Origin of the sequence: Rhizobium sp. R634 (assembly GCF_002211305.1) — a bacterium.
Classification (GTDB): Bacteria; Pseudomonadota; Alphaproteobacteria; order Rhizobiales; family Rhizobiaceae; genus Rhizobium.
The window spans coordinates 1-57,671 of the sequence record NZ_LOKW01000029.1; the positions used below are offsets into that span (position 1 = coordinate 1).

The following is a 57,671-nucleotide window of genomic DNA, read 5'->3' on the forward strand; positions in this document are numbered from 1 at the left end:
CGCCACCGTCGAGCGTGTCGTTGCCGGATCCGCCTGATATGGCGTTGGCCGAGGCATTGCCGGTGCCGGTGAAGGCAACCGTGCCCGTATAGGTCAGGTTCTCGACATTGGCGAGTGCTGCCAGCGAGTAGCTGGCAAGTGCCGTCTCGATCGTGTCGGTGCCGGCACTTGCGGCTTCCGTCACCACGTCGCCTGTATTGTCGACGATATAGATGTCATTGCCCGCTCCGCCGACCAGCGTGTCGGCGCCTGCGCCGCCGTCGAGGATGTCGTTGCCGGCGCCGCCGGTGATGACGTTGACCGCGGCATTGCCCGACCCGGTGAAGTCGCCCGTGCCGGTGAAGGTCAGGTTCTCGACATTGGCGAGCGACGCCAACGAATAGCTGTTCAGCACCGTCTTGATCGTGTCGGTGCCGGCGCCGGCTGCTTCCACCACCACGTCGCCTGCGTTGTCGACGACATAGATGTCGTTGCCAGCCCCGCCTGTCAGCGTGTCCGCACCCGCTCCACCGTCGATCGTATCGGCGCCTGCCCCGCCGGTGATCGCGTTGGCCAGTTCGTTGCCGGTGCCGGCAAAGGCCGCCGTCCCGGTAGAGACGAGGTTCTCGACATTGGCGCCAAGCGTGTAGGCGGCCAGCGCCGTCTTCACCGTGTCGGTGCCCTCGCCGGCATTCTCCGTCACCACATCGCCAGCATTGTCGATGACATAGGTGTCGTCGCCCGTGCCGCCGACCATCGTATCGGCACCCGCTCCCCCGACAATCGTATCATTGCCGGCAAACGCCAGGATCAGGTCGTTTCCAGCAGCGCCGTCTATCGTGTCGTCGCCGGTCCCGCCCGTCAAACTATCGTTGCCGGCTGTGCCGACAACGTCGATGCCATTCCCCGTCGTCGATGACAGATAGGACTGATTGACCGCGAGAGCGACCGCGAAGTCAGCCTTGGTTGTGCCGGATCCAAGAGCGGAGGTCCAGAATGATGCTTCCGACGTGGTCGGCGTCCTGCCAAGAGCATTGACAAAGAACTGGTTGACGAGATCCGCTGTCGAAAGGCCGCCATAGAGGGTTGTGAAGGCGGAGGAGGAGAGAATGTCGTTGGCCACCTGGAACTGGGTCTCGGTACCGCCGGTGATGGCGGTCGCCTTCGACGCCGCTTCGCTTGTCGATGGATCGCGGCCAAGCAGGACGCGATAAAGACGATCGACGGTTTCGGTCGCCGCGGCCTTGTCGGTCGAATGCAGGTATTTGCCAGAGGTCACATTGGTCGTAATGTGGTCATCGCCGACGACCTGGTGTTCGGCGCTTTCGGAAATGGCGAGGACCAGCCCCGCTCGCGTAAGGCTGCCGGAACTCAGCTTGCCGAGCCATGTCTGCATTTCGCTGACGGATGCGTTCCGTCCATAGGCATTTTGATAGAGCACTTCAACAAAGCCGACATTCGACAAGGTCCCGTAGTTCGACGTGAAGGCTGCGCTTCCGATGAGGTCGGTCGCAAGTTGCGTCGCGTTGAGGGCACCCTGGGTCAGGTAGGTCCCGAGCTGCTCGCGCTCGGAGTTCTGCATGTCGCGGTCGAAGACGACATCGTAGATCCGCTCCATCTGGGCCAAATCGAGGTTTTCCTCGGTCATTTCGATCTGCGCCGATCCGCTGAGACCACGCACATTCGACCAGGTGATGGTATCGATGCCATCGGGATCGATCCCGTGCCGGACATAGGCGGTGACCGAACCGGTTGTCGAAACCGCTTCCCAGCTATACGAGCCGTTCGCCTCGGCGGCGACCGATATGAATTCATCGCCGAGATCGGTCGGCGCGCTCGTTGGATCGGACGGCGTGTCCGGCGACAGGATCGTTACATCAGTGCTGCGCCCATCGTCATCGACGTTGATGACGAAACCGTCGGCTGAACTGTCCGCCGCGCCCGTGCGCCAGGACTTGCCTGTCGGATAGTCGAGCGACTGATAAGTGTTTCCTGCCGCATCGGTATTGAAGAGCTGGCTCTCGTCGATAACGCCATCACCATCGTGATCGAAGTCGGTGACGATCTCGAGGCCATCGGCGCTCGTGATGCGGACAAAGCCGCTTCGTTTGGTCCCGTCGCTGTAATAGGTCGTATTGGTCTCGACCAGCTCCCCGTTGGCGTCGACGGTCGTGGTGTCGATCTGTGATTCCGAGACACGTCCGGCTGAGTCGAGCTGAGAGAGCTGTGTCTTGCTCAGCCCATCGGCGCTCGTGGTGCTGGTCACCCTGTCGAGGACGGCAATACCATCGGGGGCGAGGTCGGTAATGGTCTCGGTACGGCTGCCGTCCGGGTTGAGAACGGTCACATCCGTTCGCCGGCGATCGACCACGCCGTCCCCGTCCGAATCGAAACTGTAATCCGTCTCCAGACCGCTCGCGCTGACCGACGTCGTCGAGCGATCCTTAAGAGTGCCGTCGGCATTGAAATTGGAGAGCGTCGTCGTCCTGACGCCATTGCCGGCCGTCACAGTCGTTTCGCTGTGATCGGCAACGCCGTCGCCATCGCTGTCGCGGCTCTCCGTATGCGACAGGCCGTCAGCGCTGTCTGCGGTCGTCTCCGAACGCAGCAGATGGCCGGTGACCGTATTGAAAAGTTGGACAGTCTCCGTCTTGCTGCCGTCGACTTTCCGGATCGAGGTGTCGGTCTTTGCCGTTTTCGTTAGAAGGGTGGTCACGGTGTTCGTAATCAAGCCATCTGCTGAAACCGTCTGCACTTGCTGGTCGACCAATCCGGTGACACCAGAACCTGATATCGCGGTGCCGGCGCTGCTCGTCGTCGTCGTGCTGCCGTCGCTATTGTGGGCGGTAAGCGCGGTTGTGGCCCAGACGTGATTGCCGCTCCATTGCTGGGTGACGAGATCGCCGTTGGCGGAGGTGGTTTTGATGACCTGATCGATCACCTGGCCCGTCGTGTTCGTGTCCCGCAGCGTTTCCGTGCGCGAGCCGTCCGCGTTCAGGACCGTCCCGTCGAACATCGTCTCGCTGTAGGAATCGCTGTTGTCGGAATTGGTGAAATCGTTCTTGACGGTCTTCCTCAATCCATTGGCACTGATCGTGGTCGTCTTGATTTCATTGAAGGCGACCGGGTTATTGATGCCGTAGGTTTCGACGATCGTTACCTTGGAGCCGTCGGCGTTGACCGAGCTGACCGTCGTCTGGGCATTGGTCGGCGGAATGCCGTTCGACAGATCGCTGGTACTGCTTCTCCCATCGGCGCTCGCTGTCGTCAGCGTGTGGACGTATTTGAGGCGATTGACGCCGGCAACCCCGTCCTCAACATCGAGAATACTGCCGTCCGCATTGCGCGTACCGACCTCCTGAACGGTCTTGTCGACGGAAGAATCGCTGCCGATATAGGTGTCGGTCGTCAGCGTCTGGCCATCGGCGCTGATCGTCTTGACCGTCTTGCCTGTCTGCACGCTCCCGTCGCCGTTCGTCTGGGTGGCCGTGACGGTTGTAGATCCGTCGGCATTGGTCGCGCTCGAGGTCACCGACCGGCTGTCAAAATCGCCATCGCCATCGGCGTCCGTTGCTACGGTCTTGATCAGGCCGTCGGCAGACGTCGTCGTGACGACGCGCTTTTCGAGAACGGTCCCATCAGGACTGAAGGTCGAGACGCTGTCGACGGTGCTTCCGTCGGCAGAAACGGTGACGGACTCGACCGTGTCGAATCCTCCGTCACCGTTCGCATCGGTTTTGATCGTCTTCGTCTTGCCGTCCGCCTGCTCTGTGGTGACGAGCCGGCTTCTGAGTGTCGCACCGGTGGCAATGGTGATGGTCTCGGTTGTCGATCCATCGGAATTGAGCGTTATTATGTCAGTGGTCGTCGTATCGATCTGGCCGTCGCCGTCGGCATCGACAGCCGTGACTTTGTCATAGCCGCTATGGCTTGTCGTAATGGTTGTTCGATCAATGAGGGTGGTACCATCCCCCGCATAGTCGGAAATGGTTTCGGCTTGCGATCCGTCGGCTGAAAAGGTCGTAAAGTCATCTGCGACGCGATCGAAGATCCCGTCCCCGTCGAGGTCCAGCTGGATGGCGGTACGCCGGCCGTTCGCGCTCGTTGTCGTGACCTGGCTGTCGGCGCGATTGGCAGTCGCAGTGCCGGTCCCGGCATAGTCCGAAACCGTCTCTACGCGGCTTCCGTCGGTATTGAGCTGCGTAACATCGATCGTGTGCTGATCGGCATCGCCGTCACCGTCGATGTCGGTCGTGACAAGCGAGGTCAGGCGATCGGCGCTTGTCGTCGTCACCGAAGACTGAAGAAGATGTTTGCCATCGGCGCTGTAGGTCGATGTCGCCGTCGTTTCGCTGCCGTCGGCGGCAGTGACCTGGGCCGTGACCTGTTCCGGACTGGAGAACTGGTCGAGATAGGTGCTGGTCGTGATGTTCAGATGATCGGCACTTGTTACCGTCACAGTCTTGCTGAGCTGCGTCGATGACGACCCCGCGGTGTCGATAACGGTACGGGTCTGTGACCCGTCGGCGTTGAGGACCGTCGTGTCCTGTTCCGAGATATCCTTTGCGGTGGAGGATCCGAGATATCGATCGACCGTCGTGCTTTTTCCATCAGCGCTGACCGTTGTTACGGCCTTGCCAGTCTGGACGCTGTGCGCGCCGTTCCAGTTGATCAGCGTTGTGGTTGACGAGTTGTCGGCACCGATGACGATTGCCGTATCAGCCTGCTTGTCGAAATCGCCATCGCCGTCCTCGTCTGTGCGCACATTCTTCGACAACCCGTCGGCCGACGTCACCGTGACCGTCCGGTTCGACAGGATCGTTCCTGCCGGATTGAAGTCCGAAAGCGTATCCGTGATAGTCCCGTCACCGGCGACCGTGATGGTTTCGACGGAATCGTAGCCGCCATCGCCATTCGTGTCGGTCTCGATGGTCCTGGTACGGCCGTCAGCGCTCCAGGCGGTGACCGTGCGATCGCGCAGCGATAGACCAGCGTTGGTATCCGTAACGGTCTCGACACGGCTGCCATCGGCCGCAATCACCGTGCTGTCCTGGCTTTTCTCTTCGAAAGTGCCGTCGCCATCGGCATCGGTACTCGTGGAGCGCACCAGGGAATCGGCGCTCAACGCCGTCACTGTCTCGCTGAGCAGTGACCCATCCGCGCCGCGATTGACCTGTGTAGCCGTCGATGTGCCGTCGGCATTGACGACGATCACATTGGAAGCGCGCTGATCGGTCAGACTATCGCCGTCGAAGTCGGAGCTGATGGTCTTGCTTCGGCCATCGCCGCTCGTCACCGTTACCGTCTCGTCGATGCGGCTGCTGCTAACAGAACTCGTGCCTGCGTAGTCGCTGACATGTTCGGTCCGCGTGCCATCCCCCACGACGGAAATCATGTCGGCCGTGGTCGCGTCAACGATACCGCGCCCGGTCGAATCCGAGCTCTTGGTCGTCGAAAGGCCATCGCCGCTGGTGATGGTTGTCGTCTGATCCCTTTCGGAACCGTCGGCGTTGAGGTCAGTGACCGTCACAGTGAGAGTGCCGTCCGCGGCGGTCGAATCCGTCTCCCGCTGCGTCGTGTGGCCGCCGCCAGTCTGATCCCTTGATATCGTAACAAGCTTTCCATCAACGCTGGTGACCGTCGTCGTGCTGTCGGTCAGGATCGTCCCGCCATTGCCGAAATCGGAAAGCGTTTCGGAACGGCTGCCGTCGCTTCCAATCGCCGTCACGTCAGTCTGTCGCTGATCGATGACGCCGTCGCCATCGGCGTCTATCGTCAGGGTGCGGTTCAACCCGTCCGCCGAAGTCACCAGGATGCGCTCGGACTGAAGGCTTCCATCAGTGCCGCTGACCTTCGTGTCGATGACCGTCGACCCGTCTGCGAGATGGGAGGTCGAGATTGACGTGATGACGCCGGTCTTGTCAAAGGCGAGCGAGACGTCCGCGGCCGTTCCGGTAGAGCCGTTCGCCCGCTGAAACGCCGCCGTGCCGCTGATCTTTGAGCCATCGGGCTGCTCCGTCGCCTGATTGTTCGAAATCAGATCGATCGACGTGATGCCGAGATCAGCAAGGCTTTTGAGCTGCTGCGTTCCATCGGCCTCTGTCACCACAACCTTGAAATCGGCAAAACGGCTGTCGCCGGCATCGAGCTTTCCGTTATGGTTGGTATCGAAGACATCGCGCAGCGCCTGCATGTCGGTAGTGGCGGTCGTGTCCCAAGCGGTAAAATCGATCTCGCTTTTTTGGTCGACCTTGCCGTCGCCGTTCGCGTCGATCGCAAGCACGCCGTCACCGGCCGCTGCCCAGGCCGTCAGGTGCTGCTTGCCGTCGCCGGCCATGTCCAAATAGGTGATCGACGAGGTCTGCTGTGTCAGCTTGATGCCGTTGCCGTCCAGGTCGAGGACGATCGGTTCGTCGTCCGGACCCTGGTCATAATCATCTTCGCCGAGGCCATCGTCGACTTCCGGAAAGTTTCCGCCCTCGTCATAAGTTCGCGGCCCAACGTCGGGGTCTGGACTGTTGTAGGTGTATGTTCCGGTGTAAACGCCGCCTTGATAATCGTCTGACGAACCGGTCGAGTGAGTGCCACCACCGCTCGATGAAGATGAGGATTGCGACGGCCCGTCTGCTTCGTCACTCTGGTTGTCGTAGTCATGCGTTCCCTCGCCGCTCGAGAATGAATTGGAGCCGGAGGAACTTGAACTGCCGCTGTACGAGCCGCCGCTGCCCCAGTCGTCCTGATAGAAATAGTCCCAGGATTTCGGAGCGCTTGAGGTGCTAGTGAACCCGAAATTCCCGGGATCGGTAAAGTAGCTCGCGGACGGATTCACGAGGTTCGCTGATGAAAGCGGCACTCCGCCAAGATACGTTGTTGCAAAAGGGGTCGTATCAAAGAGCGACACGTCCGCTGGCGATGGGCTGTTTAACTCGGCAAGCCTGTCGTCCTCGCCGGCGTTTGCGTCGTCGGGACCAAGCAGAACGTCTAGCGTAACAGCTGCCGGCAGACTCCCAATTACGCCAATAACACCGAGCGTCCCTTCCGCAATTGAATTGTCGGCTATCGCGTCCAGTCCAATGCCTGCAGCGTTATCAATACCTGCAATAATGTTGCCTATTTTTTGGTAGGAGTACGAGTTATCCCAAAAAGCTTCATTTATGGAATTTGCAATGCTTCTGGCTTCTTCCAGAGAATCACCAATTGAATACCGAGCATTTGTGAATAGATCGCCGGAATACAAGGCGTCCTTCATTTCTTTCTGCAGCCCGGTGAAAGCGGAGCGTAGGTCAGGTAAATAGGATTCCAAATCTTCACCGAGACCTTTTACGAAGATTTCGGTCTTCTTACTGAGTGCCTCGAGAGGTTTGGTGTAGGATGCTAAATGTCCACCTGTATGAGGAGAGACATTCTCTTCGATGGCTTCCCATTGGGTTGTTGGGAGCTTCAGCAAGTTTTCTTCGTCGTTGACACCCATTTCTAGCTTCTCATACAAATCTCCGAAAAGCTTGAACGTGTTTTGTGTAATGACGTGATGCACTGCCGTTGGGCCGGTGAAAGTCGAGACCATTTGAAAGTCCTACCGAAGTATTTGGGATCAGCGCGTAATTTTTGAAAAGGATATTCCAGTTATATCATCGGCTTTACATCGAGCCCTGAATTGCTCGTCACAGAAGATCATCAGCCAAGATTCTACCAGCCTAAATACATGCGACTGCCTTACTATTTCAGGCTTGAAGGTAATTTTTGGCGGTTGGAGAGACGGAAAGAGATATTGACCGAAACGCGATACAGTGACATTCGATTGCTCCAGATCCACCGCTTCGGGAAAGGCTTTAGTGATAGTGCCTATCCACAATTCAGGGGCCTCGTCGCCATTGCGGAACTTGGTAACGCAAGGTCTAAAGTCGCAATCTCCTGGCGCCAGCTCTTCGAGCACGGTTTTCATTTTGCTCGAGATAAGAAAGAATCCATCTCTCATGTCGAAGTCGCGCGGACCACGGGCGAGACTTCGATCAAAGACGAAGTGAGGCGGTTCGAGATATTCCGGAAGTCGCCACGGTCCGTGCGGCAAGACATGTCTGCCGTCCGGCCAAGCCGTCACAGGCGAAATACCGCCTCCGTCGGCTTGTAACCGCTCGCGATTCACTAACTCCCAGCCGGTTCCTCGATCACTACGAGCAGTTCCGACTTCATAATAGGTAATAGCTTTAGATTTCACGATCTGACCCTCGACAAAGACTGCCGTTACTGAAATCGTAGGCAATAAACATTTGTTTGATAGAAGAGTGACCGCTCGATACTCACCGGGACCTTTTGTGTCTTTGAAACGCCTACGGTGTGTCCGTCCCTTAGATCTGGGCGTGCTTGAATGAGATAGCCCGCGAAATCGAAAATGAACCCGTGAAGTTCACTGACCGAGCCGGGGTAACCTCGCGCTTCGACCTCCCTCACCCCGAAATCGGCCAGTCCTTTGGTCGATGCGAGAATGCTCGGCATAGGGAAAGCATTGTCTGCCTCCTTCGCAAAAAAACACGAAACAAAAAGTGGAACCGCAACTTGGCTGGTTTGCTTGAGAAGCGCTTGGGCTACCTTGCGTGGTAGAAGTGCCCCAGACGAGGGGTATGCCGATCCTATGGCGGAGCGTTCAGCTTCAAAAACTGCAGCAAGGATGCGCTGCAGTACCATGGCGCGAGGGATTGCATCGCCGCCGACCACGGTCACAACCACATGTGATCGGTGGCGGCTAATCTCAGACCATGCGGTCGGCCAGAAGCGCGCGTTCCGAATTTCGGGATCGGCTTCCCGTATGGGTGCGGGAGCCTCAATATGCATCACTGTACACAGCAACCCGTCTGCGACGAAAACGATCGGCGTTTCCCTCGCGCTCGCCGTTGCGTCCGTGCCGATATTGGTTGACGGAAAAGCATTCCGAAGCAGATGCAGGAGGTTTCCACTATCTGATAGCTTGCTCTCCGAGAGAAAAACGAGGGCCGCCATGGCTGCACCTTTGTTCTCCTCCTGATTACCGATAGGCATGTTTTCTAACCCCTTAAGTTTCCACGACGCCTGAACGCCGCTTGTAGTCCGCGCAGCAGCCTACCTCATAGGCCCGGCACTCAAAACCAATGCATTCATCTTCAGTGGACGGTCATTCGATTTTCCCAGTGACACTTCGAAAGACTTGCTCACTCACCGCTCCCTCATCGCTTCACTCGCCACCTCTAAGAGAGGCGAAAACACGTAGCTAAGAATCCGCCGTGATCCGGTCCGAACCTCTGCTGTCGCAGACATTCCCGGCGAGAGCGGCACGTCCGTTCCGTCAGCCGTCACCGCATCCTTTTCGAGTGTCAAGGTGACAGCAAACACCAGGTTTTGCGTCCGCTCGGCGCCGGCAAACATTGAGGCTTGCGGAGCTGCAGCGGGATCATCTTCACGCCGGGCGGCATCCGGCTCTGGGATAGCATCCGTTGCAACCTTGCTTATTGTGGCGGAAACAGTGCCATATTGCGTGAACGGGAACGCATCCAACTTGACGATTGCGGGCTGGCCGACATGAAGGAATCCGATGTCCCGGTTCGGGACATAGACCTCCAGCTCCAACGCACGGCCTGCAGGAACCACTCGCAGCACTTCTTCCCCGGCGGTGACCACCTGGCCCTCCGTCGAGATGCTCGACGCCTGTACAATGCCGTCGATCGGACTGCGTATGGTCATCTGCCCGAGCTCGGACCTCGTCTTGGCCAGCCGTTGTTCGAGATCCTCGGCTTGACGTTCCGCATCCCCGAGCTTCTCAGTCTGTTCGCTGATGAAGGCACGCCGCGTCTTTTCGATCTCGGAATTCAGGACATCGATCCCCGCAATCGCATCGGCCAATTGCCCCTTCTGAACCGACAGCTGCGTGCGCTGCGTCTTCAACGTTTCCGTGGCATCGATCACACCTGCGGCCGGCCCAGCATTCTGTTCCACGAGCGTGTTACGCATCGAGACGCGCTGTTGCAGCGTCTCGACAAGCGATGCCTGCTCTCCGATCGTCTCTTCAAGATGATCCCGCTCGACTTCCCGCTGGCGAATCTGACTTTGAAGCGATCTCAGAGAACCGTCGAGCTGGCCGAGATCGCCAATGAGGATGGCAGCCTCCCGCTTGCGAAGGCTGTCCGGAACATCTGGAGCCCAGGCGATATGCGCACTGCCGGTGGCCGGATCAGCCAGCGCATCCAGCGCAGCCTGCCTGCGAACGATCTCAGCCTGCACGGATGCGAGTGCCGTCGCGGCATCCCGTTCGTCCGCTGCGGCTTCAGTGGGATCTAGCTGGAACAGAACGTCGCCGCGGCGCACTTCGGTTCCATTGGCGGGCGGGAGCAAAACCACCTTCCCGCCATAGAGCGGTTGGACGGTTTTCACCCGGCCGATCGGCTGGATCTTGCCTTGGGCGGAAGCGATAATGTCGATCCTGCCGATATAAGCCCACCCTAGCGCGATCGTTGCCAGCAGGCAGATGATCACGATGAGGGCGATGCCGACCGGTGATGGCGGCGTTTCGAGGACCTCGAGTGCGGGCGCCAGAAATTCGTGATCGGATCGGGTTCGCGACCGGCTTGGCAAGGCAAGGGCAATCCGGTTTGCAGCGCTCATGCGTGAACCCTCGCATCGTTCTGCAAAGCCCAGAGCCTGGCAAAAAGACCATCCGATTTGCGGAGCAGCTCTTCGTGCGTACCCATCTCGACAATGTGCCCGTCCGCCATGCCGATGATCCGATGACAGTTTCTGACCGCAGCAAGGCGATGGGCAATGATGATTGCGGTACGCCCCTGAACGATGTGGCGCATGTTCTCCTGCACGACCCGCTCGCTTTCGTAATCGAGCGCACTGGTCGCTTCGTCGAAGATCAGGAGCGGCGGATTGGTGGCGAGCGCCCGGGCAATCGCAATGCGCTGGCGCTGGCCGCCCGAGAGATTGGCGCCTCGTTCCTCGATCAGAGTGTCATATCCCCGGGGCAGCCTTGAGATGAATTCGTCGGCCCCCGAAAGTCTCGCCACCGCCATGACCTGCGCCCGCGGCAGCGCCGGATTGGCAAGCGCGATGTTTTCGTGGATCGTCCTGTTGAAAAGAAGGTTCTCCTGCAGGACCACTCCGATATGGCCACGGAGCCAGGCGGGGTCCGCCTGCGAAACATCCATCCCGTCGAGCAGGACCTGCCCCTCGTTTGCCAGATAGAGACGCTGGATGAGTTTCGTGAGCGTCGACTTTCCCGAGCCCGATGCCCCGACGATGCCAACAACCTCGCCCGGCCTGATCTGCAGGTTGATCCGCTTAAGAATGTCCTGGCTACCTGCCCGATAGCGAAACGTCACATTGCGAAACTCGATCAATCCCTTCGGCGGGGGAAGAGTGAGGCGCGTGGCCGGGGCCTGCTCCACCGGCGTATTGAGGATATCGCCGAGCCTGTCTATGGAAATCTGTACCTGCTGGAAATCCTGCCAGAGCTGAGACAGCCTGAGAACCGGCGCAGTCGCCTGGCCGGCGATCATGTTGAAGGCGACCAGCGAGCCCACGGACAATTCGCCGTTGATCACCGCGCGAGCGCCGAAGAGCAGCAGCAGCGCCGTCGAAAACTTGCTGATATACTGGATGACGTTCTGGCCACCGGCGCCAAGCAATGTCGTCCCGAAGGCGGTCTTAACATAGGCCGCAAGCTTCTCTTCCCATTGCGCCTGCATCACCGGCTCGACCGCTGAAGACTTGACGGTCTGTATGCCGATGATCGTCTCGACGAGCAGTTGCTGGCTAACGGCGCCGCGGTTGAACTTTTCCTTGACCATGTCGCGTAGCGGCGGGCGCACCAGCAAACCCACCATCGCGTAGAGCGGGATGGAACCCAGGACGATGAGCGTAAGGCTCCACGAATAGAGCCAAAGAATGCAAAGGAAGACGATCGCGAAGACCAGGTCGATCGCTGCAAAGAGGCCCTGTCCAGTCAAAAAGTTCCGGATCGTCTCCAGTTCACGCACCCGGGCGACCGTCTGGCCGGCCGATCGGGTTTCGAAATAGCCGAGCGGCAATCGCAGCAGGTGGCGGAAAAGACGCTGGCCGAGCTCAACATCGATCCGGTTGGTGGTGTGGGACAGCGCATAGGTCCGAAGATACTGCAGAACGACATCGAAAAGCCCAATGATCGCAATGCCTGCAACAAGCACGAAGAGCGTCGAATAACCTTTGTGCGTCAGAACCTTATCGACCACGACCTGAAAGAATAATGGCGTCACCAACGCGAAGATCTGGACGAAGAGCGAGGCAACAAGCACGTGTGCCAGCGGTTTGCGGTAGCGCCAGATCGAGGGTAGAAACCACTTCAGTCCGAATATCCTGGGATCTGCTCCCGCACCGCCAAGCTTTCGGGCGACAAGGATCGCCGAAGCGCCGCATTCCCGAAGAAGATCGCTGGCGGTGACTTCACGATCGATGCGCGTTATCGGATCGACCAGCCGGTAGAGGCCCGACGCCATCGGGCCTCCCAGAACGGCAAAGGTTCCTTCGGAAAGGCGAACGATAGCGGGCACTGGCAGGGTTTTCAGCCGCGCCTCTGTCAGATTAATGGTCGTTCGCGCCTTGAGCCCAATTGCCGCTGCCGCGCGTAGAATCTCACGCTCGCCCGCCACCCCGGTGCCGAGTGATAATTCATGGTGGAGGTGGGTGGGGTCGGCTGCAATCCTGTAATAGGCCGCGATCCCGCACAGCGCACGCAGGCCGCTATCAAGCGGCTGTGCCGGAGCATTGGCGATACCAGCATCAAAGCTGCCCATGCGGGGGTCATTTCCTTAGCCAAGCTACGGAGAGAGAATGGTCTCCCCGATAGGTGTTGTTTATGCGCCCCCGCACTCGCTTTTGGTATTGGCGCCTCACAAGAAACGCCATGTGCAATTTTGTCGCATCTCGCGCCGTTTACTCTTTAAACGCCGATATCCAAACGTTGGCGCATAAAAATATACAATACCCCAAAACAATACAGTATATAAAATCACAACTGCGCCCTTTTCGATTGGATTAACGCTATCTATACACAGGTTACTAAAAATATCATTGATCAGCATGCAGTACAGGCCGCCTATCCGATGCTGAACCATGAGGGTCAAGCCAAGTAAGCAGTCGAGGCGAAAGCCGGAGGCTCTGGCCGTGTCAGAGAAACGAAACCCTGGCTGGCTGATAGTCTTCATGACGCCTGGAGGTAGGCAGGCATCCGGCTGTTGGGCGTTCTTTACGACTTTAACTGAGGGGCTGTTCTGCTCGCCTGCCGGGATAGTTCCCGTCGATACGTTACGCCGCAAACTGGGTGTAGCCGGGTGCATTCTATTTCCAAGTGCGACAAGATGGGCCTGACCTCTACCCTCAAAAACGGCATGATGCGCTTGGGTTAGTTTCTCCATTGTGTCAGATCGTCGGCGGCATCGAGGACGGGGAGAAAAGCGTGGGAAGCCGCGTTACGCGAAGTCCGCGAGGAAACGGGACATCATCGCCATGCTGCCGGTCTTCGTCGGCTTCGTGAATGTCGATGCGGCTGTGGTCATCAATGACGAGCACAGCGAATTTCGATGGTTTCCTTCGAAACTGCGCTGAAGATGGTGCCGTTTGCGGGCCAGCGGCATGTGCTGAAACATGTAGAGACAGAATTCGTAGATCGGGAACCCGTGCGGCACCTTCTCATACACAAGGCTTCGCCGGAATCTTGACCTTTTGGCCGGGCATTCCGAATTATCGGCACGCTCCGACGTTCACATGCCGCTAACCAGGAAAATTTGCGGCAAGCCCATCTGTGGCCCTGGCGTTCAGGATCGTCCTGGCAATGTCGGCGAAGCCAAGCCCTGCGGGCTGGGCGGAGATCCATTTCGGCGCATGCTGCAGATGCGGAAGTATAGGAACGATGTTGCCGACGCCGAAAGAGTTCGGGATGAAACCAAACATCGGCGCATCATTGCGAGAATCGCCGACGAACGCGGTGACGGAAGGCAGTTCTGTGGGATCGACCCCGAACATGGCGGTCAGGAGGCGCTCGCTCATGGCGCGTTTGTCGTAGTCGCCGATCCAGGTGTTGATGTGGATGGAACTGATGGCGACGGTTCCGCCCATTGCCCTGATATCGGAGGCCAGTTCCTCGACGGCGTGCGCATCCTGCCCGTGAATGTCGATCGCCACGTCGGCCAGGCGGAACACCTGGTCATGGGCAAGCTTGAATGTGCCGCCTTTTTTTGAAATCAGATTCTCGATCGCCTGGAGATGCCGGCGTTGACGCTCACCCTGCAGAGCGCCGTTCTCCCAATAGTCGAAAACAACCTCGCCGCTGCGGCGCGTAACGGAATAAGCGCCGCTTTCGCCGATGACCGCGGCAACCGGCCAGGCCCGGACGATGTGTTCGCACCACCCGGCGGAACCGCCCGTGACCGGAACGACGGCAATGCCGGCGCGGCTGAGATCCCAAAGGGCGTTATAGGTCTGCGGCAGAAGCTTCCCTTCAGTCGTCAGCGTATCGTCGATATCGGTGAAGAGATAACGCACATGCTGCAACTCAATCGCGGATGGCGCCAGATCTACGAAGGTCATATCGTCTCCTCGCCGCAGGTCACCACCTGCATGCTGCTTTCGGCGAGCACGCCGGCGACGGGTGCATCGGCCGGCAGCCGATCGGTGTAAAAGCGGGTGATCTTGTTGAAGGGCGCAACGCGTACGCTCGCATGGCGCGTCCATTTGCTGACGTCGGCGGCCAGAACGCGCGTCTGCGCATTCTCGAGCAGCGCATTGGTGATCTGCGCTTCGGCATAGCTGAAGTCCATCAGGCCGTTCAGCGGGCTGAGTGCGCCGGCCCCGACGACCGCATAGGTCGCATAAAATTTCTCGACGAACTTGATCACGTCAGTGCCCACGACGTCACGGTCGTCGTGACGCAGCAACCCGCCGGTGAGATGGACTTCGACGCTCGGAGATTCGCATAGCGTCAGGGCGACGTGGATATTGTTGGTGATGACCCGCAGCCCCTGGTGATCGCGCAAAGCCTCGGCAACGAACTGAACCGTGCTGCCGATCCCAAGTAATACCGTCGCATCCGGGCCGATATCGGCAGCGACCCGCTTGGCGATCTGCCGCTTGGCACGGCGGTTGAGCTGGGCGCGGGCGTTGAGCGAGATGTTGCTGCCCTCGACCGGCACATCGACGCCGCCGTGAAAACGGCGGGCATGACCGAGATCGCACAGCGCATTGATATCGCGCCGGATCGTCTGGGTCGTCAGGTCGTACCGGCGCGCAAGTTCGTCGATATACTGGACGCCTTCCGTTTCGATTAGCGCCAGTATTTCGCGTTGTCGGCTCGATATGACCCGGCTCCCCATTGCCATTCCTTACGAGAGATAGACACTTGGGTCGTCTGTTATCACACCGGTCAAGCCGGCATGCCAAAAAGATGCGAGCTCCCTGGGATCGTTGGAGGTCCAGGCCCGAACCTTGATGCCGTGACGCACAGCCTCTTCAAGAAAACCGATGCTGAGAGACTTGTAGCCAAGATGGACCGTCGTTGCCGGAATCGATCGGAGCACCTCTCTCCAGTCATCCGGCACTTTGCTCCATAGCATGGCCAGCTCATAGCTTGGATTGATTTCGTGCATGCGCTTGAGTGCCGCAGCATCGAAGCTCGATATCATGATCTCAGTCTGCGGCGCGCGTGCCCGAAGATGCTCATCAACCGTTTTCACCAGCTGATCGAGCGATTTGTGATGCGGGTGCTGCTTGATCTCGACATTGGCATTGAGCCCCAGTTCTCCCAAAGCGGACACGACCGCGGCAAGGGTGGGCAGGGGTTCGCCCTTGAAGCGGGGATCGAACCAGGCGCCCGCGTCGATCTTGTCGAGATCGGCTGCGCTGAGGTCCCGGAGGTTGCCCTTCGAAGAGGAGCAACGATCGACCGACACGTCATGGATGACGACCGCCGTGCCGTCGCCTAAAAGTGCGACGTCGAGCTCGATCCATTCGGCCCCCTGCTCGGCCGCCGCCCGAAAAGCGGCGATCGTGTTTTCCGGAGCGACGGCCGATGCGCCCCGATGCGCCTGAACCTCGCTGCGGGAAGGCCCGGATCGTTGCTCTGCTCTTGTCATTGTCTCGTCTCTTTCGTCGCTTCTTGAGGCTTGGGACATTCGGAGGGGCTATGGCCGCACCTCAGTCCGTGCGCCTTCCCGTCTTGCTGTTGAAGGGGTGCATCTGATCGATGCGGGCAAAGACATCGATCCTGGCGGCCTCGGCGAAGTCCGGCCGCCCCTGAACGGTCAGTACGATCGTCTGCTGGCCCTCGCCCAATCTGACATGCAGGTGGCTTTCTCCGCCGATCGGTTCGAGCAATTCGACGATCGCATTCAGGCGGATGGAAGGCTCGGCAGGCTTTTCGACGAGCAGCGCATCCGGCCGAAGTCCGACGATATCCGTTCCTTCGGGCAAAGCGAGGCTTCGCCCGGCCTCGGCCGCATCGAACACCCCGATCGGCACCAGATTCATCGGCGGAGAGCCGATGAAGCCGGCAACGAACAGGCTTGCCGGGCGGTCATAGACCTCGACCGGCGTTCCCACCTGCTCGACCAGCCCGCCATTCATCACGACGAGCCTGTCGGCAAGCGTCATGGCTTCGAGCTGATCATGGGTCACGTAGATGCTGGTGGTCTTCAGCCGGCGCTGCAGCCTGCGTATTTCCACCCGCATCTGCACGCGCAGCTTGGCATCGAGATTGGACAGCGGCTCATCGAAAAGAAACGCGGCCGGTTCGCGCACGATGGCACGCCCCATCGCGACGCGCTGGCGCTGTCCTCCCGACAGTTCGCGAGGCTTTCGATTGAGCATCGGCCCGATTTCGAGGATGTCCGCCGCCTCCTTGACGCGGCGGTCGATCTCGGCGCGAGCCGTACCGCGGTTCTTCAAACCATATTCCAGATTTCCGCGCACCGTCATATGCGGATAAAGCGCATAGTTCTGGAAGACCATGGCAATGTCGCGCTCTGCCGGCTCCGCCTTGTTGACGTTGCGGCCGGCAATCTCGACCTGGCCCTCGGTGATCGACTCCAATCCGGCAATCATGCGAAGCAAGGTTGATTTGCCGCAGCCGGAGGGGCCGACGAGCACGATGAACTCGCCGTCTGCAACGGCCAGATTGATGCCTTTGACAGCGGGAATCGAACCATAGCTTTTCTTGACGTCGACTATATTGATCGTGGCCATTTCATTTCTCCGTTTCGACCAGGCCTTTAACGAAAAGGCGTTGCATGGCGACGATGACGAGGACGGGCGGCAAGGCGGCGAGGATGACCGCTGCCATGACGAGATTCCATCTCGGCTCGGCATCGGCGACCGCCGCCATGCGCTGGATACCCATTACGACGGTGTAGAGGCTCTGGTCGGTCGTGACGATCAGAGGCCACAGATACTGGTTCCAACCCAGCACGAACAGGATGATGAACAGCGCGGCGATATTGGTGACCGAGAGCGGCAGCAGGATATCGCGGAAGAATTTCAGCGGTCCCGCGCCATCGACGCGCGCGGCCTCCATCAGTTCGTCAGGGACGGTGAGAAAAAACTGACGAAACAGGAAGGTCGCGGTGGCCGATGCGATCAACGGAATGATCAGCCCGCCGTAATTGTTCAACATTCCAAGGTCGGCGACCACCTTGTACGTCGGCACGATGCGCACCTCGACCGGCAGCATCAGGGTGATGAAAATCATCCAGAAGGCGAGCGTGCGAAAAGGAAAGCGAAAATAGACGATGGCGAAGGCGGAGAGGATGGAAATGGCGATCTTGCCGACCGCGACACCGACGGCCATGATCAACGAGTTGATCATCATCGGCCCGATCGGAGGTGCGCCGGAACTTGTCATTCCCGACGACAGCATGGTCGAATAGTTCTCGATGAGGTGCGGTCCCGGCACCAGCGGCACGATGCCGGACAGAAAGTCGTTCGGACCGTGGCTAGAGGCGATGAAGGCGATATAGACCGGGAAGACCACGATCGCGACGCCGAAGATCAGGACGAGATGAGCCAGGACATTCAGGAAAGGACGATTTTCAACCACCGTTGACGCTCCTCAATATTGCACGCGGCGTTCGATGAAGCGGAACTGGATCGCGGTCAGAGCAATCACGATGATCATCAGTATGACCGATTGTGCCGCCGAGGAGCCCAGGTTGAGGCCGATGAAGCCGTCGAAGTAAACCTTGTAGACGAGAATTTCCGTGGCCCGCGCCGGTCCGCCCTGCGTCGTCGCATGAACGATGCCGAAGGTATCGAACATCGCGTAAACGATGTTGATGACGACCAGATAGAAGGTGGTCGGCGAGATCAGCGGGAAGACGATCGTCCAGAAACGCTTTACCGGCCCGGCGCCATCGATGGCGCCGGCTTCCTGAAGCGAGCGCGGCACGGATTGCAGCGCGGCCAGGAAGAACAGAAAGTTATAGGAAATCTGTTTCCAGGTGGCGGCGATGACGATCAGGACCATCGCATCATTCGGATTGACAAGATGGTTCCAGCTGACCCCCAGGCTGCGCAGCATATAGGCGACGATGCCGATCGAGGGGTTGAACATGAACCACCAGAGTATGCCGGCGATCGCAGGCGCGACGGCGTAAGGCCAGATCAGCAAGGTCGAATAGAGGCGGGACGTGCGCAGCACGCGCATGGCCGCGGCGGCCAGAATGAGGGCGATCGCGGTGGACAAGACCGTCACCAGAACGGCAAAGACCAGCGTATGGCCAAAGGCGTCCATATAGAGCGGATCGGCAAACAGCCGGCGATAATTTTGGAACCACACGAAGTTCGTTTTGAAACCGAAGGCATCCTGGCGAAGGAATGATTGCCAGAAGGCGGTTGCGGCTGGCCAGAGAAAGAAGACGACGGTGATCAGGATCTGGGGAGCAATAAGCAGATAAGGCAAGACCTTATTGGGAAAGACGGTCCGTTTGGTTTGCATGGGCCCTCACTGACTGATGGAGCGGCAGGGGCCGGCGCGGCCGGCCCCTGCCCTGCAATCGAGCCCTTAGTTGGCGGATTCGAAATCGCGAAGCTGCTCGTTGCCGCGCGCGACAACGGAATCGATCGCTTCCTTCGCGGTCTTCTTGCCGCCCAGCAGCGCCGCGAATTCATCGTCGATGATGCCGCGGACCTGCACGTAATTGCCGAACCGGATACCCTTGGAATTTTCGGTCGGCGTGACCCGCGTCAGCTGCTTGATGCCGACATCCGCGCCGGGATTCTTGTCATAATATCCCTGCTCCTGGCTCAGCTTGTAGGCAGCCTCGGTGATCGGCAGATAGCCCGAGAATTGATGCCAGTCGGCCTGAACTTCCGGCTTCTGAAGATAGGTGAAGAACTTTGCCACACCCTTATATTCTTCTTCCGGGCGGCCCTTCAGCGTCCATAGCGTGGCGCCGCCGATGATCGAATTGAGCGGCTGCGCGATGACGTCGTCATAATAGGGAAGCGGCGCAAAGCCGACCTTGAAATTCTTGGCGTTGTTGATGACGCCAGCCCGGCCGGCCGACGAGTTCATATACATCGCGCATTCCTGCGAATAGAACATCGGAGGGGCGTTATCGCCGCCGACAGGTCCGCCGAATTTGAAGAGCCCTTCATCCTGCCACTTCTTCAGGTTCCCCCAATGGCGGACCGTCAGATCGTTGTTGAAGGTGAATTCCGCATCCAGCCCGCCGAAACCGTTCGCCTTGGTTGAGTAAGGCTTGTCGTGCAGGGCATTGAGATTTTCGGTCTGAATCCATGAAATCCAGGCGCTTGTAAACCCGCATTTTGCGGCGCCCGACTTCATGATCGTGCGCGAAAAGGCTTCCACATCCGCCCAGGTTTTCGGCGGCGTCTCCGGATCAAGCCCGGCCTTCTTGAACACGTCCTTGTTGTAATACAGGATCGGCGTGGAGGAGTTGAACGGCAGGGACAAGACATTGCCGCTGGTGTCGGAATAATAACCCACGACCGGCGCAATGAAATTGTTCTGGTCCCAAGGCTCGCCTTCGTCCTTCATCAGCTGGTACACCGGATAAATGGCGCCCTGGGCCGCCATCATGGTGCCGGTACCGACTTCGTAGACCTGCACGATGGCGGGCTGCTGGTTGGCGCGGAACGCAGCGATGGCGCCCGTCAGCGTCTCATCGTAAGTGCCTTTGAAAACCGGCACGATTTCATAATCGGACTGAGACGCGTTGAAGCCCTTGGCGATTTGCTCGAGCTTCGCGCCGTTCTCGCCCCCCATTGCATGCCACCACTGGATCTTCGTGGCGGCCATCGCCGGAACGGACAAGGACAGGCTGGTCAATCCTGCGGACAGGAAAAAAGCGATCTTATTCATGGTCACTCCCACTTTCTCTCGGTCCGCAGCCTCCCGCTCCAGACGCGCGGCAATGGTAGCAGCCGAGTTTCACTTTGCAACAACGGAATGTTCAAATGAACATATGGAACGCTCGTGTACTGCGCCCGGAGCGGCTGCTCGGCGTCACAGCAGGATCGGCATATTCGGATTTCGCCATCAGCCGCTCAAGTGCTTCGATACAATGTTCAAATGAAAGTCTTGTGTCAGTCGAGCGCGGAAATGCGCTTATCTGTCTGACGCAGAAATTGCACAGTGGAAGCCTGTCCGGGCGAAGCGGCAGGTTCACCCTGCCGCCCTACCCTCTCTACGATCGGGACCCGTCGCCGCCATTTCGATAATGGATCTCCAACAGTTCCGAATAGGCCGAAGCGTTACTCGCCAGGACAGGCTGCCCCTTCAGCAGATCTTCCCCCTCTGTCGAAAAGGGCAGATACTCGCCTCCGGCCTCCTTGACCAGGCAGAAGCCCGCCATGCAGTCCCAGGCCCGCATATGCGGCTCGTAATAGCCGACTAGGCGGCCCGCAGCCACATAGGCGAGCATCAGCGCGCCCGAACCGTTGCGAATGAAGTTGCCGCCGCCGGCAAGCAGTGCCGTTATGATGGAGCCGACACGCTCTGGTGACACATAGCTATTGCAGCCGATGCCCGTCATCGCGTTCTGTATCGTGCGGGACGGATCGAGCCCGAGCATCGTCCCGTTGAGGCTTGCGCCGCGGCCCTGAGCGGCAGCATATAGCTCATCGGCGCAGGGCACCTTGATCACGCCGATCACGGGGATGCCGCCATGCACGACAGCGATCGAAACGCACCAGGTCGGCATGCCGTTGACGAAGGGCGAGGTTCCGTCGATCGGATCGACGATCCAGGTAAAGCCCGAACTTCCCTCCTGATGGCCGAACTCCTCTCCGAGGAAGCCGTCCTCGGGAATTGCCGCGGCAACCCGCTCGCGCAAGAAGGTCTCGACGTTGCGGTCCGCAATCGACACGACATCCTGGAGGTCGCGCTTCGTCTCGATCACGAGGCTCTCGCGCTTGTTGAAATAATCGAGCGCAAGCGCGCCGGCTTCCTCGGCAAGGGATTTTGCCAAACTGAAGCGCCGCTCGAGATCCGTGTCACGCACAGTCATATTTCTATCCTTTATTTGCATTCCAATAGTTCAGGCAGCGATCAGGGCAATGCCGCGGTTTTCGAAGCCGAGTGTGACATCGCTCGACGGCGGAAGGTTTCTTTCGACGGCATGGTCGATGATGAAGAGCGTCCCGACATCGGTTTCGATCTCATATTCGACATGCCCTCCGAGATAGGCGCTGTGGAGAACCCGCCCCGCCAGACCCTGCTGGCCGGGTGCCGCGATCGCGATCGAACCGGGCCTGACGGCCAGTTTCGCCATGCCGGGTTTTGCGCCCCGCCCCGGCAGGCGGTGGTTCACCCCCGCCACGCGGATGAGCGCCTCCGTACCTTCGATGCCGATCACCTCGCAAGGGATGACATTGGCTTCTCCCATGAAGTCGGCGATGAAGGACGATGCCGGCGCTTCGTAAAGCTCGCGCGGCGTGCCGGATTGGGCGATCTCGCCATCCTTCATGACGATGATGCGGTCGGACACGGCCAGAGCCTCATCCTGATCGTGCGTGACATAAACGGCCGTGAAGCCGAGCCGTTGCTGCAGCGCACGGATATCCGTACGCACCTTGCGGCGCAGGCGCGCATCGAGGTTGGAGAGCGGCTCGTCGAGCAGCAGCACCTGCGGCTCCAGCACCAGCGCGCGGGCGACGGCGACGCGCTGCTGCTGACCGCCGGAGAGTTCGGCGGGAAGGCGATGGCCCATGCCGGCAAGGCCGACGAGCGCCAGCCCCTCTTCCGCTTTCTCGCGCGCCTCCTTGCGGCTGAGGCCGGAGGATTCCAGGCCATAGGCGACATTGTCGCGCGCATTCATATGCGGAAACAGCGCATAGGACTGGAAGACCATCGAAACATCGCGCTCATTGGCCGGCAGCATGGTGACGTCCTTGCCGCCAATGAGGATCTTTCCAGCCGAGGGATGTTCGAGGCCGGCGAGCATGCGCAGCGTCGTCGTCTTGCCGCAGCCGGAGGGGCCGAGCAGGGTGACGAGCGTGCCGGGCTCGATGGTGAGCGAGAGGTCCGGGATGGCCGTGAAGGCGCCAAAGGTCTTGCGCACATTTTGGAAGACGACGGAACCGGCTTTCTGGTTGATCATGCGATTTTCTCCTGACGAGAGGAAGCGGAGGTGGCGAGGCCGGCGACGCGGTTTTCACGGCGAAGGCGCCGCTCGCCGACGATGAGCTGGAGGCCGGCGATGACGATGAGCATCACGACGATCAGCATGGAGGAATAGGCGATCGCCACGCCGTATTCGCCATTCTCGACGAGGCCGACGATGTAGGAGGTCGCCATGTTGTATTCGGCGCTGACGAGGAAGATGACGGCGCTGATGGAAGTGATGGCGCGCACGAAGGAATAGACGAGCGCGGCGGTGATGGCGGGGCGCAAGAGCGGCAGAATGACCTTGCGGATCGTGCGGAAGCTGTTGGCCCGGAGCGTCAGCGAGGCCTCGTCCAGGCTCTTGTCGAGCTGGCTCATCGCCGCAATGCCGCCGCGCACGCCGACCGGCATGTTGCGGAAAACGAAGCAGGCGATCAGGATCAGCGCCGAGCCGGTCATTTCGAGCGGCGGCAGGTTGAAGGCCATGATATAGCTGACGCCGATGACCGTGCCGGGAATGGCAAAGCTCATCATCAGGGCGAATTCGAAGGCATTCTTGCCGGCAAATTTCTGGCGCACGATGATGTAGGCGGTGAGCAGACCGACGGCGGCGGTCAGGGGGGCGGAGATCAGTGCGATCTCCATCGTTGTCCAGAACGAGTTCCAGGCGACGCCCGTCCAGGCAATCCCGTTTTCGAAGCTGATCGAAAAGGCCTTGGCGTAGTGGTCGAGCGTCAGCGAATTATCCAGCCCCCAGGTCTTCACGAAGCCGCCGATCAGGATCATGCCGTAGATAACGAGCGTGAAGACGATCCACGGGATGACCAGCGCGTGGACGCCGATCGCCAGCCCGCGCGGCAGGGCGATATGCGATCCGCTATCGCCCTTGCCGGTGACGGTGGCAAAGTTCTTGCCCGACAGCCAGACGCGCTGGGCGAGGAAGGCCGAAAGCGTGAAGGCGAGCAGAACCATGGCGAGCACGGCGGCGCGCGAGGGGTCGTTCTGCGAACCGACGACGGCGAAGAAGATTTCCGTCGAGAGCACGCCATGGCTGCCGCCGAGCACCAGCGGATTGCCGAAATCGGCCATGCTTTCGATGAAGCCGATGAGGAAGGCGTTGGCCAGACCGGGCTTCATCAGCGGCAGCGACACCCGCCAGAACGTGCGCCAGCGGCCGGCGCGCAGCGTCGTGGACGCCTCCTCCATCGACGGGCTGACGCCCTCGACGACGCCGATCAGCACGAGGAAGGAGATCGGCGTGAAGGATAGAACCTGCGCGATCCAGATGCCGGTGAGGCCGTAAAGCCAGCGGCCGGGCTCGATGCCGAACAGGCTTGACAGGCCTTGAGTGACGACGCCGGCACGGCCGAAGAGCAATGTAAGCGCCAGGCCGATGACGAAGGGCGGCGTAATGATCGGCAGGATCGTCAGCAGTCGCAGCCCCTTCTTGAAGGGAAAGCGCGTGCGGGTGGCGACGAGCGCGAAGGCAAGGCCGAGCAGGGTCGAGCCGAGGCCGGTCATGATGGCGAGCCACAGCGTGCGCCAGGCGACACCGCAGCGACCGGCGCCGATCACGCAGTTGAGGCTCCAGATGCTCGGATCCTGAATATTGCGGATGAAGTTGGCCGCATTGAACGAACCGTCGAAATCCTGCACCGAACCGACGAACATGCTGCCGATCGGGTAGAAGACGAAGACCGCGACAAGGAAGACGAGCAACGCAATCGCGCTGACCACGAAGGCATCTCCCTTCATGACGCCGCGCTCGGCAAGACCGAAGGCGAAGAGCAGCACGAAGATGATGGCGGAGAGCACCGCGCCCGCCCCCATGGAGGGCTGGCCATTCGAAAGCGGGCCGAAGAGAGTGTCGCTGACCGTCCAAGTCCAGCCGGAAAAGCCGATGGCGAGGCCCTGAAGCGAGAGGAAGAGAACACCGATCGCGCCGGTCCAGGCCAGCACGGCGCTGCGGCGCATCGGGTCCGCCATGCCGCGGGCGGCGAGCGCCAGGAGGAGAAGCACGAACGCACCGGCAAGCCACAGCCGGCCATGCGCGAATATCTGCACGAGACCAGGAGCGGCCTCCGGGGAAAAGGGAAAACCGGCCAGCCAACCGAATCCGAAAAAGCCGTTCTCGATCCGATACCAGGGCAATAGGGTCAATGCGACCGCGCCCAGGGTCAGGACCATGTCCAGCCTGCGATTGCCATGTTTCATGGCTGACCTCGCTGTCTTTGAGTTTAGGGAGCGGCGCCTGGGAGACAGGCGCCGCCGGTCAGGACATCAGTTAGCGGCGGCGCCGATCTCGCGATCCCATCGTTCCAGCAGTTCCTTGCGCTTTGCCGGGTCGCCATAGGTCTTGAAGTCGTAGTCGATCAGCTTGATGTCCTCGAAGCGCGGCGCCTCCTTCGGGATGGTCGCACTCTTGTTGGAAGGCAGCTGGAAGGATTTGGCATCCTTCATGCGGGACTGGACCTCTGCCGTCAGCGCCCAGTCGTACCAGGTCTTCGCATTGTCGAGGTTGCGCGCGCCTTTGATGATGGACATGGAGCCGATCTCATAGCCGGTGCCTTCGCACGGCGTGATCGACTTGACCGGAAAGCCTTCCGCCGTCTGCGCCACCGCGTCGTGCACGAAGACGATGCCGAGCGCCGTCTCGCCGCGTGCAGCCGCCTTGACGGGGGCCGAGCCAGACTTGGTATATTGCGAGATGTTGCCGTTCAGCTTCTTCAGGTAGTCGAAGGCCTGGTCCTCGCCCATGATCTGCACGAGAGAGGCGAGCGCGGTGTAGGCCGTGCCGGAAGAATTCGGGTTGGCGATCTGGATTTCGCCCTTCAATTCCGGCGCCAGAAGGTCGGCCCAGCAGACCGGCTCCTTGTAACCCTTGGTTTTGAAGATTTCCGTGTTGTAGCCCCAGCCGAGCGCGCCGGCATAGACGCCGACCGTCTTGTAGCCGGAGCTTTCAGCCTGCTTCTTCGCCCAGTCGTTGAGTTCATCGAGCTTCGGCGACTTATATTCCAGCGTCAGATTTTCCGACGCCGCCTGAAGATGGGGGTCGCCCGTGCCGGCCCACCAGATGTCGGTCTTCGGGTTGCGCGCCTCGGCGCGCACCTTGGCATAGGTCTCGCCGGACGAGAGGCGAACCATGTTCACCTTGATGTCGTTATGCGCCTTCTCGAAATCGCCCTTCATCTGCTCGCAGATGACGACGTCTGCCGAGCAGATGAGATTCAATTCGCCAGCCGCCTGTGCGGGCAGCGCACCGAGCGCCGAGCCGGCGAAGAGCATGAGGGTAAGGGTCTTGAGTTTCATCGGGCATCCTCCTGTTGCCTTGGTTGATTCTTCGCATGAACAGGACACAGCGGGGCCATCGGCTGCCCGCGGCGGCGCGTTCATGGTTTCGGATTGCGTTTTGCTTAAAGGGCTCGATCAGTTCGTTGCGGCGATTTCCGCATCGAACCTGTGGAGCAATCGGCTTCGTTCTTCCGGCGAGCCGAAGGTGGCGAAGTCATAATCCACCATCTTGATCATCGAAATATCAGGGGCTGCCAGCGGCAGGGTGGATTTCGCGTTGGATGGCACCTGGTTCTGGCCGGACGCTGCACCCGTACCCTGCCCTTCCGGGCTCAGCGCGAAATCGACGAAGCGCTTTGCTTCTTCGATGTTCTTGGCGCCTTTGACGATGCTCACGGCGCCGATCTCGTAGCCGGTTCCCTCGCAGGGGGCGACGATGACGAGAGGAGAGCCCGCTTGCTTCTGTGTGACGGCATCATGCATGAAGGAAATGCCGATCAGCGTTTCTCCGCGCGCCGCCGCCTTGATAGGCGCAGATCCCGATGGGGTGTAACGTTCGATATTGCGGTTGAGCGCAGCGAGATAACGGAAAGCCTCATCCTCGCCGAAGAGCTGCACCAGCGTCGCAAGCGTGGTGAAGGCTGTCCCGGACGAATTCGGATTGCCGCTCTGTATGCGGCCGCGATAGGCATTGTCCGTCAGATCCTTCCAGCAGCTCGGCGCCGGCAGCTTCAGCTCACGCAGCAGATCGGCATTGTAGGCAAAGCCGAGCGCCCCGGCATAGATGCCAGCCGAGCGGCCACCGGACATGGCGAAGAAGTTCTGTGCCCAGGGCAGCATGTCGCGCTCATGGGCCGGCTGGTAAGGTTCGAGAAGATTTTCGGAACCGGCCTGCAGATGCGTGTCGCCCGTGCCGCCCCACCAGACGTCGACGGCAGGTGCCGCTTTCTCCGCACGGATCTGATTGAGGATATCGCCGGTGCTCTTGCGGGTCATCGAGATTTCGAGGCCGGTCTTCGCCTCATACGCCGTCTTCATCGCGGCGCACCACATCTCGTCCACACCGCACAGAACGGTGAGTGACGGGGCAGCTGCGCCGGTACCGGCGCCCGCCAGCCACAAAGCCGCCATCGCGCTGAAAGCCATGATGCCTCTCACGATTTCCTCCCATTGGACCTTGCGTCCCAATCTCCGCAGTCAGGATGTCAGATCTGCCGCCTAGCGCAACCTGAGAATGGTTACGGTTCTTACAGCCGGAGCGGAATCGTCATCGCGAAAATGACAAAAGTTACAAATGTGACAAAGGCGCATAACACGAGCCCGCTTTGAAGATCGTGACGGCCCTGCCTATAATGGATGCGGGAGGACGTGCATGTGTTGAATGAGAGGATAAGCATTCTGATCGTCGAGGACGATCCAGACATGTCGGAGCTTATCTCCGACCTCGTGGAGGCGGAGGGTTGGACGCCGCTTACTGCGCGCTCGGCGGAGGACGCTGCGCTGGTGCTTTCGCGCGAAACCGTGCATCTCGTGCTCGTCGACCATAACCTGCCCGGCACCTCCGGCCGCACCTTCGCGCAGCGCTTGCGCGCGCGGACCAACATCGGCATCGTCATGGTGACGGCTGCCGGCAGCGCCGCGGACCGGGTGCTCGGGCTCGAAACGGCGGCCGACGACTATGTCGTCAAACCCTTCGAGCCCATCGAATTGACAGCCCGCATCAAAGCCGTGCTGCGCCGGACAATCCCCTCGCTGAAGCCCGAGCGGGAAGGCGAGCGGGAGCACGAACCCGCATCCCTGAAGCTCGGCGACTGGTCGGTGGATCTCAAGAGCCGCCGCGCCATCTGCCGCACCGACCCCGCCAAATCGCTCACGAGCGCCGAGTTCGCGCTGCTCGAAATCCTCGCCGAAACGCCCAACGCACCTGTCAGCCGCGCCCATATCCTCGACCGCCTGGGCGCCGAAAGCGAGCGCTTTATCGACCGCAATGTCGATGTGCTCGTGCTGCGTCTGCGTCGCAAGATCGAGCGCAATCCGGACCTGCCGCGCCATATCAAGACGCGCCGCGGCAAGGGCTATGTTCTCGACACCGACGAGGGCGAGATCGTATCGTGATCAGCCGTCCGTTCCTCTCCTCCATCGCCTTTCGCCTGCCCTTCGCTATCGTCTTTATCTGCGTTCTCGTCTTCAGCCTGGCGACCATTGCCGTCTACGGCTTGCAGCGGGCGCGCCAAGAGATGACAGCCTACGGTCTGCAGGCGTTCTCGAGTCTCGCCAAGGCCTCGCTGGTCTCTCGCCAGGTTTCCGATCTCGTCTCCAGCGCACCCTTCCTAATGAATGCGACCTCGCCCTACCGTGTCTCCACCGAAAGCCGCTCGGTCGTGATGCAGGTCGATACGCTGCTGCACGCCATGCGGCCGGAAAACGACGAGGCCGTGGTGAACGGTTTTGCGAGCAGCCGCATAATCGAGCTCCTGGAAACGATCCGCACGCAGACAACAGCGCTTGCAGGTGATGCGGATTCCGCCCAGCAGCAGAAGGCAGAGGCTGCGGCAGCGCTCGGTGAGATCGCGACCGGCAGCCGCGTAGCGGATGCAAATTTCCGCATTCGGCTGAACGCCATCGTTCAATCCGCCTCCAATTCGGATAGCCTCTTCCAGCTGGGCGAATTGCGCCGACGCTATGTCTCCGAAACCGCTCCGCGACTCGAACGCGCCGCGCCGGACGTCCGAATTTCTGCGACCGAACTTGCGCCGTACGAACGGGTCTTCGAGGCGCAGACGCGCTATCTCCTCGAAATGTTCGCCATCCGCGCCGCCGTCTCACGTCTTCATGATGTCTCGCGTGATCTGTCGCACGCGACGGAAACGCAAAGCGAGGCCGTGGCCCGCAGCCTCAGCGACGACCTCGCCTCGACCTCCGACGCTTTGAGCCGCATCCTCGTCATAGTCGCCGTCGCCTCGCTGCTGGTGCTGGCAATGGCCATCCTATCCATCCGCTCCGTCATGCGCGTCTCTCGCGGCATCGTCGCGCTTTCGAACGGCATGAACGCACTGGCGGAAGGGCGCAAAGATGTCGATGCGCCGCGCTATGACGGCACCGAAACCGAGTTGGTGCGCCTGCTCGAAGCTTTCCGCGCATTCCGCGAGAGCGTCGAGCGCGTGACGCGGCTGCGGCGCACGGCGGAGGCCGCCGCCCGCACCATCCGCTCCACCTTCCGCAGCATGAACGAGGGCATCGCGCTGTTCGATCCGCGCGGCCGGCCGATCACCATGAACCGCCGTGTCATCGAGCTGGTCGGCTGGTCTGGTTCAGCCAGGAAATTGCCGCTCCGCAGTTTCGTGACGCCGCTGCCGGAGATCGATCCGGCACTCCTGCCGGCCGAGAACGACACCGGCCTGCTCGCCGACCGGTCGGTGCTGCGCCACCGCTCCGATGCCGGGCGGGTGACGGAAGTGTCGCTCTCGCGCCAACCCGACGGCGGGATCGTGCTGCTGGCGCGCGATATCACCGATATGGACCGGCAGGAGGCGGAGGCAGCAAAGATCCAGCGCCTCGACGGCATCATGCGCATGACCCATCAGGTGAGCCATGAGGTGGGCAACATGATCGGCATCATCACCGGCAGCCTCGGCCTGCTGGAGCGGGAAACCGGCTTCAATGACCGGCAAAAGCGGCACCTCGCCCGCATCCGCAAGGCTGCCGACCGCGGCAGGTCGCTGGCCGGCAGTATGCTTTCCATCGGCAGCCAACAACCGATCCACCCTGGCGAGACAGAGCTCGGCTCGGTGCTGCGCGGCATGGGCGACGTGCTGGAAATCGCCATCGGCGAAAAATGCCGGCTTGTCTTCGAAATATCCGACGACCTGCCCACCGTCCTCATCGACACGGCGCTCTTCGAACAATCTATCCTCAATCTCTGCCTCAACGCCTCCGCGGCCATGCCGGGGGGCGGAACGATCCTCATCCGCTGCTCCCGCAGCGAGGCCGGTGTGATCGTCAGCGTGACGGACGACGGCATCGGCATGACGCCCGAGGCCGTCGACAAGGCCTTCGAACCCTATTTTACGACCCGCGATGCGGAAGGCGGCGCAGGTCTCGGCCTGGCCATGGTCTACGGCTTCGTCCGCCAAAGCGGCGGCGACGCTCGCATTGCCTCGGCGCCGGGCAAGGGAACGGTCGTCGAACTCCTGTTTCCGGCGTGAACTGGGTTCCGCGTCAGCTCGTCAGGGATCGAATCGCTCGATCAGGACAGATTTGCTGTCTCAATCTCGAAAATGCCGATCCGCCTATGCCGCCTTGATAGGATCTGAACCTATGCGCCATTCCCAAATAGACGTTTGGAATCAAAGTTCCTGACCATGCCGAACGGTAGCACGTTGTCAGTTTCAAACTGAGCTGCCGGCGCGGGGCGGCCAATGTAATATCCCTGAAGCTGGTTGATTCCGTACTGCTGCATCAGCCGCTGATGTTCAATAGTCTCCACGCCTTCAATGAGGATCCTCACGCCGCGATTGCGCAGCAGGCTGATGATGTCAAGCAACATCCTCTTGCCTCTTTCGGTGTCGCAGTCATGGAGGAAGGACCGATCGATCTTGATGGTGTCGAATTCTATGAGGCGAAGCCAAGAGAGCCCTGCGAACCCCGTGCCAAAGTCGTCGAGCCAGACTTGAGCGCCCAGCTTTCTCAGGTCGCTGATGCAACGAACCACATCCTGGTCGATTTCCAGCTCCACCCCTTCGGTAATTTCGAAAGCGAGCCGAGCGCCCGTGACGTCGAATTCAGCCAGTGTCGCTGCGACATAGCTGGCGAAACCTGGCATCTTGAGTTCAATCGGCGAAACGTTGACGCTTGCCACTTGCACCACGCCGGTCGCCAACAGGTCTCGGCAAACAGTGCGAATCGCCCACCGCCCCAGTTCGATGATCGACCCAGTCCTTTCCGCGACTGGGATAAAAGTGGCGGGGGATACCGCCGTTCCGTCCAACATCCTCAGACGCATCAAAGCTTCGACGGCATCCATCTTGCCTGTCTGAACGTTGCGGATCGGCTGATAGACGAGGGAGACAAGGTCGTGTTCAACCGCGATCTTCAGGGTCGCAGCTATATCCTCGCTGTCATCGCTGCTCAGCGGGTCTTCAGGATCGAAGACCCGCAGGGTGTTGCGGCCCGTCGCCTTGGCGGCATAAAGCGCCCGATCGGCTTCATGAATGACCTTGTCGACCTGCTTGGTCTGGTCCCGCGTATAGGAGACGCCTACACTTACGGTGATGACGGTGGTCCCGTCTCGCCTGTGCTCGTGCGGCCAAGCCAGCGCTCGAACGGCAGCACACATTGCTTCCGCGAGCTCCGCCGCTCTTTCCGGGTTCGGCATCGGTGTGATGACGATGAATTCCTCGCCGCCATATCGCCCGATGATCGCGTCATGGGACAAGGCCACGTTTTGGAGAAGCTGGGAGACCGCTACAAGGCACCGGTCACCCTCTTGATGGCCGTAGCAGTCATTATAGCGCTTGAAATGATCCACATCGATAAGCAGGACGGCAAAGGGCGCCCTCTGGTCCTGCCAGCGTTGCCAATGATCACGCAGACGTTGATCGATTGCCCGGCGATTTTCCAGGCCGGTCAACGAGTCCGTATTCGAGAGGTGCAAAAGAGCCTTGCCCCTTTCATCGGCAGCAGCTTGCTGCAAACCAGCTTCAAGAGCATTGAGGAACACTTTGTAGCGCTCTCGATTGAGCTGAAGGTTCACGTAGGAGGTAAAAATAAAGCAGGACATGCAGAAGGCGCCGAGGATCAGCTTGTGCAGAAGCACCATAGGCACGAACAGATAGAGGGCGCCGATGAAGATGAGCACGTTCGTTGCGGAGGCGGCAAGAGCAACCGGAAAACGGAAACTGAAGAACAAGTTGACGCTCATCATAAAGATCGCGCCAAAAACCATATAATATGAGAAAGCGTCCCTGACCGTGGTCATCTGGCCGGTCAGAAGCCAGACAAGATAAGCTGCCAGCACGGACACCGCCGCGGCCATGTCGACCGTGTCGGCCTTTGCTTTGCGGTAGAGTAAGAGTTCCAGCAGGCAGAGCGCAGTGACGCCGACCGCCAACCGGCCAGCAATTGTGTACTGAACGACATCACCGATAAAAAGATAGTCCGTGAAAGAGTAGGCAAGGTAAGCAGCCACGGCTATCCAGAGGCCCTTGCGCGTCGCGCTCTTTCGGCCGCTCTCGCTCTCCTGCTTATAAATGCGACGCAACTGTTCTGACGACAGTGTCGGCCGCGTGGCGGCGACTGCGGTCTCGGCTAACACGTGCATCATGCCCCTGCCACCCAACATCTTGCAGCAGTTGTCCTACACAGACCGCTCGCTGAAGCTGGATAGCCCTACACAGACCCCACATCAACCGATAACGCCCGAAACGATCCCCAAGCGGGCGGAGTATCTCTTGGGTTCACTAATACTTTCTAAAGCCAGGACGTGCACGGGGACGCTGCCGCCAACCTTTGCGCTTGACCTTCATGAAAATGGTAAGGATTTTATGCAATCTATTAAATCTCTATTTACCGACGAGGTTTCCTTGGTTCAGCCGCTTTTTTCCCTTGATGGCCAAAGCTTGATTACACCGCAGTCCGTCAGCAATACGCTTCTCTCACCTGGCAAGGATAATGAAACAGACCGCCTGCGAATTGCGGAGGCTGAGTTTGCAATCGTCATCAACATTGCCATGCAGCGATTCGCCGCGGGCAAAGGCCTGTCTGACGCAGTCAGGTGGTTGATTGGTCAGCTCCACGACATCCGGCATAAATTCGGCGCTGTTGTGTGGCAGAAGCTCATTCCGATTATTCAGGCCCATCCCTCGGCAGAGATTCTGCAGCAATGCCCGTTCACTCGTTGGTCCTTTGAAAAACCTCGCGGCTACTCCGGTGATGCCAGTCTCATAGACTTTATTTATGGGCATCCGGCGGTGACCGAAGAAGTGGCCAGATCGACCCTTCTCGGTCTCAACATCTTCGAATACACGATAAACGCTCCCGGCCCGGTAGCCGTAAGGGAGCGTCGCGAAACCCTGACCCGCTACGTCGATGAGACCGCTACACGAATAGGCCGGGATACCGAGGTCCTCGCCATCGCCGCCGGTCACCTTCGCGAAGCGGAGGAATCAAAAGCACTTGCAGAAGGCAACCTTAAACGCTGGGTTGCTCTTGATCAGGATCCCCACAGTATCGGCTCGATCTCGAGCCAATTCCATGGAACTTCGGTCGAGCCTATCAATGGATCCGTGCGCGGCTTGCTGGCGCGAAAGCATCAGATTGGCACCTTCGATCTCATTTACGCAGCAGGATTGTACGATTACCTCACCGATAAAGTCGCAATCCGACTGACACAGATTTGCATGGAAATGCTGAAGCCGGGCGGCGTCTTTCTATTTGCCAACTTCTCCGACGAGATGGCCGATGACGGATACATGGAATCCTACATGAACTGGGAGCTCCTCCAGCGTTCCGAGGCCGATATGTGGCGTATTGCCAATGGTAGTGCGCCGGAAAACACGGTTGATAAGACGGTCTGGTTCGGCGCCAACCGCAACATCATCTACAGCACGATAAAAAAGCTGTCGTAGGCTTCGACGGGCTGGGCGCTCACAAAACCGACGCGCCCAGCCCGGCGGCGTCGCCACTCGTGCGTGGCGATCGGGTTACTTTCAGCTCCAGGGTTGACATGAACTGGATCGAGGACGTAGCCTCCGCAGCATTCACCAGGGGAGTCCCGGCAAGGGGCTGAGATACTGCTGGACAATAAGGCTTTGCCTGTTGTGGCGCAGTGACCCGTTGAACCTGATCCAGTTCATACTGGCGTAGGGACGGTGCAAGCGCTCGAAGGCTGCGGATTCACGCGTGGAATCCATGCCGGCGTCTTTTCATCATTCCGGCTGACTGACTGGGTCTCCAACTGCACTTTGGAGCCTCAAACCATGACCATTGCCGCAAAGAACCTCACCCCAACCGTCACCACCGGCGCCCTGCCGTCATCGCGCAAGATCCACGTCGCGGGAGAGATCCATGCCGACGTTCAGGTCCCGATGCGCCAGATCAGCCTCCATCCGACCTCGGGCGAGCCGCCGGTAACCGTCTATGATTCCTCCGGTCCCTACACGATCGAAGGCGCCGATATCCGTATCGAGCAAGGTCTTGCCGCGCTGCGCCGCGACTGGGTGCTCGCCCGCGGCGACGTCGAGCCCTATGAGGGCCGCAGCATCCGTCCCGAGGATAACGGCTTTGCCAGCGGCGAGCGGCTGACGCCGGAATTTCCGGCAAAACGGCAGCCGTTGCGGGCCAAGGACGGCAAGGCGGTGACGCAGCTGGCTTACGCGCGCGCCGGGATCATCACTCCGGAGATGGAATTCATCGCCACCCGCGAAAATCTCGGCCGCAAAGCCCAGGCCGGCGCGATGCTTCGCGATGGCGAGAGCTTCGGCGCCCATATTCCCGATCACGTGACGCCGGAATTCGTGCGCCAGGAAGTCGCCGCCGGCCGGGCCATTATTCCGGCCAATATCAATCATCCGGAATCGGAACCGATGATCATCGGCCGGAATTTCCTGGTGAAGATCAACGCCAATATCGGCAATTCGGCGGTGACCTCGTCAATGGCTGAAGAGGTCGAGAAGATGGTCTGGGCCGCCCGCTGGGGCGCCGACACCGTCATGGACCTTTCGACCGGCCGCAACATCCACAATATCCGTGAATGGATCATCCGCAACTCACCGCTGCCGATCGGCACCGTGCCGCTTTACCAGGCGCTGGAAAAGGTCGAAGGCATCGCCGAAAACCTCACCTGGGAGATCTATCGCGACACGCTGATCGAACAGGCCGAACAGGGCGTCGACTATTTCACTATCCATGCCGGCGTGCGGCTGCATTACATCCCGCTGACCGTCAACCGCGTCACAGGCATCGTCTCGCGCGGCGGTTCGATCATGGCCAAATGGTGTTTGCACCATCATCGCGAGAGCTTCCTCTACGAGCATTTCGAGGAAATCTGCGACATCTGCCGCGCCTATGACGTCTCCTTCTCGCTCGGCGATGGACTGCGCCCCGGCTCGATCGCCGACGCCAACGACGCGGCGCAATTTGCCGAACTCGAAACGCTCGGCGAGCTGACGAAGATCGCCTGGGCCAAGGATTGCCAGGTCATGATCGAGGGGCCGGGCCATGTGCCGATGCACAAGATCAAGGAAAACATGGTCAAGCAGCTCGCCGTCTGCGGCGAGGCCCCCTTCTATACGCTCGGCCCGCTGACGACCGACATCGCGCCGGGCTACGATCACATCACCTCGGGGATCGGCGCGGCGATGATCGGCTGGTTCGGCACGGCCATGCTCTGCTACGTCACGCCGAAGGAGCATCTCGGCCTGCCTGACCGCAACGACGTCAAAACAGGCGTCATTACCTACAAGATTGCCGCCCATGCCGCCGATCTCGCCAAGGGCCATCCCGCGGCGCGCATCCGCGACGATGCGCTGTCGCGCGCCCGTTTCGAATTCCGCTGGGAAGACCAGTTCAATCTTTCGCTCGATCCCGAGACGGCCCGCTCCTTCCACGACGAGACGCTTCCGAAGGAAGCGCACAAGGTCGCCCATTTCTGTTCGATGTGCGGCCCGAAATTCTGCTCGATGCGGATATCGCACGATATCCGGTCGGAAGCGCAGAAGGAGGGTCTGGAGGCCATGGCCGCCCGCTACCGCGAAGGCGGCGACCTTTATGTTGCCGTCTCTTCGATCGAGGGGCCTTCTCCGATCGAGACCACGGGAGCCTGAGATGCACGTCCTCGTCAAAGGGGCCGGCATCTCAGGGCTCCTCGTTGCGCACGAACTGCAGGCCCGCGGCGCCGAGGTCAGCATCGTCGACCCGCATGCGAATTTCGACCGGGCCGCGTCATGGCTCGCCGGCGGCATGCTGGCGCCGTGGTGCGAGCGTGAAAGCGCCGACGAGGCCGTGGTCCGGCTTGGGGCGCAGGCGGCCGACCGCTGGGAGGCGATCCTGCCCGGCCACGTCGTCCGCAACGGGACACTGGTGGTCGCGCCGGCGCGTGACCATGGGGAGCTGAAGCGCTTTGCCGGGCGGACGAGCAACTATCGATGGGTGGAAGAGGAAGACATCGCCCTGCTCGAGCCGGCTCTCGCCGGCCGGTTCCGGCATGGCCTGTTTTTCCCTCAGGAAGCGCATCTCGATCCCAGGCAAACACTCGTCGCCCTGAAAGACAAACTGTCGGCGCAGGGCGTCGTCTTCGCAGGTGAAGCTCCGGAGGAACACTATTTCTCCGATATCGTCGACTGTACGGGTGCTGCGCGCATTGGCCAGCTTGACGATCTGCGCGGCGTGCGAGGCGAAATGCTTTATCTGCACAGCGATGAAATAGAGCTTTCACGGCCCGTCCGCCTGCTTCACCCCCGCATCCCCGTCTATGTCGTGCCTCGCGGCGGCGGCCTCTTCATGGTCGGCGCGACCATGATCGAGAGCGATTTCGGCGGGCCGATCACCGCACGCTCGCTGATGGAATTGCTGAACGCGGCTTACACGCTGCATCCAGCCTTTGCTGACGCGACCCTTGTCGAAACCGGAGCCGGCATTCGCCCGGCCTTCCCCGACAACCTCCCCCGGGTGATGCGGCAAGGCAATGCCGTCGTCGTCAACGGCCTTTATCGCCACGGTTTTCTCCTGGCGCCCACAATGGCGGCAAAAGCCGCCGATCTCGTCTTTTCCGGACGGACGAAGCAAAGGAGCTCCCAATGCGTCTGATCATCAATGGCGAACCCCAGACAATCGCCGCAACCACCCTTTCGCAGCTTCTCACCGCACTCGACTACGAGGGAGAATGGCTGGCAACCGCGGTCAATGGCGAGCTCGTTCCTCGCGAGGACCGCGACGATCACGCTCTCAACGACAATGACCGGGTCGAGATCCTGACCCCGATGCAGGGAGGCTGACATGCTTGATCTCTATGGAAACCAGATCGGATCGCGGCTTCTTCTCGGCACTGCGCGCTACCCTTCCCCGGCGGTCCTCGCCGACGCCGTCAAGCGATCCGGAACGGACATCGTCACCGTGTCGCTGCGGCGTGAAGCTGTCGGCGGGCGCAGCGGCAACGTCTTCTTCGACATGATCCGCGCGCTCGGGGTGCGCGTGCTCCCCAATACCGCCGGCTGTCATGGCGTCTCCGAGGCGGTGCTGACGGCCAAGATGGCGCGCGATGTGTTTCAGACCAATTGGATCAAGCTGGAGGTGATCGGCAACCACGACACGCTGCAGCCTGACGTATTCGGGCTCGTCGAGGCCGCCCGGATTCTTTGTGGCGAAGGTTTCGAGGTCTTTCCCTATACGACCGACGATCTGGTGGTGGCCGAGCGCCTGCTGGAGGCGGGATGCAAGGTGCTGATGCCTTGGTGCGCACCGATCGGAACGGCGGCGGGGCCGCTCAATCTTTCCGCGCTTCGATCCATGCGGGCGCATTTTCCCGGTGTACCGCTGATCGTCGATGCGGGGATCGGGCGGCCGTCGCATGCAACGACCGTGATGGAATTGGGTTTCGACGCGGTCCTGCTCAACACCGCAGTTGCCGGAGCGGGCGATCCCGCCGCCATGGCGGAAGCCTTCGCCAAAGCGATCGATGCCGGCAGGCAGGCATTCGGCGCCGGCATGCTGGAGCCGCGCGACATGGCGGTTCCCTCGACGCCGGTGATCGGAAAGGCGGTTTTCGCATGACGCTCGATCCTTTCTATCTGATCGTCGACAGCGCCGCCTGGATCAAAAGGCTGGTTCCGCTGGGCGTCAAACTCGTGCAATTGCGCGTCAAGGAACGCGCGCTGGAGGACATACGCGCGGAAATCCGAGCGGCAAAAGCAGTCTGCGAGGCGCATGGCTGCCAGCTGATCGTCAATGACCACTGGCGGCTTGCCATCGAGGAAGGCTGCGATTTCATCCACCTCGGCCAGGAGGATCTGGCCGCCGCCGATCTTGCCGCGATCCGCAAGACCGGCCTGAAATTGGGGCTTTCCACCCATGACGAGGCGGAATTGGACGTCGCGCTTGCAGCTCAGCCAGACTATATCGCGCTCGGTCCGATCTATCCCACCATCCTAAAGGTCATGCCCTGGGCGCCGCAGGGCCTCGATCGGCTGCGCAACTGGAAAAGCCGCATCGGCCCGCTGCCCCTCGTCGCCATTGGTGGGCTGAACGTGGAGCGCATCGCCGGTGTGTTCGAAAACGGGGCCGATAGCGCTGCCGTCGTCACCGACATCACGCGCAATTCCGATCCCGAGCGGCGAACTCTGGAGTGGATTGCGGCAACGCGTGCGTTCCGCGGGGAAGGCTGAGGAAGAACCTGCCTCTCTAGAAAGGCTGCGCATCAACCCTAAAGCCAGTGATGTATGTCAGATATGCAGCGCGCTTCCTAAAGCTTTCGCCGCCGCCTCCATGATCGCCTCGCTGCGGGTCGGATGTGCGTGGATGGTGCCGGCGATGTCTTCCAGACGTGCGCCCATCTCGATCGCCATGGCGAAGGCCGCCGAGAGTTCGGAGACACCCGCCCCCACTGCCTGCAGGCCGAGAACGAGATTGGTGTCGGCGCGGGCGACGACGCGCACGAAGCCCTCTTCGGACAGCATCGTCATCGCCCGTCCATTGGCGCTGAACGGAAACTGGCCGGTGCGGATTTCATAGCCTTGCGCCCTTGCCTCCGCCGGCGAGAGGCCGGCGCTGACGATTTCGGGATCGGTGAAGCAGATGGCGGGGATGCAGCGCTTGTCCCAGGCCCGCTTCCTGCCGGCGATGATCTCGGCCACCATCTCCCCTTGCGCCATGGCCCGATGGGCCAGCATCGGTTCGCCGGTCACGTCGCCGATCGCATATATACCCCGCATGGATGTGCGGCAGCGATCGTCGATCCTGAGATAGGGGCCGGCGCGGTCGAGATCGAGTTCTTCGAGACCGGAACCCGCCGTCCGCGGGCGGCGGCCGACGGTGACGAGGATGCGGTCGGCCGGCAGGGTCTCCCGCCGGCCATCGGAGGTTTCGATGAGCAATGCCTCGCCGTTGTCGGCAAGACCCATGGCCTTCGCACCCGTCAGCACCCGGATACCGCTTTCGGTGAGCTTGCGCATCACGGGCCGCACCAGTTCGGCGTCATAGAGCGGCAGCACCTGTTGTGTCGCCTCGACGACCGTCACATCAGATCCCATCTTGGAGAAGGCCGTGCCGAGTTCCAGCCCGATATAACCGCCGCCGACCACCACGAGATTCTTGGGTAGCTCCGTCAGCGACAGCGCCTCGGTCGAGGAAATGACGCGGCCGCCGAATGGCAGGCTGGCAAGCTCCACCGGATCGGAGCCGGTGGCGATCACCACGGTCTCGGCGCGGATGATCTGCTGGCCGGTTTCCGTCTCGACCTCCACGGTCTTGCCGTCGCGAAAGTGGGCGCGGCCGTGGACGATCTTGACCCGCGCCTTCTGCAACAGCCCGGAGACGCCGCCCGTCAGCCGGCCGACGATACCGTCCTTCCAGGCGATCGTCCTGCCAAGATCGATCGAGGCGCCTTCGACACGGATCCCCATCGGGTTCTTGCCGGCAAGCATCTTCTGCGTGGCGTCGAACTCCTCGGCCGCATGGATCAAGGCCTTGGAGGGAATGCAGCCGACCGTCAGGCAGGTGCCGCCGGGCTTGCCGGCTTCGACGACGACGGTATCGATGCCGAGCTGGCCGGCGCGGATGGCGCAGACATAACCGCCCGGACCGGCGCCGATGACGAGGAGCTTGCAGAGAATTTCTTTCATGGATCAGCCTTCGATGAAAATGAGCGCCGGGGTTTCGAGGAGCGTACGGATGCGCTGCACGAAGGTCGCCGCGTCCCAGCCGTCGATGATGCGGTGGTCGAAGCTCGAGGAGAGGTTCATCATCTTGCGCGGCACGAATTGCGTCCCGTCCCAGACCGGACGCGTGGCGATCTTGTTGACGCCGATGATCGCGACCTCAGGATGATTGATGACGGGCGTCGAGACGATGCCGCCGAGTGCGCCGAGCGAGCTGATGGTGATGGTCGAGCCGGAAAGTTCATCACGCGTTGCCGTGCCCGAACGCGCCGCTTCCGCCAGACGGTTCATCTCGGCCGCACAATCCCAGATGCCGCGCGCTTCCGCATGCCGCACAACGGGCACGGTCAGCCCGGCCGGTGTCTGCGTGGCGATGCCGATATGTACGGCACTATAACGCGTGATGATGCCGGCATCGTCGTCAAAGGTGGCGTTGACCTCGGGTTGCTCGGAAATCGCCTTGACCAGGGCCCGCATCAGGAAGGGCAGAACCGTCAGCTTCGGATGACCTTCCCTGCGGTCGCCGTTCATGGTGGCGCGCAGTTCCTCGAACGCCGTCATATCGACTTCCTCCACATAGGTGATGTGGGGAATGCGCGAGGTGGACAGCACCATCTTCTCGGCGATGCGGCGCCGCAGGCCAGTCAGCTTGATCTCCTCGATCGCGGTCTTTCTGGCGAGACCATTCTTTGCCGTTGCGGGCGCTGCTCCCTGGGCCAGGAATTGCTCGACATCCTCTCGCAGGATACGCCCGGCCGGTCCGCTTCCCTGCACCTGCCGGAGATCGACGCCGCTTTCCCTGGCGAAGAGCCGCACCGAGGGAGCCGCGAGCGGCCTTTCGGCCGGAGGCGGCGCGGGAGCCGGGGGAGCCGTCGCAGTCACAGCAGCCGGAGACGGCCGTGCTGCTTCGACCTTGACCGGTTCGGCAACCGGCGCCTGTGAGATCTGCACGGGCGGAGCGTCGCCGGCATCGCCCGTCGTCTCGATCCGCACCAGCGGCGCCTTGACCGCGATACGGTCACCAATCTCGCCGGCGAGCCAGATGACGGTGCCGTTGACGGGAGACGGAATTTCCACCGTCGCCTTGTCGGTCATGACGGCGGCGATCACCATGTCCTCGCGGACCGGATCGCCTGCCTTCACGTGCCATTCCACAAGCTCGGCCTCGGCGACCCCTTCCCCGACATCGGGCATCTTGATGATGAATTCACCCATGGCTCAGGCCTCCATGACTTCGGCAAGCGCCCGCCCGACGCGGCCTGGACCGGGGAAATAATCCCACTCCTGCGCATGCGGATAGGGCGTGTCCCAGCCGGCGACGCGCACGACAGGCGCTTCGAGGTGATAGAAGCAATGTTCCTGCACCAGCGACACGACCTCGGCGCCGAAGCCCGACGTCAAGGTCGCCTCATGCACGACGACGCAGCGTCCGGTTTTGGTGACCGATTTGACGATCGTATCGAGATCGAGCGGCAGCAGGCTTCTCAGATCGATTACCTCGGCGTCGATACCGGCATCCTCGGCCGCGGCAAGCGCCACATGCACCATGGTACCGTAAGCGATCACTGTTACCGCCGATCCCTCCCGCCGCACTTCGGCCTTGCCGATTGGGATCGTGTAATGGCCGTCGGGCACCTCGCCCAGATCATGTTTCGACCAGGGTGTGACCGGCCGCTCGTGATGGCCGTCGAAGGGACCATTGTAAAGCCGCTTGGGCTCCAGGAACATGACCGGATCGGGATCCTCGATCGCCGCGATCAGCAGGCCTTTGGCATCGTAGGGATTGGAGGGAACGATCACCTTCAGCCCGCAGACATGGGTGAAGAGCGCTTCCGGGCTCTGGCTGTGCGTCTGGCCGCCGAAAATGCCGCCGCCTGTCGGCATGCGCACGACGATCGGGCAGGTGAAATCGCCGTTGGAGCGGTAGCGGATGCGCGCCGCCTCCTGCGTCAGCTGGTCATAGGCAGGATACATGTAATCGGCGAACTGGATTTCGACGCAGGGCTTCAGCCCGTAGGCGGCCATGCCGATCGCCGTGCCGACGATGCCGGATTCGCTGATCGGCGTATCGAAGCAGCGCGTCCTGCCGTATTTTGCCTGCAGGCCCTGGGTGCTGCGGAAAACACCGCCGAAATAGCCGACATCCTCGCCGAACACCACGACATTGTCGTCCTTCGCCATCGAGACGTCCATGGCGCTGCGCACGGCCTCGATCATCGTCATCCTGGCCATGTCAGTACCCCGCCTTCTGCCGCTGGCGGCGGATATGCGCCGGCATTTCGGCATAGACGCCTTCGAAAATATCGCGCACCGAAGGCCTGCCGCCCGCATGCAGCGTGCCGTGCGCCTCGGCCTGGCGCTGCGCCTCGATCACCTCGTCGGCAATTTCGGCTTCCGCCTGGACGTGCCGCTCCTCCGACCATGCGCCCTTGACGATCAGATGTTTCTTCAGCCGCAGCACGGGATCGCCGAGCGGCCAGGCCTCCGATTCCGTCTTCGGCCGATAGGCGCTCGGATCGTCGGAGGTCGAATGGGCGCCGACGCGGTAGGTGACATATTCGATCAGCGTGGGGCCGAGATTGCGCCTGGCCCGCTCGGCCGCCCAGCGGGCGACGGCATGGACGGCGAGATAATCGTTTCCGTCGACCCTGAGCGCCGGAATGCCGAAGCCGAGGCCGCGGGCGGCAAAAGTACCGGAGCCGCCGCGGGCAATGCCCTGGAAGGTCGAAATCGCCCACTGATTGTTGACGATGTTGAGGATGACGGGCGCCTTATAGGTGGAGGCAAAGACGAGCGCCGAATGGAAATCCGATTCCGCCGTCGATCCGTCGCCGATCCAGGCGGCGGCAATCCGGCTGTCGTTCTTGATCGCCGAGGCCATCGCCCAGCCGACGGCCTGCACATATTGGGTGGCGAGATTGCCCGAGATGGTAAAGAAGCCGTGCTCCTTGGAGGAATACATGATCGGCAGCTGCCGGCCGCGCAGCGGATCGCTCTCGTTCGAGTAGATCTGGTTCATCATCTCGACCATCGGATAATCATCGGCGATCAGCAGGCCCGCCTGCCGATAGGTCGGGAAGTTCATGTCGCCCTTGTTAAGCGCCTTGCGGAAGGCGCAGCTGACGGCCTCTTCTCCGAGATGCTGCATGTAGAAAGAGGTCTTGCCCTGGCGCTGTGCCATCAGCATGCGGGCGTCGAAGGCGCGCAGCTTCATCATGTTGCGCAGCCCGGTCAGCAGCTCCTCGTCGGTGAGGGATCCGGCCCAGGGTCCGACCGCCTCGCCATCACGGTTCAAGACACGGATGATCGAATAGGCGAGATCGCGGATATCCTCGGATGCGACATCGACCTCCGGCCGCGGCACGGCACCGGCCTTGGCGATCTTGACGTTGGAAAAATCGGGCTGGCCGCCGGGACGGACGGCGGGTTCGGGGACGTGCAGGCTCAGATGAGCGGAATCCACCATGTCTTTTCTTTCCTCCCTTTGCCGGCCACGCCCCTCTCCCCGGGGACAAGGCCGGTATGGTTCTTATAGATTGCGGGCGATCACCATGCGCTGCACGTCGCTCGTTCCCTCATAGATCTGGCAGATGCGCACATCGCGATAGATGCGCTCGACCGGGTAATCGGCCATGTAGCCGTAGCCGCCATGGATCTGGATCGCGTCGGAGCAGACGCGTTCGGCCATCTCCGAGGCGAAGAGCTTTGCCATCGATGCTTCCGACAGGCAGGGCATTTCGGCTTCCCTCAAGGCGGCGGCGTGAAAGACGAGCTGGCGCGCCGCCTCGATCCGCACCGCCATATCGGCAAGGCGGAAGGCGACGGCCTGGTGCTCGAAGATCGGCTTGCCGAAGGCCGTTCGCTCCTTGGCATAATCGCACGCCGCCTCGAAGGCCGCCCGCGCCATGCCGACCGCCTGAGCCGCAATGCCGATCCGCCCGCCTTCGAGATTGGCGAGCGCGATGCGGTAACCTTCGCCTTCCGCCCCGAGCCTCATTTCTGCAGGAATGCGCATGTTGTTGAAGGCGATCTGGCAGGTATCGGTGGAATGCAGCCCGAGCTTTTCCTCGACTCGGATCACCTCGTAGCCCGGCGTCTCCGTCGGCACGATGAAGGCGGTGATGCCCTTCTTGCCGGCATCGGGATCGGTGACGGCAAAGACGATGATGACATTGCCGTTCTTTCCCGAGGTGATGAACTGCTTGGCGCCGTCGATCACGTAGTGGTCGCCGTCCCGCCGCGCCCGGGTCTTCAGGTTGGAAGCGTCGGAACCGGCCTGCGGCTCGGTCAGCGCAAAACCGCCGATCCATTCGCCGCTCGCCAGTTTCGGCAGGAAGCGCTGCCGCTGTTCCTCAGTGCCGAATTTCAGGATCGGCACGCAGCCGACGGAGCTATGCACGCTCATGATCGTCGAACAGGGCCCGTCGCCGGCGGCAATCTCCTCGAGTGCCGCGGCATAGGCGACGACGCCGGTATCCGAGCCGCCATAGGCCTCCGGCACCAGCATGCCGAGCAGGCCAAGCTCGCCCATCTCCTTCAGTTCCTCGCGCGGGAAAAGATGTTCCCGGTCGCGTTTGGCCGCCCCCGGCGCCAGCCGGTCGCGAGCAAAGTCGCGGGCGAGATCGCTGATCTGCTGTTGGAGGTCGGAAAGGATCATCTGCCCGCCTCCCCGCTAGTGCCGCTCGATGGCGACGGCCGTCGCCTCGCCACCGCCGATACAGAGTGCCGCCATGCCGCGTTTCAAGTCATAACGCTCCAGCGCCGCAAGCAGCGTCACCAGAATGCGGGCTCCCGACGCCCCGATCGGATGGCCGAGCGCGCAGGCGCCGCCATGGACGTTCACCTTCTCATGCGGCAGGTCTAGATCGCGCATCGCCGCCATGGCGACGACGGCGAAGGCCTCGTTGATCTCGAAGAGATCGACGTCCGAAAGCGCCAGGCCGGTTCGATCGGAGAGCTTCTGCAGGGCGCCGATCGGGGCGGTGGCGAAAAGATTGGGCGCCTGCGAATGGGTAGCGTGGCCGAGGATGGTGGCGAGCGGCGTCAGACCGCGACGCTCGGCCTGCGAGCAGCGCATCAGCACGAGGGCTGCCGCGCCGTCGGAGATCGAGCTGGAATTGGCGGCAGTCACCGTGCCGCCGTCGCGGAAGGCGGGTTTCAGCGTCGGGATCTTGTCGAGCCTTGCCTTGCCGGGCTGTTCGTCACGGCTCGCCACCTGCTCTGATTTGCCCGATTTCACCGTGACCGGCACGATCTCGCTCTCGAAACAGCCGTCCGCGATCGCCTTCTGCGCCCGCGTCAGCGAGGCGATGGCGTAGTTGTCCTGCGCCTCACGCGTGAACTGATAGGCCTCGGCGCAATCCTCCGCGAAGCTGCCCATCAAGCGCCCCTTGTCATAAGCATCCTCCAGCCCGTCGAGGAACATGTGATCCACGATCCGCCCATGGCCGAGCCTGTAACCGGCACGGGCTCTGTCAAGGAGATAGGGCGCGTTGGTCATGCTTTCCATGCCGCCTGCGACTGCCACCGAGGCGCTGCCGGCGGCAATCAGGTCATGGGCCATCATGATCGCCTTCATGCCAGAGCCGCACATCTTGTTGACGGTACTGGCGCCAGTCGCAAAGGGCAGGCCGGCATGGATGGCCGCCTGACGTGCCGGCGCCTGCCCCTGCCCCGCGGGCAGCACGCAGCCAAAGACGACTTCCTCGATCGCCTCGGGCTCTACGCGGCTGCGCTCAAGTGCTGCGCGGATCGCCGCGGCTCCAAGCTCGGGGGCTGCCGTATCCTTCAGCTCTCCCTGAAAGCTGCCGATCGGCGTGCGCCCCGCACCGGTGATGACGATGGGGTCCTGCAATGCCATCTTTCCTCCTCGGGCGACGCTCACCGCGCGCCCATCCGCAATGCGCCGTCGAGGCGGATGACCTCGCCGTTCAGCATGTTGTTTTCAAAGATATGGCGCACCAGCCCGGCAAATTCCGCCGGCCGGCCGAGCCGCGGCGGAAAGGGCACGCTCTTGCCCAGCGCTTCCTGCACTTCCGCCGGCATACCAGCCATCATCGGCGTCTCGAAAATACCAGGCGCGATGGACACGACGCGAATGCCGTAGCGGGCAAGCTCGCGGGCGATTGGCAGGGTCATCGCCGCCACCCCGCCCTTGGAGGCGGCATAAGCCGCCTGGCCGATCTGCCCGTCGAAGGCGGCGACCGAGGCCGTATTGACGATGACGCCGCGTTCGCCTTCCGCATCCGGCGCCGCATTCTGGATGGCTGCGGCAGCAAGCCGGATCATGTTGAATGTGCCGATGAGATTGATGCCGATGGTGCGGGCAAAACTCTCCAGCCGGTGCGGCCCGTCGCGGCCGATCACCTTCTCGGCCGGCGCGACGCCAGCGCAATTGACGAGCCCGCGCAGGCCGCCAAAAGCTTGGACCGCGGCAGCAACCACCGCCGCCCCTTCCTCGCCATCGCTCACATCGGCCTTGATGAAGCGGGCATCGCTCCCGAATTCCCGGGCGATCCCCTCGCCCGCTTCGGTATTGAGATCTGCGATCGCTACACGCCCGCCGGCCTCGACGAGCATGCGCGCCACTGCGGCGCCAAGCCCGGAGCCGCCGCCGGTCACGATGAAACTTGCTCCCGGGATCAACATGGATCTCTTCTCCTCGCCGCCGGCCCGTCTCCTCCAGATCATGCCGGCAGGCGGGATTCTATTCGCTCCTCCTATTGCAAGCGATGACAAAACTGCTCCATTATTTCGGACAGTTTTGCCATAGCGCGAGGATTGATATGGCCGAGATCGAACGACGCATGATCGCGCCGGGCTTCGTCGAGGAAGCGCTCGACAGCCTGCGGCGGCTGGGCAAGCCGACGGCGCCGATTCTTGCGCAGGTCGGCATGCCATCTCTCGTCGAACATCCGGTTTCGGCGGAGACCTACGGCGCGCTGTGGCTCGCAATCGCGGCCGAGCTCGACGATGAATTCTTCGGCATGGGCGCACGGCCGATGCGCAGCGGCAGCTTCACGCTGCTTAGCCATTGCGTGCTGCACGCGCCGACGCTCGGTCACGCACTGCGCCGGGCGCTGCGCTTCCTCGATGTCGTGCTCGACGATCCCCGAGGGCGGCTCGTCATTCGCGACGGCCTGGCAGAGATCGAACTCCGGGACGCCGGCGGCCCGCGTTCGGCCTTTGCCTACCGCACCTACTGGATCATCCTGCACGGCATCACCTGCTGGCTGGTCGGGCGGCGCATTCCGATCCGCCTCGTCGATTTCCGCTGCGCCGAGCCGAAACAAGGGGCCGACTACCGGCTCTTCTTCGGCGCGCCGGTGCGTTTTTCCCAACCGATCAGCCGCCTCGGCTTCGACAGCGCCATGCTCGACCTGCCGATCTCCCGCAGCGAGCAGGCGCTCAAACAATTCCTGCGCGGCGCCCCTGCCAATATTCTGGTGCGCTACCGTTACGATGCCGGCATCGCCGCCGCCGTGCGCCGGCGCTTGAGCCAGGCCACGCCCGCTACCTGGCGAAGCTTTACCGAACTCGCCGCCGACATGCGCATGCCGCCCTCGACGCTGCGCCACCGCTTGCACGACGAGGGACAGAGCTACGCCGCCATCAAGGACGATATCCGCCGCGACCTTGCCGTCGACCTGCTGCTGAACACCTCGAAGACCATCGGCGAGATCGCCGTGCAGCTCGGCTATTCCGAGCCCAGCGCCTTCTTCCGGGCCTTCCGGAAATGGACGGGCAAGAGCCCGGAGGCTTTCCGGCGGGACGGTTCGGGAGAGCAGGAACGCGAGCGGTAAGGGAAAGACCCGCGTTGTTCCACACGCTCCCTCATGCCTGTGCTTGTCACAGGCATCCAGCGCGTCCAAGTCCTTGGGCGCAAGAGACTACCTTGAGCAAATGAGTCATCACCGCGCAGACGCGCGGTGGCTGGATGCCTGTGACAAGCACAGGCATGAGGGTGGAGAGAGAGGCGCCTGCCATAGTGCCCTCCATAAGCACCAGCAAATACCATTCACCCACAGCACTTTGAACCTGCCGCAACCCGCGCTACATATTTCAGCGGGAGGAGTGCCATGTTTGATTTTTCGCTCGGCGACACCGCGGACGCGATCCGCGAAACGACGGCGCGGTTTGCCGCCGATCATATTGCTCCGCTGGCTGCGGAGATCGACGAAAGCAACACGTTTCCGCGCCAGCTCTGGCCTCAGATGGGCGCGCTCGGCCTGCATGGGATTACCGTCGAAGAAGAATTCGGCGGGGCCGGCCTCGGTTATCTCGAACATGTCGTCGCCATGGAGGAGGTCTCCCGCGCCTCGGCCTCGGTGGGCTTGAGCTACGGCGCCCATTCCAATCTCTGCGTCAACCAGATCCGCCGCTGGGCCTCGCCGGAGCAGAAACAGCGCTATCTGCCGAAACTGATCTCCGGCGAGCATGTCGGTTCACTTGCCATGTCCGAAGCCGGAGCCGGCTCCGATGTCGTCTCCATGCGTCTGCGCGCCGAGAAAAAGGGCGAACGCTACGTCCTGAACGGCACCAAATTCTGGATCACCAATGCGCCACATGCCGATGTGCTTGTCGTCTATGCCAAGACCGACGCGGCGGCCGGGCCGAAGGGCATTTCCGCCTTTATCATCGAAAAAGGCCTGCCCGGCTTCAGCGTGTCAAAGAAGCTCTCCAAGCTCGGCATGCGCGGCAGCGACACGGCCGAGCTGGTATTCCAGGATTGCGAAGTGCCGGCCGAGGCGCTGATGGGCCGGGAGGGCGAGGGCGTGAAGATCCTGATGTCAGGCCTCGACTATGAGCGCGCCGTGCTCGCCGCCGGCCCGCTCGGCATCATGCAGGCCTGCCTGGATGTCGTGCTGCCCTATGTGCGTGACCGAAAACAATTCGGCAAAGCGATCGGCGATTTCCAGCTGATGCAGGGCAAGATCGCCGACATGTATGTCGCGCTGAATTCGGCGCGTGCCTATGTCTATTCCGTCGCCCGCGCCTGCGACGCCGGCCGCGCCACCCGTACGGACGCGGCCGCCGCGATCCTCTTTGCCAGCGAGAATGCAGTGAAGGTGTCGCTGGAGGCGATCCAGGCGCTCGGCGGCGCCGGCTACACCAAGGAGTGGCCGGTCGAGCGCTTCCTGCGCGACGCCAAGCTCTACGATATCGGCGCCGGCACCAATGAGATCCGCCGCTATCTGATCGGCCGGGAGCTCATCGCGTCATGATGATGATTTCGACTGCGATCGACCGCGAGAGCGCCAGCTTCAAGACTAATGCCGTCAAGAACAGAGCCCTCATCGAGGAACTCCACACGCGCTCGGCGAAAACGCGCGAAGGCGGATCGCAAGCCGCACGCGAGCGCCATACGGGCAAGGGCAAGCTGTTGCCGCGCGACCGCATCCAGCTCCTTCTCGATGCCGGCAGCCCTTTTCTGGAGATCGGCACGCTGGCCGCCAACGGCATGTATGGCGACGAGGCGCCGGGCGCCGGCATCATCGCTGGCATCGGCCGCGTTTGCGGCCGCGAGGTGATGATCGTCGCCAATGACGCGACCGTGAAGGGCGGCGCCTATTACCCCCTGACGGTGAAGAAACATCTCAGGGCGCAGGAAATCGCCCTGCAGAACCGCCTGCCCTGCCTCTATCTGGTCGATAGCGGCGGCGCCAATCTTCCGCACCAAGCCGAGGTCTTTCCCGACCGCGACCATTTCGGGGCAATCTTCTTCAACCAAGCCCAGATGTCGGCCGAAGGCATCCCGCAGATAGCCTGCGTCATGGGAAGCTGCACTGCCGGCGGCGCCTATGTTCCCGCCCTGTCCGACGAAACGGTCATCGTACGCAATCAGGGCACGATCTTCCTCGCCGGCCCGCCGCTGGTCAAAGCCGCGACCGGCGAAATCATTTCGGCCGAAGAGCTAGGCGGCGCCGAAACCCATGGCCGCCGCTCCGGTGTGGTCGATCATGTCGCGGAAAATGACGAACATGCGCTGCTTCTGGTGCGCGATATCGTCGCCAGCCTCAACAGCGTCAAATCGGTCGATATCGACATTCAGCCTCCGCGTCCGCCGAAGCTCGACGTCGAGGACCTTCACGGCATCATTCCCGAGGACGTGCGTTCGCCCTATGACGTGCGCGAGGTGATCGGCCGGATCGTCGACGGCTCGGAACTGCATGAGTTCAAGCCGCTCTACGGCACCACGCTCGTTTGCGGCTTCGCCCGCATCTGGGGCATGCCCGTCGCCGTCATCGCCAATAACGGCGTGCTCTTTTCCGAAAGCGCACTGAAGGGCGCGCATTTCATCGAGCTCGCCTGCCAGCGCCGCTTACCGCTGCTCTTCCTGCAAAACATCTCCGGCTTCATGGTCGGCGGCCGCTATGAGGCCGGCGGCATCGCCAAGGATGGGGCAAAGCTGGTGACGGCGGTCGCGACCGCCACCGTGCCGAAAGTCACCGTCATCATCGGCGGCAGTTTCGGCGCCGGCAATTATGGCATGTGCGGCCGCGCCTATCGCCCACGCTTCCTCTTCACCTGGCCGAACAGCCGCATCAGCGTCATGGGCGGCGAACAGGCGGCCTCGGTGCTCGCCACCATCCGCCGCGACGCGATGGAAGCGCGCGGTGAGGATTGGCCGGCCGCCGAGGAAGAGGCCTTCAAGGCGCCGATCCGCGCCGGCTACGAGGCCGAGGGCAATCCCTATTATGCGACCGCCCGCCTCTGGGACGACGGCATCATCGACCCGCGCCAGACGCGCGATGTGCTGGGCCTTGCCTTTTCCGCCTGCCTGAATGCGCCGATCCCGAAAGGGCCGCGCTTCGGCCTGTTCAGGATGTGAGGCGCGGCATGATGGAAAGTCTTCTCATTGCCAACAGGGGCGAAATCGCCCGCCGCATCATCCGCACGGCAAAGATGCTCGACATCCGCACCATCGCCGTCTATTCCGACGCCGATGCCGGCCTGCCCTTTGTGCGGGAAGCGGACGAGGCGATCGCCATCGGTCCGCCGTCGGCCCGGGAGAGTTATCTCTCACAGGAGCGGATATTGGATGCCGCCCGCAAAGCCGGCGCTGCCGCCATCCATCCCGGTTACGGGTTCCTGTCGGAGAATGCCGAATTCGCCGAAGCGGTGGAAAAGGCCGGCATGCTCTGGGTCGGTGCGCCGCCGGCCGCCATCCGCGCCATGGGCCTCAAGGACGCCGCTAAGGAATTGATGCAGGCGGCCGGCGTGCCCGTCACCCCCGGTTATCTCGGGCCGGACCAGAGCGAGGCAAGGCTCGCGTCCGAGGCCGATGCCATCGGTTATCCCGTGCTCATCAAGGCTGTCGCCGGCGGCGGCGGCAAGGGCATGCGCCGCGTCGACCGGCGTGAGGATTTCGCCGAGCTTCTCGCCTCCTGCCGCCGCGAGGCAACCGCCTCTTTCGGCGACGACCGCGTTCTGATCGAGCGCTATATCGCCAATCCGCGTCACATCGAGGTGCAGGTCTTCGCCGACAAATCAGGCAACTGCGTTCATCTCTTCGAACGAGACTGCTCGCTGCAACGCCGCCACCAGAAGGTCATCGAAGAGGCGCCTGCCCCCGGCCTCGATGCCACCACCCGCGCGGCGATCTGCGGTGCGGCGATCAAGGCCGCGAAAGCGGTGAACTATGTCGGCGCCGGCACCATCGAATTCATCGCCGATGCTTCCTCGAGCCTCAATTCCGATCGTATCTGGTTCATGGAGATGAACACGCGCCTGCAGGTGGAGCACCCGGTCACCGAGGCAATTACCGGCGAGGATCTGGTCCTCTGGCAGCTGAAGGTCGCGAGCGGCGAGCCGCTGCCGAAAAATCAGGACGAGATCGCCATGAACGGCTGGGCCTTCGAAGCCCGGCTCTATGCCGAAAATCCCTCTGCCGGCTATCTCCCCTCGACCGGCCGGCTCGAACATCTCAAGCTGCCGGAGACGGTCCGCGTCGACAGCGGCGTCGATCAGGGCAATGAGATCACCGCCTTCTACGATCCGATGATTGCCAAGATCATTGCGCATGGGCCGAACCGCGAGACGGCCCTTTCGAAGCTCGCCGCCGCCTGCGCCGGCATCGAGGTCTGGCCGGTCAAATCCAATGCCGGTCTTCTCGCCCGCATCGCCAATGATCCGGATTTCCGTGCAGCCCAGATCGATACCGGCTTCCTCGACCGCCACGGCGAAGGCCTTTTGGCGAAGGAGCCCGATGAAACCGTCATCGACAAGGCAGCGACGGCGCTTTCGAAGGGCACGGTTGGCGATCCCTGGTCCGCACTGACCGGCTTCCGTATCGCCGGGCCCAGCGACAGCCGCGTGCGCGTGCGCATCGACGGTCACCTCCATTGGGGAAGGGCCCGCGGCGACCTCGAAGCGAATGCCGTCGGGATGGACGAGGCGACGGTGCTTTTCGATGCGGGCAATGCCTGGCCGATCGGCTTGCCGCATGCGGGAGAGGTCGAAGCAAATCATGGCGTGGGCGACGGCGCCATCCTGTCGCCTATGCCGGGCCTCGTCATTTCGGTTGAGGTCACCGAGGGCGCCCTGGTCACCAAGGGGGACCGTCTGCTGACGGTCGAAGCGATGAAAATGGAACATACGCTGCGGGCGCCATTTGACGGCATCGTCGGCAAGCTGCAGGTTTCCCCCGGAGCCAGGGTCTCGGAAAACCAGCTGGTCGTCACCGTCATGAAGGGAGAGCAGTGATGGCCGGCCGTTACTTCGACGAATGGACGGTCGGCGACCGCATCGCCCACGAGATCCGCCGCACGGTCACCGAGACCGACAATCTGCTCTTTACAACGCTCTCCCACAATCCGCAGCCGCTGCATCTCGATGCCGACTATGCGGCCGGCACAGAATTCGGCCGGATCGTCGTCAACGGCACCTTCACCTTCGCGCTCACCGTCGGCCTTTCGGTCGGCGACACCACGCTCGGCACGCTGGTCGCCAATCTCGGCTATGACAAGGTGACCATGCCGAAACCGGTCTTCATCGGCGATACGCTTAGGGTGGAAACCGAGGTGACGGAACTGCGCCGCTCGAACTCCCGCCCCGATGCCGGCATCGTCACCTTCCGTCACATCACCCTGAACCAGCGCGACGAGAGCGTCTGCCAGTGCCTGCGCATGGCGATGCTGAAGGTGAAGCCGTCATGAGGCTGCGCTCGCTGCTCTTCGTACCCGGCGACCGGCCGGAGCGTTTCGAAAAAGCCCTCGCCTCGGGCACCGATGCCGTCATTCTCGATCTTGAAGATTCCGTCGCGCCGGCCAACAAGCCAAAGGCCCGCGACAGCGTGCGCACCTTCGTGCAGCGCCATGCCGCCGAGCCCGCTCTCCTGATCCGCACCAATCCCCTCGCCTCGCCGGAATTCGAACACGACCTCGCCGTCTTGAGCGGTCTTCAGCCTTTCGCGCTCATGCTGCCGAAGGCCGAAGGCGCTGCTTCCGTGCGGCAGCTTGCCAGCGCTCTGGCATCGGCCCTTCCCATCCTGCCGATCGCGACCGAAACGCCATCGGCGATCTTCGAGATCGGCAGCTATCGGGATGTCTCGGACAGTCTCTGCGGACTGACTTGGGGTGCCGAGGATCTGCCGGCCGCGATCGGGGCTACAACCGCGCGCAGAACGGACGGCCGCTATACGCCGCCTTACGAGCTTGCCCGCTCGCTCACGCTCTTCGGAGCCCATGCCGCAGCCGTTCCGGCGATCGATACCGTCTATCCTGATTTTGGCGATCTCAACGGTCTGCGGGCCTATGCCGGCCGCGCCCGGCGGGACGGTTTCTCCGGCATGATGGCCATCCATCCGAGCCAGGTGGAAACAATCAACCACGCCTTCACGCCGGATGCCTCCGAGATCGCCTGGGCGGAGAAAGTCGCCGCCGCCTTTGCCGCCCAACCCGATGCGGGTGTCATCCAGGTGGACGGCCGCATGCTCGACCTGCCGCATCTCAAACTCGCGCACCGCATTTTGGCGAGCGCCGGACGGCAGGCCAATTAGCCCGACTTTGCGACTGGTTTGGAGGCGACCCGCTCCGGCTCGAGATAACCGGCACCGATGGCGACATAAAGGTCCACATAGTCCTTGGCGACCTGCTGCACGGCAGCGGCAAGGCTCGCCTGAGCATCGGAGACCGAACGCTGCGCGTCCAGGACATCGAGCAGCGAGGAGGCGCCATCCTTGTAGCTTACGGTCGAGAGCGCGAGCGATTCCTGCGCCGTCTGCACCTGCCTGCGCAACGGCTCCAGCGTCTGCGTGTCGCGGCGAACCGCCGTCAGCGCGTTTTCGACCTCTTCGACGCCGTTCAGCACCGCTGCTTTCCAGGCGAGATACTGGGTCTTCGCGTCGGATTTTTCGATCTCGACATTCGCCCGCAACGTACCGCCATCGAAGATCGGCAGGTTGAGGGATGGGCCGAAGGACCAGCTGGTCAGGCTTGCGCCGCTGGCGCCCGACGATTTGACCCAGCTCGGCGAGATCGAGCCGGAAAGCGAGATCGACGGATAGAGCTGGGCTTCGGCTGCGCCGATATTGGCGACGGCGGCCGCCAGCTCTCGTTCGGCCTTGCGGATATCGGGGCGGTTGCGGATCAGATCGGCCGGAATGCCGACGCGAAGATCGCCGCGGAAGACCGGCTGGCCCGCACTCTTCCGCAGCTCACCCATCAGCGAGGCTGCCGGCATCCCGATCAGCGTGGCGATGTGATGGGCCGATTCCGTGAAGCTCTTTTCGAGGCCGGGAATGTCGGACTTTGTCGATTGCACCAGGCCTTCGGCCTGCACGACGTCGAGGCGGGAGGCAGCACCGGCTTTCAGCTGCAGCTGCGTCAGTTCGTAAGTCTGCTGGCGGGATTTCAAACTCGCCTGCGACAGCGCGATGCGCTCCTGATAGTAGCGGGCGTCGATATAGCTCTCGACGAGATCTTTCAGAAAGGTGAGCTTGGCATTGTCGGCGGTCGCATAGGCGGCCCCGAGCGAGGCGATTGCGCTTTCCCTGGAGCGGCGATACTGACCGAAAAAGTCGAGCATCCAGGAAAGGCTGGCCTCGCCGCCTGATGTGTTCGTGGTGCCGACCGTCGTGCGCAGCCGCCCCTTCTCGCCGGATAGCGTATGCGATGCGCCGACGGTCAGGCTCGGCAGGCCGCCGGCACCGGCGACAGTGACGTTGGCAGCTGCCGAATTGATGCTTTCGAGCGCCTGCAGCACGTCGAGGTTCTCGCGGAGGCCATGGGCCACCAGGCCGTCAAGCCGCTTGTCGCGATAGGCCGTCCACCATTCAGCGGTCACGACATTGCCGTTGCTCTTGCTGCCGCCCTCCTCGAATTTGGCGGGAAGCGGCATTTGCGGGGGCACGTGATCGGGACCGCTGACGCAGCCTGCCAGCAGAATTGTCAGGAGCGATGCGGCATAACGGAGGGATGATAGTCTTGTGCGAAGCGACGTACTCACGGGCGAGCTTTCTGAACCGGGATCGTGGGTTCAGGGTTAGCGGCGCCAGCGTTAATGGCGGTTAAGAAACTGTAAAGTTAGGTAAAACCCGTCTTCATCGAGATCAGCTTTCATCGCCGCCCGCGCCATAGGGCGTCGGTCTTCTCGGAAGTTCCAGCGTGATGGCCAGCCCGCCGGCCGCCGGCAATGACGCGTGCACGCGCCCGCCGTGGCGCTCGATCGCCTGCCGGGTGATGGCGAGGCCCAGGCCGTATCCGCCTCTCGACACGGCATCCCTCCCGCGGGAAAACGGCTGGAAGATGCGTTCGAGTTCGTCCCGCCCGACGCCTGGACCCTGATCGGCGACGCCGATCGTCAGACGGTCGGCCATCGCCTCGCAGGAAACCGATATGTGCGAATGCTCCGCCGTATGTTTGACGGCGTTGCGGACGACGTTTTCGAGCGCCCTGTAGATCAGTTCGCCTTCGACCTCGGCGCGGAAGATGCCGTCGACGCTCGTCGTGATCGAGACCTCCCGCGCCTGGGCTTCGAATGCTGCATCGCCGAGGATTTCGTTGAGGAGCTCGATAACATCCACGGTCTGCGTCTTCAGCGGCAGGCTGGATCCCGCCGTCAGCCTGGCAAGTGTCAAGACCTCGCCGACCAGCGTATCGAGCCGTTCGACCTCGCGGTCCATACGATCCAGCATGGAGCCGAGTTTGGCGGGACTCTGCCTGAGGACGCCGACGGCTGCCTGTAGGCGGGACAAAGGCGAGCGCAGTTCATGGGAGACGTCATGGAACAGTCTTTGCTGCGCATCCTGAAGCTCCTGAAGCCGGGCGGCGCTCGCATCGAAATCATAGGCAAGTGCGGTGACTTCATCCTTTCGTCCGGCCATCTTGTCGCCGATGCGGAAGTCGAAACGGCCATGGGCGAGCGCGCTCAAGCCGTCGCGCAGATGCACGACGGGACGAATGAGATATCGGGCGAGCGCCCAGGCCGATATCGTGCTCGCGACCAAGATCGTGAACCACGGGATGAACGGACCAATATTCTCCATCGTGAAGGTGGGCTGGACCGGCAAGGAAATCCGATAGCAGACGCCCTCTGCCGGGACGAGTCTCGCATCGGCAGTCTTCGAGCCCGCGCATGCATCGGCATTTTCCGTTTTGGAAATCGTCAGACCCGGCGGCAGCGTCTCTGCGTTTATGCCCACGAAATGCGAGGCGGCGGCGGCACCGTCTCTCACCAGCATGTCCGCCGTCAGATCAAGGACGATCATTCGTCGTCCTTCCTCCCGCTCTCGCGCGAAAGGAGCTCCCTCGATAATATTGACGAGCAGGATGATCGCCCCGACAGTTACCGCCATCGTTAGCCATATGATGCTGAAAAACTTCCAGAAAAGCCGGGGCATGGTCAGTCCACGAGAAGTTGGTAGCCCTGGCCGCGGACGGACTGGATCCAGGATTGCCCGTCCTCCCGCAGTCCGAGCTTCTGGCGAACGCTGCTGATATGGACGTCGATGCGGCGGTCGAACGGCGTGAGCGGCTTGCCGAAGGCCCGCTTCGAAATCTCCTGCTTCGACACCAGCTGGCCGGCGCTGCGGGCGAGAACCTCGATCAGGCTGAACTCGGTGCCGGTCAGCTCCAAACTCTCGCCGCGCCATTCGGCGCTTCTGCTGCCGGAATGGATCACCAGCTGCCCTGCCCTGATCGTGTCGGTCGCTGCACCGCCTGCCGGCTGACCCGCACGGCGCAGGATGGCGCGCAGCCTTGCCGCCAGTTCACCCGGCGAACAGGGTTTCGGCACATAGTCGTCGGCACCGAGATTGAGGCCCGATATCCTGTCGACGTCGTCGCCTCTTGCGGTCAGCATCAGGACGGGGACCTGGCTCAGCTTCCTGATCCGCTGCAGCACCTCGATGCCGTTCATCCGCGGCATCATGATGTCGAGCACGATGATATCAACCGTATTGCCGGCGGCCGCGGCAATGGCGGCGCGGCCGTCCGTATCGGTTACGACGTCATATCCTTCTTCGACCAGATACTCCTGCAGGAGCGTCGTCAGCTCGGCATCGTCGTCGATGAGGAGAACCTTGTTCATTTGCATTGTCCGTCATTAATCGGGCAAGCCATACAGCACATACGCGCTCAATCGGCCAAGTTTTACCTAACTTAACACTAACTTGACCGCGCTTAACGTTCGCCCCGTTACTTATCCTGCCCATGACATCGACGCGCACCAGGACCGGGTTGCCTCGACATGAGCGGCACTCCTTCGTCGCCTTCGCGCGGATCCAAAGGCATCGATGCCTTTGACCACAAGGAATGCTTTGTTGAGAAAATCCTCCAGAATACTTGCCACCGTTCTTGTTGCGGCGGCGCTTGCCTCCCCCGTCCGTCTTGCCATGGCGGAACAGGCTGCAGCAACCGCGCTCACCGTCTCCCTGACGGCGCCTGCGCAACGGGACTGGCCTGAGACCGTTCCCG

The 57,671-nt window shown here is 61.6% G+C and carries 43 protein-coding genes and 1 riboswitch (1 of these 44 running past the window's edge); of the genes, 15 read left to right on the forward strand and 28 right to left on the reverse strand.

The features are described 5' to 3' along the window. From ATY77_RS30955 to ATY77_RS31040, 17 genes are all read right to left on the reverse strand, one after another. Positions 1 to 6,808: DUF4214 domain-containing protein (locus ATY77_RS30955; protein WP_245314413.1), on the reverse strand; the 6,808-nt coding region annotated here is incomplete at its 3' end. Positions 6,809 to 7,570: 762 nt separating this feature from the next. Beyond that, on the reverse strand, positions 7,571 to 8,194 hold the full coding sequence (locus tag ATY77_RS30960) for a DUF1629 domain-containing protein (RefSeq protein WP_245314414.1): 624 nt from the start codon (positions 8,192 to 8,194) through the stop codon (positions 7,571 to 7,573). A 26-nt stretch (positions 8,195 to 8,220) separates the two neighbouring features. After that, complete coding sequence (locus tag ATY77_RS30965) at positions 8,221 to 9,012, reverse strand: DUF4261 domain-containing protein (protein ID WP_088690245.1); 792 nt, start codon at positions 9,010 to 9,012, stop codon at positions 8,221 to 8,223. 153 nt (positions 9,013 to 9,165) lie between these two features. Next, positions 9,166 to 10,608 carry an HlyD family type I secretion periplasmic adaptor subunit gene (locus ATY77_RS30970; RefSeq protein ID WP_088690246.1) on the reverse strand — a complete coding sequence of 481 codons (1,443 nt, stop codon included), beginning with the start codon at positions 10,606 to 10,608 and terminating at the stop codon, positions 9,166 to 9,168. Then, positions 10,605 to 12,776 carry a type I secretion system permease/ATPase gene (locus ATY77_RS30975; RefSeq protein WP_190237719.1) on the reverse strand — a complete coding sequence of 724 codons (2,172 nt, stop codon included), beginning with the start codon at positions 12,774 to 12,776 and terminating at the stop codon, positions 10,605 to 10,607. The genes ATY77_RS30970 and ATY77_RS30975 overlap by 4 nt, the downstream gene beginning before the upstream one ends. 976 nt (positions 12,777 to 13,752) lie before the next feature. Continuing rightward, the gene (locus tag ATY77_RS30985; protein ID WP_088690247.1) at positions 13,753 to 14,568 is read right to left on the reverse strand and encodes an HAD-IIB family hydrolase; all 816 of its coding nucleotides are present in this window, start codon (positions 14,566 to 14,568) and stop codon (positions 13,753 to 13,755) included. Beyond that, on the reverse strand, positions 14,565 to 15,350 hold the full coding sequence (locus ATY77_RS30990; RefSeq protein WP_088690248.1) for a DeoR/GlpR family DNA-binding transcription regulator: 786 nt from the start codon (positions 15,348 to 15,350) through the stop codon (positions 14,565 to 14,567). The genes ATY77_RS30985 and ATY77_RS30990 overlap by 4 nt, the downstream gene beginning before the upstream one ends. Positions 15,351 to 15,359: 9 nt before the next feature. Continuing rightward, a complete protein-coding gene (locus ATY77_RS30995) occupies positions 15,360 to 16,109 on the reverse strand; it encodes a glycerophosphoryl diester phosphodiesterase (RefSeq protein WP_088690249.1) in 750 nt (249 codons plus the stop codon). Between the two features lie 61 nt (positions 16,110 to 16,170). Further along, positions 16,171 to 17,217 (reverse strand): sn-glycerol-3-phosphate import ATP-binding protein UgpC, encoded by a 1,047-nt coding sequence (locus ATY77_RS31000; RefSeq protein ID WP_088690250.1) that lies wholly within the window; start codon positions 17,215 to 17,217, stop codon positions 16,171 to 16,173. Between the two features lies 1 nt (position 17,218). Next, complete coding sequence (ugpE, locus tag ATY77_RS31005; protein WP_088690251.1) at positions 17,219 to 18,067, reverse strand: sn-glycerol-3-phosphate ABC transporter permease UgpE; 849 nt, start codon at positions 18,065 to 18,067, stop codon at positions 17,219 to 17,221. Positions 18,068 to 18,079: 12 nt separating this feature from the next. Further along, positions 18,080 to 18,964, reverse strand: a complete 885-nt coding sequence (ugpA, locus tag ATY77_RS31010; protein ID WP_064836614.1) for a sn-glycerol-3-phosphate ABC transporter permease UgpA — start codon at positions 18,962 to 18,964, stop codon at positions 18,080 to 18,082. Between the two features lie 66 nt (positions 18,965 to 19,030). After that, a complete protein-coding gene (gene ugpB / locus ATY77_RS31015; protein WP_088690252.1) occupies positions 19,031 to 20,353 on the reverse strand; it encodes a sn-glycerol-3-phosphate ABC transporter substrate-binding protein UgpB in 1,323 nt (440 codons plus the stop codon). Positions 20,354 to 20,678: 325 nt separating this feature from the next. Then, on the reverse strand, positions 20,679 to 21,500 hold the full coding sequence (locus tag ATY77_RS31020) for an inositol monophosphatase family protein (RefSeq protein ID WP_088690253.1): 822 nt from the start codon (positions 21,498 to 21,500) through the stop codon (positions 20,679 to 20,681). 30 nt (positions 21,501 to 21,530) lie between these two features. Then, positions 21,531 to 22,592 carry an ABC transporter ATP-binding protein gene (locus tag ATY77_RS31025; protein WP_088690254.1) on the reverse strand — a complete coding sequence of 354 codons (1,062 nt, stop codon included), beginning with the start codon at positions 22,590 to 22,592 and terminating at the stop codon, positions 21,531 to 21,533. After that, positions 22,589 to 24,811 (reverse strand): iron ABC transporter permease, encoded by a 2,223-nt coding sequence (locus ATY77_RS31030; protein ID WP_088690255.1) that lies wholly within the window; start codon positions 24,809 to 24,811, stop codon positions 22,589 to 22,591. Before ATY77_RS31030 ends, ATY77_RS31025 begins: the two co-directional genes overlap by 4 nt. Before the next feature lie 66 nt (positions 24,812 to 24,877). Continuing rightward, entirely contained in the window at positions 24,878 to 25,906 is a 1,029-nt protein-coding gene (locus tag ATY77_RS31035) for an ABC transporter substrate-binding protein (protein WP_088690256.1), read from the reverse strand. A gap of 117 nt (positions 25,907 to 26,023) precedes the next feature. After that, positions 26,024 to 27,046 (reverse strand): ABC transporter substrate-binding protein, encoded by a 1,023-nt coding sequence (locus ATY77_RS31040; protein WP_088690257.1) that lies wholly within the window; start codon positions 27,044 to 27,046, stop codon positions 26,024 to 26,026. A gap of 216 nt (positions 27,047 to 27,262) precedes the next feature. Between ATY77_RS31040 and ATY77_RS31045 the strand changes: the two genes are divergently transcribed. Together ATY77_RS31045 and ATY77_RS31050 are read left to right on the forward strand one after the other, a co-directional pair. Beyond that, positions 27,263 to 28,003 carry a response regulator transcription factor gene (locus ATY77_RS31045; protein ID WP_088690471.1) on the forward strand — a complete coding sequence of 247 codons (741 nt, stop codon included), beginning with the start codon at positions 27,263 to 27,265 and terminating at the stop codon, positions 28,001 to 28,003. Continuing rightward, positions 28,000 to 30,093: an ATP-binding protein gene (locus tag ATY77_RS31050; RefSeq protein ID WP_088690258.1), complete on the forward strand. Its 2,094-nt coding sequence runs from the start codon at positions 28,000 to 28,002 to the stop codon at positions 30,091 to 30,093. The genes ATY77_RS31045 and ATY77_RS31050 overlap by 4 nt, the downstream gene beginning before the upstream one ends. Before the next feature lie 110 nt (positions 30,094 to 30,203). Here ATY77_RS31050 and ATY77_RS31055 read toward each other — a convergent pair whose 3' ends face one another. Then, positions 30,204 to 32,210, reverse strand: a complete 2,007-nt coding sequence (locus ATY77_RS31055; protein WP_190237720.1) for an EAL domain-containing protein — start codon at positions 32,208 to 32,210, stop codon at positions 30,204 to 30,206. 259 nt (positions 32,211 to 32,469) lie between these two features. On the opposite strand from ATY77_RS31055, the gene ATY77_RS31060 reads away from it, so the two are divergent. From ATY77_RS31060 to ATY77_RS31085, 6 genes are all read left to right on the forward strand, one after another. After that, entirely contained in the window at positions 32,470 to 33,513 is a 1,044-nt protein-coding gene (locus ATY77_RS31060) for a class I SAM-dependent methyltransferase (RefSeq protein ID WP_088690472.1), read from the forward strand. Positions 33,514 to 33,640: 127 nt separating this feature from the next. Next, a riboswitch (TPP riboswitch) is annotated at positions 33,641 to 33,772 on the forward strand. 92 nt (positions 33,773 to 33,864) lie between these two features. After that, positions 33,865 to 35,709, forward strand: a complete 1,845-nt coding sequence (gene thiC, locus ATY77_RS31065) for a phosphomethylpyrimidine synthase ThiC (protein WP_088690260.1) — start codon at positions 33,865 to 33,867, stop codon at positions 35,707 to 35,709. Position 35,710: 1 nt separating this feature from the next. Continuing rightward, on the forward strand, positions 35,711 to 36,691 hold the full coding sequence (gene thiO / locus ATY77_RS31070; protein ID WP_088690261.1) for a glycine oxidase ThiO: 981 nt from the start codon (positions 35,711 to 35,713) through the stop codon (positions 36,689 to 36,691). Beyond that, entirely contained in the window at positions 36,682 to 36,879 is a 198-nt protein-coding gene (gene thiS, locus ATY77_RS31075; RefSeq protein WP_088690262.1) for a sulfur carrier protein ThiS, read from the forward strand. The genes thiO and thiS overlap by 10 nt, the downstream gene beginning before the upstream one ends. 1 nt (position 36,880) lies before the next feature. Further along, positions 36,881 to 37,654, forward strand: coding sequence for a thiazole synthase (locus ATY77_RS31080; protein ID WP_088690263.1), 774 nt, complete (start codon positions 36,881 to 36,883; stop codon positions 37,652 to 37,654). Next, positions 37,651 to 38,265 (forward strand): thiamine phosphate synthase, encoded by a 615-nt coding sequence (locus tag ATY77_RS31085; RefSeq protein WP_088690264.1) that lies wholly within the window; start codon positions 37,651 to 37,653, stop codon positions 38,263 to 38,265. Before ATY77_RS31080 ends, ATY77_RS31085 begins: the two co-directional genes overlap by 4 nt. 57 nt (positions 38,266 to 38,322) lie before the next feature. Here the strand turns inward: ATY77_RS31085 and lpdA are convergent, their stop codons facing one another. From lpdA to ATY77_RS31120, 7 genes are all read right to left on the reverse strand, one after another. Continuing rightward, a complete protein-coding gene (lpdA, locus tag ATY77_RS31090) occupies positions 38,323 to 39,720 on the reverse strand; it encodes a dihydrolipoyl dehydrogenase (protein ID WP_088690265.1) in 1,398 nt (465 codons plus the stop codon). A gap of 3 nt (positions 39,721 to 39,723) precedes the next feature. Next, entirely contained in the window at positions 39,724 to 40,971 is a 1,248-nt protein-coding gene (locus ATY77_RS31095) for a dihydrolipoamide acetyltransferase family protein (RefSeq protein WP_088690266.1), read from the reverse strand. A gap of 3 nt (positions 40,972 to 40,974) precedes the next feature. Further along, positions 40,975 to 41,988, reverse strand: coding sequence for an alpha-ketoacid dehydrogenase subunit beta (locus ATY77_RS31100; protein ID WP_064841556.1), 1,014 nt, complete (start codon positions 41,986 to 41,988; stop codon positions 40,975 to 40,977). Position 41,989: 1 nt separating this feature from the next. Beyond that, positions 41,990 to 43,222 carry a 3-methyl-2-oxobutanoate dehydrogenase (2-methylpropanoyl-transferring) subunit alpha gene (locus ATY77_RS31105; protein WP_088690267.1) on the reverse strand — a complete coding sequence of 411 codons (1,233 nt, stop codon included), beginning with the start codon at positions 43,220 to 43,222 and terminating at the stop codon, positions 41,990 to 41,992. A gap of 63 nt (positions 43,223 to 43,285) precedes the next feature. Beyond that, positions 43,286 to 44,413 (reverse strand): acyl-CoA dehydrogenase family protein, encoded by a 1,128-nt coding sequence (locus ATY77_RS31110; RefSeq protein WP_088690268.1) that lies wholly within the window; start codon positions 44,411 to 44,413, stop codon positions 43,286 to 43,288. A 15-nt stretch (positions 44,414 to 44,428) separates the two neighbouring features. After that, a complete protein-coding gene (locus tag ATY77_RS31115) occupies positions 44,429 to 45,616 on the reverse strand; it encodes an acetyl-CoA C-acyltransferase (RefSeq protein WP_088690269.1) in 1,188 nt (395 codons plus the stop codon). Positions 45,617 to 45,636: 20 nt separating this feature from the next. Next, positions 45,637 to 46,404 (reverse strand): SDR family NAD(P)-dependent oxidoreductase, encoded by a 768-nt coding sequence (locus ATY77_RS31120; protein ID WP_088690270.1) that lies wholly within the window; start codon positions 46,402 to 46,404, stop codon positions 45,637 to 45,639. An 83-nt stretch (positions 46,405 to 46,487) separates the two neighbouring features. Between ATY77_RS31120 and ATY77_RS31125 the strand changes: the two genes are divergently transcribed. The 6 genes from ATY77_RS31125 (at position 46,488) to ATY77_RS31150 (ending at position 53,755) form a co-directional block, all read left to right on the forward strand. Next, entirely contained in the window at positions 46,488 to 47,558 is a 1,071-nt protein-coding gene (locus ATY77_RS31125; protein ID WP_088690271.1) for an AraC family transcriptional regulator, read from the forward strand. Positions 47,559 to 47,834: 276 nt separating this feature from the next. Beyond that, positions 47,835 to 48,980 (forward strand): isovaleryl-CoA dehydrogenase, encoded by a 1,146-nt coding sequence (locus ATY77_RS31130; RefSeq protein ID WP_088690272.1) that lies wholly within the window; start codon positions 47,835 to 47,837, stop codon positions 48,978 to 48,980. Further along, positions 48,977 to 50,587 carry a carboxyl transferase domain-containing protein gene (locus tag ATY77_RS31135; protein ID WP_088690273.1) on the forward strand — a complete coding sequence of 537 codons (1,611 nt, stop codon included), beginning with the start codon at positions 48,977 to 48,979 and terminating at the stop codon, positions 50,585 to 50,587. The genes ATY77_RS31130 and ATY77_RS31135 overlap by 4 nt, the downstream gene beginning before the upstream one ends. 8 nt (positions 50,588 to 50,595) lie before the next feature. Next, positions 50,596 to 52,461 (forward strand): acetyl/propionyl/methylcrotonyl-CoA carboxylase subunit alpha, encoded by a 1,866-nt coding sequence (locus ATY77_RS31140; RefSeq protein WP_088690274.1) that lies wholly within the window; start codon positions 50,596 to 50,598, stop codon positions 52,459 to 52,461. Beyond that, positions 52,461 to 52,913 carry a MaoC family dehydratase gene (locus tag ATY77_RS31145; RefSeq protein ID WP_088690275.1) on the forward strand — a complete coding sequence of 151 codons (453 nt, stop codon included), beginning with the start codon at positions 52,461 to 52,463 and terminating at the stop codon, positions 52,911 to 52,913. Before ATY77_RS31140 ends, ATY77_RS31145 begins: the two co-directional genes overlap by 1 nt. Next, a complete protein-coding gene (locus tag ATY77_RS31150; protein WP_088690276.1) occupies positions 52,910 to 53,755 on the forward strand; it encodes a CoA ester lyase in 846 nt (281 codons plus the stop codon). Before ATY77_RS31145 ends, ATY77_RS31150 begins: the two co-directional genes overlap by 4 nt. On the opposite strand, the gene ATY77_RS31155 is transcribed toward ATY77_RS31150, so the two are convergent. From ATY77_RS31155 to ATY77_RS31165, 3 genes are all read right to left on the reverse strand, one after another. Next, entirely contained in the window at positions 53,752 to 55,203 is a 1,452-nt protein-coding gene (locus ATY77_RS31155; protein ID WP_088690277.1) for an efflux transporter outer membrane subunit, read from the reverse strand. The genes ATY77_RS31150 and ATY77_RS31155 overlap by 4 nt on opposite strands. A gap of 103 nt (positions 55,204 to 55,306) precedes the next feature. Continuing rightward, a complete protein-coding gene (locus ATY77_RS31160; RefSeq protein WP_088690278.1) occupies positions 55,307 to 56,596 on the reverse strand; it encodes an ATP-binding protein in 1,290 nt (429 codons plus the stop codon). Positions 56,597 to 56,598: 2 nt separating this feature from the next. Further along, positions 56,599 to 57,285 (reverse strand): response regulator, encoded by a 687-nt coding sequence (locus ATY77_RS31165; protein WP_088690279.1) that lies wholly within the window; start codon positions 57,283 to 57,285, stop codon positions 56,599 to 56,601. Between the two features lie 205 nt (positions 57,286 to 57,490). Here ATY77_RS31165 and ATY77_RS31170 point away from each other — a divergent pair, with 205 nt between their 5' ends. Further along, positions 57,491 to 57,671, forward strand: partial view of an efflux RND transporter periplasmic adaptor subunit gene (locus ATY77_RS31170; RefSeq protein WP_190237721.1) — the 5' portion only. 920 nt of this gene lie beyond the right edge of the window; the window shows 181 of its 1,101 coding nt (coding positions 1-181); the start codon lies at positions 57,491 to 57,493; the stop codon falls past the right edge of the window.

Bases quoted from the DNA above. Each gene is read 5' to 3' on its own strand.
- ATY77_RS31085 (WP_088690264.1), top strand. From the start codon at position 37,651: ATGACGCTCGATCCTTTCTATCTGATCGTCGACAGCGCCGCCTGGATC.
- ATY77_RS31135 (WP_088690273.1), top strand. From the start codon at position 48,977: ATGATGATGATTTCGACTGCGATCGACCGCGAGAGCGCCAGCTTCAAG.
- ATY77_RS30965 (WP_088690245.1), bottom strand. From the start codon at position 9,012: ATGCCTATCGGTAATCAGGAGGAGAACAAAGGTGCAGCCATGGCGGCC.
- ATY77_RS31095 (WP_088690266.1), bottom strand. From the start codon at position 40,971: ATGGGTGAATTCATCATCAAGATGCCCGATGTCGGGGAAGGGGTCGCC.
- thiS (WP_088690262.1), top strand. From the start codon at position 36,682: ATGCGTCTGATCATCAATGGCGAACCCCAGACAATCGCCGCAACCACC.
- ATY77_RS31115 (WP_088690269.1), bottom strand. From the start codon at position 45,616: ATGGCATTGCAGGACCCCATCGTCATCACCGGTGCGGGGCGCACGCCG.
- thiC (WP_088690260.1), top strand. From the start codon at position 33,865: ATGACCATTGCCGCAAAGAACCTCACCCCAACCGTCACCACCGGCGCC.
- ATY77_RS31035 (WP_088690256.1), bottom strand. From the start codon at position 25,906: ATGAAACTCAAGACCCTTACCCTCATGCTCTTCGCCGGCTCGGCGCTC.
- ATY77_RS31160 (WP_088690278.1), bottom strand. From the start codon at position 56,596: ATGCCCCGGCTTTTCTGGAAGTTTTTCAGCATCATATGGCTAACGATG.
- ATY77_RS31165 (WP_088690279.1), bottom strand. From the start codon at position 57,285: ATGAACAAGGTTCTCCTCATCGACGACGATGCCGAGCTGACGACGCTC.
- ATY77_RS31100 (WP_064841556.1), bottom strand. From the start codon at position 41,988: ATGGCCAGGATGACGATGATCGAGGCCGTGCGCAGCGCCATGGACGTC.
- ATY77_RS30975 (WP_190237719.1), bottom strand. From the start codon at position 12,776: ATGGGCAGCTTTGATGCTGGTATCGCCAATGCTCCGGCACAGCCGCTT.
- ATY77_RS31105 (WP_088690267.1), bottom strand. From the start codon at position 43,222: ATGGTGGATTCCGCTCATCTGAGCCTGCACGTCCCCGAACCCGCCGTC.
- ATY77_RS31055 (WP_190237720.1), bottom strand. From the start codon at position 32,210: ATGATGCACGTGTTAGCCGAGACCGCAGTCGCCGCCACGCGGCCGACA.
- ATY77_RS31145 (WP_088690275.1), top strand. From the start codon at position 52,461: ATGGCCGGCCGTTACTTCGACGAATGGACGGTCGGCGACCGCATCGCC.
- ATY77_RS31030 (WP_088690255.1), bottom strand. From the start codon at position 24,811: ATGAAACATGGCAATCGCAGGCTGGACATGGTCCTGACCCTGGGCGCG.
- lpdA (WP_088690265.1), bottom strand. From the start codon at position 39,720: ATGAAAGAAATTCTCTGCAAGCTCCTCGTCATCGGCGCCGGTCCGGGC.
- ATY77_RS31110 (WP_088690268.1), bottom strand. From the start codon at position 44,413: ATGATCCTTTCCGACCTCCAACAGCAGATCAGCGATCTCGCCCGCGAC.
- ATY77_RS31025 (WP_088690254.1), bottom strand. From the start codon at position 22,592: ATGATCAACCAGAAAGCCGGTTCCGTCGTCTTCCAAAATGTGCGCAAG.
- ATY77_RS30985 (WP_088690247.1), bottom strand. From the start codon at position 14,568: ATGACCTTCGTAGATCTGGCGCCATCCGCGATTGAGTTGCAGCATGTG.
- ATY77_RS31150 (WP_088690276.1), top strand. From the start codon at position 52,910: ATGAGGCTGCGCTCGCTGCTCTTCGTACCCGGCGACCGGCCGGAGCGT.
- ATY77_RS31125 (WP_088690271.1), top strand. From the start codon at position 46,488: ATGACAAAACTGCTCCATTATTTCGGACAGTTTTGCCATAGCGCGAGG.
- ATY77_RS31120 (WP_088690270.1), bottom strand. From the start codon at position 46,404: ATGTTGATCCCGGGAGCAAGTTTCATCGTGACCGGCGGCGGCTCCGGG.
- ATY77_RS31130 (WP_088690272.1), top strand. From the start codon at position 47,835: ATGTTTGATTTTTCGCTCGGCGACACCGCGGACGCGATCCGCGAAACG.
- ATY77_RS31020 (WP_088690253.1), bottom strand. From the start codon at position 21,500: ATGACTGTGCGTGACACGGATCTCGAGCGGCGCTTCAGTTTGGCAAAA.
- ATY77_RS30970 (WP_088690246.1), bottom strand. From the start codon at position 10,608: ATGAGCGCTGCAAACCGGATTGCCCTTGCCTTGCCAAGCCGGTCGCGA.
- ugpA (WP_064836614.1), bottom strand. From the start codon at position 18,964: ATGCAAACCAAACGGACCGTCTTTCCCAATAAGGTCTTGCCTTATCTG.
- ATY77_RS30995 (WP_088690249.1), bottom strand. From the start codon at position 16,109: ATGACAAGAGCAGAGCAACGATCCGGGCCTTCCCGCAGCGAGGTTCAG.
- ATY77_RS31000 (WP_088690250.1), bottom strand. From the start codon at position 17,217: ATGGCCACGATCAATATAGTCGACGTCAAGAAAAGCTATGGTTCGATT.
- ATY77_RS31080 (WP_088690263.1), top strand. From the start codon at position 36,881: ATGCTTGATCTCTATGGAAACCAGATCGGATCGCGGCTTCTTCTCGGC.
- thiO (WP_088690261.1), top strand. From the start codon at position 35,711: ATGCACGTCCTCGTCAAAGGGGCCGGCATCTCAGGGCTCCTCGTTGCG.
- ATY77_RS30990 (WP_088690248.1), bottom strand. From the start codon at position 15,350: ATGGGGAGCCGGGTCATATCGAGCCGACAACGCGAAATACTGGCGCTA.
- ugpB (WP_088690252.1), bottom strand. From the start codon at position 20,353: ATGAATAAGATCGCTTTTTTCCTGTCCGCAGGATTGACCAGCCTGTCC.
- ATY77_RS31140 (WP_088690274.1), top strand. From the start codon at position 50,596: ATGATGGAAAGTCTTCTCATTGCCAACAGGGGCGAAATCGCCCGCCGC.